Here is a 57,671-nt window from a genome sequence, read left to right on the forward strand (position 1 = left end):
CATGCAGAATCATACCAGTCAAAAAAAGTATGTGTCGCAGTTTTCAATGATGGGCACGATCATCTCTTTAACGTTATTTGAAAAAAATCAGGGCGCTGTCGAAAGCGTCTATGATTATTTAGCCCAAATGGATCGCGTTTTCTCGGCGAACCGGGGTGATTCAGAGTTATCGCGGATTAATCAGGAAGCGGGCGATGCACCGGTAACAGTCAGTGACACCGCCTATGAACTGATTCAGGACGCCATTCACTATATACGCGCAAGCATGCGGATAGTTTCAACGTTCTGATGGGGCCGCTGGTCAAGTTATGGAAAATCGGGTTTGGCGGCGATTCAGTGCCGGATAAGACCGAAATTGCCAAACGATTGGCGCTCATTAATTCAGCGGACGTGGTGCTCAATGCTAATGAGCATTCCGTCTACTTGGCACAAGCGGGTATGGAACTCGACTTGGGCGCGATAGCTAAGGGCTACTTTGCTGATCACATTAGTCAGCAACTTAGAAATCAGGGCGTTACCAGTGCCATTATCGACCTCGGCGGTAACGTTCAGATTCTAGGGGTCAATCCCATTACTACTGATGGTCGTTGGCAGATTGGCATTCAGGATCCACAACAGCAACGGGGACGGCCACGTATTCAGGTCCAAACCACTGCGAAAACGTTTGTCACTTCAGGTATCCGAGAACGCCATTTTGAAATTAATGGCCGGACTTACCACCACATATTGGATCCGCAGACCGGCTTTCCCGTTGCAAACGACGTGCAGCAGGTCACCATCATTACCGAGAATTCAGAACTTGCCGAAGTATTATCGACGGTCTGCTTCTTTAAGGGATGTGAACGTGGACTTGCATTGGCGGAAGGTCGGACGGGCGTCGAAGCAATTTTTATCGATCAAACCAATGCCATTCATCATACGAGCGGCTTAACAGTCATAGATAAAGGAGTGTTTTCATATGAGTAACGAAAAACAAATCAAAGGTTCCGCAATGGGCCACAACGGTATCATCAACTACGAACTCGACGTTAACGACAACAAGCTTGAAGATTTGAAGATCCTAAAGCATTCTGAAACATCGGGAATCTTCAACCAAGTCATCGATAAGCTAAAGACCAACATCATTGAACAACAGTCCTTTGACGTTGACGCAATCAGCGGTGCCACAGTCATGACCCAAGCCATCTTGGATTCAGCTAAGGAAGTTATCGCTGACGACAAGGACGTTAAGTTAACACCAAAACCAAAGAAAGAAACAACCCATGTGACGACCCGTCTGAAAGCAGACGTTGTCATCATTGGCGGCGGGGAAGCCGGCTTAGTTGCTGGTGCCCGTGCTCTGACTGAAGGACAAAGTGTCATCTTAGTTGAAAAGAATGGCTACATGGGTGGTGCCACCATCTTAAACGGGTCAAACGTTGTTGGTACAGGGTCACAAGTTTCCGAAAAAGCCCTCGGCCACACTGAGGACACGCCAGTTCGGTTAGCACAGGATGTTGCCCGTGAATCACGTGAAACGAACTTGACAGACTTAACTAAGCTGATGGCTAATAACATCGGTCCAGCCATCGATTTTATCAGTGACTTTGCTGACTTACACTACCAAAAAGCTCAGACGCAAACGCCAGAACACTCCGTTGAACGGCAAATTGAATTACCATCAGCATCAAGTTTTGAATTTATCAGCAAGGTTTCAAAGGCCTTTGAAGCTAAGGGTGGCAAGATCATTCTGGGTGCCCGGGTCGAAAACATGACCGAAAACAGCAAAGGTGCTGTGACCGGTTTAGTGGCCGAAGCCAAGAACGAAACCTTCAAGATCAAGGCTCACTCGATCGTGTTGGCTTCCGGCGGTTACGGTGCCAACCAAAAGATGCGTGGTGCTGAAAGTGAAGGCATTGACTATTACGGTCCAATGACGTCTACTGGTGATGCCTACAGCTTCAACAAAGACTTAAACTTGAAATCTCACAACATGGGTTGGTATAAAATCTACCCACACGGTGTGGAAACTGAACCAGGTATCGCTAAGCTGACTACGTATGCTTCTAAGGAAGCCACCGATTTAGGTGCCCTGTACGTGAACTCAAAGGGAAAGCGGATCGTTAACGAATCAGCCGTTTACACAGATTTTCGGGATGCTATCCTGCAACAACCAGACCGTATCGCTTACATGTTAATGGACGAACGGACCTGGAAAGAAGTCTACAAACTTTTGGTCTTGCATGATTTCACTGAAAAAGAAATCAAGCAATTCTTCGACAACAAGGACAAGAAGCCGTTGTTTGTTAAGGGCTCACTTAAAGATGTCGCCCAGGCTGCTAACGTTGATGTTGCTAGTCTTGAAGAAACGGTTAAAAACTACCAAGGCTATGCTAAGGACGGTAAGGACCCAGAATTCAACCGGCAGCCAGAATACCTGCACGCGTTTGAAGGGGATACCTTCTACATGGTTGAACAACGTGGCCGGTTTGCAACGACCTTGGGCGGCTACTCAGTTAATGCCGACAAGATGCAACTGGTGAACACGGATGATCAACCGATTGCCAACTACTTTGCTGCTGGTGAAGTTGTCGGCGGTGCCAATGGCCACGATTCAATGCCAAGTATGATGAACTCATGGGGGATTTCTTCTGGATACGTTGCCGGTGATGCAGCCAGTCAAAACGCGAATCGTCTTAAAGAAGAAGGCCCAGATGCGGTCAATCTAGTTGCCATTGTTGGCACTAACGCTTCAAAGTCATATAACCGGAAGTTACTGACCGCAATGCAAGACTTGTTTGATAACCAAGCCGACATCGATCTTTGCGAAATCAAGGACTTGCCACTGTTCAATGAAGATCTAGTCAGTGACGAACCCGCTAACGTTAAGGAATTGGGACAAAAAATCGACGATGCGGACGGCGTTATCATCGGTGTACCTGAATATGACCACGCGGTACCAGCAGCGTTAAAGAGTGCCATCGAATGGTTATCATGTGCAGAACACCCATTCACGGGCAAGCCGATCATGATTGTTGGGACATCACTCGGCATTCAAGGCACTGTCCGGGCCCAGATGAACCTGCGTCAGATTCTCGATGCACCGGGTGTTGACGCACAAGTACTGCCAGGTAATGAATTCATGCTGCCACAAGCTGGCACTAAGTTTGAAGACAATGGCACGATCAACGATCCAGGCAGTGTCAGTTTCTTGAAGCAGTGCTTCGGTAACTTCCTGCAGTTTATTGCAATGAAGAGCGCCGATGAAGATAAAAAAGCGCAGGAAGTTTAAGCAGCTGCCGTTAACAGATAATCGCTAAATAATAATTAAACACGTTTCGATGATTTACAAAATTTGAGGAGGTGGTGATAACGTTGCGTCAATGTTATTGCCAGCTCCTCTTCCATTAATAGAAAATATAAAGAAAATTGAGGAAATCTATAGAATGATAATTGTATTGAAACCGGATCAAGAATCTGTTGCTACTGAATTACAGCATCATTTTGGTGATCACCATGATGTGTTCGTCCATGATAATCGGATCGCCATTGCGGGTATCTCTGAAGACGAACTGCTCGGGTCGGAAAAGGCGGCGGTTGCTGAATTGATCAACGATGAACCCAAGGCCGTTCAGGGCAGTCGTCAATTTCATCCTGAAGATACCATTATTCATACGAAGCACAGCACAATTGGCGGTGACAACTTCACGCTGATGGCGGGGCCTTGCTCCGTTGAATCGCAAGCGCACGTCTTGAAAATGGCCCGTGTTGCTAAGGAAAACGGCGCAACAGTCCTGCGCGGTGGGGCTTTTAAACCACGCACCTCGCCCTATTCTTTCCAGGGCTTAGGTGAAGATGGTTTGAAGTATCTGCGGCATGCTGCCGATGAATATGGTTTGGACGTCCTGACTGAAGTGATGGACGATGAACACGTTGGGATGGTCGCAAAGTATACTGACATTTTCCAAATTGGTGCCCGAAACATGCAGAACTTCTCGTTGTTGAAAACAGTGGGTGAGACTGACATCCCAGTGATGTTAAAGCGCGGGATGTCCGCCACCGTTGACGATGTCTTGAACGCTGCGGAATACATCGCAGCGGGTGGTAATCACAACATCATGATTACTGAGCGCGGTATTCGGACGTTTGATAATAAGTACACCCGAAATACCATGGATGCTGGGACTGTGCCTGTTCTTCAAAAATTGACCCATTATCCGGTCATCATTGATCCAAGTCACGCTGCCGGGCATACTGAGTTTGTGACACCGCTAGCGTTAGCTGGGACCACTGCCGGCGCTTCTGGTTTAGTAGTGGAGATCCACGATGATCCAGCACACGCTTTTTCAGACGGGGCGCAGGCGTTGAAGCCTGACGAATTTAAAGACCTGGCGGAGAAGGCTATTGCCGTCCATGATTTATTGTTTGGGATGGATGAAGAAGAGACTGAGACAGAACCGCAGACGAGGCATTAACATGAAAACTGTGGATGTCAAACTTACCAACAAGAATTACTTGGTTAAAATTGAAGCGGGTTTACTGCAACAAGCAGGGCAACTGGTGGCGGATGTTTGGTCACCAAGGAAGATTGCACTGGTCAGCGACAGTAACGTTGCTCCGCTGTATCAAAAACAGGTAGCAGATAGTCTGACGCAGGCTGGCTTTCAAGTGTTTTGTTATGATTTTCCAGCTGGGGAAGCGTCTAAGTCACTGACGGTTCTGGGTGACCTTGCCAGACAATTGGCCGCAGACGCGTTCAATCGCGATGATGGTGTGATTGCTTTAGGCGGTGGTGTGACAGGTGATTTGACCGGTTTGCTGGCGGCAACGTACATGCGCGGGATCCGTTTCATTCAAATGCCGACCTCGCTGTTAGCTCAAGTGGATAGTTCAGTCGGTGGTAAGACTGCCGTTGATTTGGACAGCATCAAAAACATTATTGGTGCGTTTTATGAGCCGGATCTGGTCATCATTGACCCAGAAACGTTACAAACATTGAAACAGCGTGACCTTGTTGAAGGGTACGGTGAAATTGCCAAAACAGCCGCTATGGTCGGTGGTGATTTCTGGTCACTGATCGAAACCATTAATTCACCGGCAGATATCATGACGCACGCAACTGAACTCAGTGCGCGTTCCATTCAGTTCAAGGCGGACATCGTCATGGGTGATGAGAAGGAAAGCGGCCAACGGCAGTTGCTGAATTTCGGCCACACGCTGGGCCACGCGGTTGAAGCGTTGGCTGAGGGCGGGTTACGTCATGGCGAAGCAGTCAGTATCGGCATGGTTGCTATCATGCAGATTTTCGAGAACAACGGCGATGCACAGGCAGGTATCACGGATACGCTCCGCGACCGGTTACAAGCGGTTGGGTTACCGATTACTTCGCCACTGCTGAAATCACCCGCTGCGTTGGATAAGGTTAAAAACGATAAGAAGAATCGGCACGGCCACCTTAACTTGGTGTACATCACAAAAATTGGGGACCCGCAAATTGTTTCAATTCCAAGCACGCAAATTGCGTCATTTTTGAAACTATCAGAAGATTAGATTGGAGATCTTGAACATGGCAGATAACAATTGGTTAGGTTTAACGGGAAAAGTATGCGTGGTCACCGGTGCCGTTGGCGGGATGGGTACCAAAATCTGCGAGGAATTTGCAAAACAAGGTGCCAATGTCGTGCTGGTTGACTTGCTGGCAGATAAAGTCACGGCTTACGCGAATGAACTCGCGACTAAGTACGGCGTTAAAACACTGGCCCTGACTTGCGATACCACCAATGAAGCCCAGGTGGATGATGCGGTTAAGCAAGTGGTTACCGTCTTCGGCAGTGTCGATGTTCTGGTGAACACCGCCGCTATCTTGCGTTCCTCGCCCCTGGAAGACCTGCGCTTGGATGAATGGCAAACGGCGCTGAACATTAACATTACCGGTTATTTTTTGATGTCACAGCGGTTTGGTAAGCAAATGATTGCCCAAAAGAAGGGCACCATGGTCCATATTTCAACCGTGGCATCGTACTTCCCTGAGACTTATAGTGGTCCTTATAGCACCACTAAAGCTGCGGTGAATATGCTGTCAAAACAGATTGCGGCAGAGTGGGGCCGGTTCGGGGTTCGCAGCAACTGTCTGTTGCCCTGCTTGGTGAAAACACCAATGTCGGAAAGTTTCTATGCTGATCCGGAAGTGGAGAATGGCCGCACCCGGTTAGTTGCCAACCGTCGAATTGGCAATTTGGATGATATTGCAAACAGTGTCCTGTTCCTCGCAAGCGACCGGTCGGATTACACGAACGGTGCTGAATTAACCGTTGACGGTGGTATCGGTGTGATGTTGCAGGATATGATTCCAAAGCCTGGTGGCAGAAGAGAATATGCGACTGCGCACCATCCGGCCAAATAATTCTCGAGAGATCGGTTTTTAAATTTTGAAACACATGCGGTCACGATAGTCTTTATTGGTGATCGCTTTTTTAATTGGTTGGTGATCATAGTTTAACTAAAGTTTGTAAAGGCGATGTGTGGAACATGTAAAGGTTGTGTAAAGGTGACTTTACGATTCCGGTGAGCGTGCTTGAATGCAGTTTTGTCGGTCGTTAAACGGTATCCAGAAGCATTGGGACAACGGCTGGAATCAAACAACTGCCCAATAATCTATATTAACTATCAACATGCCTAATACTTTAGTGCTGCTGGTTTATATCTAGCCCAAACGTACATTAAACGGCTGTTTTCGGACATATAAGTGACCCCCACCAAAACTCAAAATTCGGGGTTTTAGTGGGGGTCGCTTATATTCTGGAAGAAAAAACGGTTTGCACCGCGCGTTCTATTTTAACCAAGTGTCGGGCGTATTCAGCGCTCGCTGCAACTTCTCGAAAAAATGGCTCACATGCCAAGCGTCGGCCACGGCATGGTGAATTGTGAACGAGACAGGCATTACGCGGCGGTCATTTTCAATCACGTACTTGCCAGCTTCAATTACTGGCAGATAGTTTGGCAGACCGTTAAATGACAGCGGCGTGTAGTTATTGAAATGCAGCCATGGGTTCATATTGATCATGTAGGCATTCTCCGGCTGGTCGGGCTTTGCTACGGCGCCATGCTGGCTACTGTAACGTTCTTTGTCGGCCATATAATGCGCATTGAACGTTGCTAAATCGGTATCATAGGCCGTCCAGATACCAGAGATGGTGTGGTCGTCTTCGTGAAATAGAGAATAGGCCGGTGTCAGGTGATCATAATGACCCAGTTGTTCTCCACGTTGTGCAATCATAAATTCTGGTTGTTCGCTGATCAGGCGGGTGATCAAATGCAAGTAGACTGGGAAAAATCGGTAGCCAGCAGCTTTAGCGGCATCGTAACTCGCTGTGATATCGACGTCCACATTGACGTTAAAGCCGGTGGGCATCATTTTGGTGAAGTAGTAAAAGTAATCTCTTCGTTGCCAGGTTTGCATGTCGATGGGGGTAAAGTTGGTCGTCATTTGTTTTAACTCCTTTTGTTGGCGGTGCTTGTGTCGTGTTTGCTTTGTCACGTTTGGCTCACAACTATTATTTCAGTTCCTTGAGCGGTGTATTATAGCCTTTGTCACCAAAGGGCTGCAGTTTCTCAAACCACTTTTTCTTCAGTTCCCGCAATTCATAACGCAGGTTGACCACGTCGTCTGTTTTCTCTTCCCAGAGCACGTCGAAGGTAAAGGCGTCTTCACCCATGGTGTCCCAGTCGGCCTGCAACGGTGAGTGGCCGTAAATGTGGTTTTTGAGATTGAACTTGTAGTAGTTCCAGCGATTTTTAGTGTTCGGAACGGTATCAATGTAGATTTTGTGGTTGACGGTATTTGTGATTTGAATCACGCCGTAGTAAGTTGGTTGCAGTTTATAGGCGTCTTTTAACGCTTTATGGTCGGTCATGATGGTTAACTCCTTTAAAAAATGCGCCAGTAGGTACGATTGTCGGTAGTGCGGGCAAGAAAGCCGTAGTCGATGAGGTAGCGCTTGATGATGCCGTAGTCGAAGTAGATGGCTTTGAGTTTTGCATCAACATCGGGTTGCGCATACTTGGTATTGAAAGTGAATTCATCACTGATACGATAGAGCAGGGTGATGATTTTTTTTTGACCCTTGGGTAAACGTGTTAGCACAAGGCCCCCATCGGTGAATTCGAAGTATTTTTGGGTGGTTTTTGCGTATTCGGTCTCTGTAATGCGGAAACGGTCATCGTTATCGGTTGCCATCGGTGGAATCGGCAAGTAGTCTTCAGTGGACTGAACCCCAAAAACAGCCTGATATTGTGCAAGATAAAAGCGCGCTTGTTTGGCTTTCTCGCGGAAGGTGAATTTTTGGTGCCGGATGGTTGAGGCACTAACTTCAAGCTGATCAGCAATTGTCTGGTCCTTTTGTTTGCGGCTGAACGCCTGTAACAGCTTGCTTTGATTGTCAGTCAGTGTGTTGTATTTCGTGTCAGCGGTGAGCAGTGCGGTCAGTGCCCCATCGTGGATCGTTTCAAGATGAGCCGCCATTTCCGCGGCGTCGGTAAAGGTGGCAGAACAGTAGTTGCACTGCATCTGAGGACCTGATTGATGATAACCTTGAACGAGTTCGTCTATGTTTAAGTTTGGAAAATCCATGTTAACACCTCAATTCAAAATGTAATTATATATTGTTTACAGATATTGTCAACACATTTTATTTTGTTGACTGAATTTGTCATTATTTATATGCCATCCTCGTGACATATTTTCGTTACAAAGAATGTGTGCTACCATGCAGTAAAGATATCAGAGAAGGAAGCGATGGATCAATGCGTGTGAATGTGCTGCAACATACCCCGAATGAAGGCCCCGGTGCAATCCAGACTTGGACCCAAGCACGGGGACACAAAATGTACGTCTATCACCCATACCAGTACGGGATTCTGCCGACCGCGGATGAGACCGACATGCTGATCGTGCTTGGTGGGCCGATGAGCCCCAATGATGATCTGGATTGGATCAAACAGGAAAGGGTCTTGATCAAACAACTTTTAGATGCGCATAAACCAATTTTTGGTGCCTGTTACGGCGCTCAGCAAATCGCTAAAACACTTGGGTACGCCGTCCACGCCTCGCCGGTGAAGGAAGTTGGCTGGGCGCCTGTAACCCTGCAAAGTCAGGTTATCCCCGGGTTACCAGCAACTTCTACGGTATTGCACTGGCATCAGGAAATGTTCGAGATACCGGATGAGGCTGAGTTGCTGTATTCCAGTAAAGGTCTGCGTAATCAGGGTTTCGTTATCGAACATGAAGCAATCGGCTTGCAGTTTCACTTCGAACCTTTGGCAGACAATGTGCGGGAAATGGTGGTCAACGATGGCGCCTATACAACGGGATCCATTCTAAATGAAACGCCGCAGGATATTCTTGATACCCCAGTTCCTGCGGATAATGAAGAAACGGTATTTAAGCTCCTTGATTATTTGAACGCATAAAAAATTCACCAGTCAGATAGTCTTCTGACTGGTGGATTTTTGGTTGTTTAGACTAATGGTTGAGCTGAACTTGCTTAACAATGGCCTGAGTTGCTAAATCAGTTACTGCTTCGCGTGATGCGTTAATGAAACTGTGATCCGCATCCTTTAACACATGAAGCGTCGCGTTTTCGTAAACGGCCTCATAACGTTTCGAGGCCTTGATATTCACAACGACATCGTGGTCGCCATGAATGATGGTGACCGGGCCGTGATACCGTTGTGCGACTTCGTAAATGGGCAGCACTTGAGCCGAACGGAGGTATGCGCCGCCGACACTTAACCCCTCATCTGGCCGCACTAATAGCTTGTCTGGCACATGGTTTGGATCATAGGTAGTGCCCTGCAAAACACCCTCAATGGCATCATCTTTCAGGGTAGCTGCCGGTGCCATCAACACAATTTTAGTGACGAACTCTGGATACAAACCGCCAAGCATGCTGGCGACCACACCGCCTTGCGAGTGACCCATTAAATAAATGTGGCGCGCTTCTGGTAATTTCCGCACATAGCTTAAAATAGCTTCAGCATCCGAAATTTCGTTTGGCACGGTCATATCCTCAAACTTACCATCACTTTTACCGTGGCCGTTAAAATCGAACCGCAGTGAAGCAATTCCATGTTTAAGCAGTTTTCGACTTAAATTATACAGAATGTGGTCAGGTGTGAATCCTCGGTTTGAGGTAAATCCATGCATTAAAATGGCAACGTCATAAATTGTCGCATCGTCAGGCGTGAGTAGCGTGCCACGGATGGTTAAGTTGTCCCGTAATACTTCGATGTTCTTTTCTGTCATACTTCAGCGCTCCTTATTTTACAAGATAAACGCGGTCATGAATCAAATCAAAATCCCGGAAATGAGCGTTCAATTCCGTAATGGCCGGCGACTCGAGCAACTCTGCGTTATCCCAGAATTCTTGCGAGTCGGTTGCACCATTCTTTTCGCCCACCACCACGAAATCGAAGGATTTATCAGACTGCCGTATTTTTTGCAGCAATTCCCAATCAATTGGCAACCCATCTGGTGACCAGACCATCACGATGACATCCACCTGGTCGTGGTACTTGTCAAAGGCGTCATTAGCCGACAGCTGCTCAATTTCAGTGACGGGGTGGCGGCCGGTCTCGTTCTCGGCCGTCCAATCCTTGCTGTCGGTGGCGATGACTGTCTGCTTATTGTCATGCAGTCCCTTGGACACGTAACCGTTACCGGCCATCACTTCCAGCGTTGGTCGGCCGTTGATGAATTCGGCAAGTGCCTTGGCAAACGGGGCTGAGATGTAAGCCCACATACCGTATTCGTCCTCTAAGTAGTCGCGAAAGCCGCGTAACTGCTGGTCTAAATCAGGTAACGCTCCCGATAATTCGTTCCAGACCTTATCGCCGCGAGGGTCGCCAGCGGGATAGGTCTCATTGACGGTTTTAAAAATCGTGTCCTGAATATTGTCTGGCAGTAATAATTCTGGTAAGGTCTGGGGCAACAATCCCTGTTTCAATAACCGATCAGCCGCAATGACGTTGTTGATCAGCACTTTTACTGTTGGATAATCGTTAAACAGTTCCAAATAAGCTGAAATTTTGGCAATGTAGCTAGTCGGTGTCTTGGCGTTTGTTGTGGCCTTATTTTTCTTGGCCTGTTTTAACAGTTTTTTTCGTTGTTTCGGATTCATCAGTTATCCTCCGTAACCTAAAAACGACCGTTAATCGCGGCCGTCTAGGTGTAAGTCTAAAGATTCTTGTTGGTTCTGCGGCTGATTCAATGTCCGCCGTTCCTTACCATGCAGGTAGCCATCGATCAATTGATAGATCTCATAACGATCCTCTGAGGTTAACAGGGATTTGTTAAACGACAGTTCCTTACCTGATAAAAATAGCCGGCCTAAATCATATTCGTCTCGCTCTGACTTGCCCGCTAAATAGTCCATGGTCACATCAAAGAATTCCGCAATCTTGCGCACTTCCATGAAGGAAGGCACCCGGATGCCGCGTTCCCAATTGCCGATTTGGGCTGACGTGTTGGGGTGGCCGCTATCTGGGTCAAGTTTATTCAGTCCGGTTGCGAGGGCTTTTAGGGTCAATCCCTGACCGCGTCGCAGTACCCGAAGTCGTTCTGGAAACATGTGCATCACCTCTCTGATTCTATTATACCGCGAGATGAACGAGATAGGGGCGGGTTAGTTCAATAAAGTCTCGCTAAGTTGCATAAAGTCATCAATATCCTTTTCGATAAGCGCCACACCCTGCTCCCAGAAGTCGGGTTGGGTCAAGTCGACACCAAGGTGTTTTTGTGCGAGATCTTCCGTGCTCATATTGGCCGTGTCGCGTAACAGAGCGATGTACTGGTCCTCGAAATCACCGGATTGTTGTGCGCGAGCATAAATGCCGAGGCTGAATAGGTAACCGAAGACGTAGGGGAAGTTGTAAAACGGTACGTCATCGATATAAAAGTGCAGTTTCGTGGCCCAAAAATGAGGGGAGTAACTGCTCAAGGAATTGTTGAACGCATCCTTTTGCGCCTGAAGCATCATGTTGTCGAGTTCTTCAGCCGTCAGCAGGTGGTCCTGACGTGCGTCATAGAAGCGGGTCTCAAACAGGAAGCGGGCGTGAATGTTGAGAAACATAGCTAGCGGGTTGACCATCTTAGCGTCTATCAAGGTTAATTTTTCCGCATCAGTCTTGGCTTCGCGAACATTGGCATCCGCCACGATCATTTCGGCAAACGTTGAGGCAGTCTCCGCAACGTTCATTGCGTAGTCCTGACGGAAGAACGGCAGGTCAGTCATGACGCTGCTGTGAAAGGCGTGACCCAGTTCGTGGGCGATGGTCGAGGCATCGTTGGCGGAGCCGGTGAAGGTCAGAAAGATTCGGGATTCACCAGTTTCCGGCAGGGATTCCATGTAGCCACCAGGCTGTTTATTGGGACGGTCTTCGGCTTCGATCCACTGGTGGTCAAACGCGTATTGTGCGAGCTGCGCCATCTTTGGCGAAAACGCGCCGAATTGTTTAACGATAAAATCGGCTGCTTCGTCATAGGTAAACGTGTGCGGTTTAAAATCACCAACGTGAATCGGCGCTTCCACATCCTCCCAGCCGGCCCGCGATTTGCCCATTAATTCAGCTTTGCGTTGCAGGTAGGCGAGCAGCGGCTGCTTATGCGCATCAACGACCTGCCAGATAGTTTTCAGCGTTGCCGGTTTGAGCCGGTTCATTTCAAGCGGCCGTTTCAAGAAATCCGTGGTGCCATGAGCTCTATAGTCAGTCAAACGCGCACCAGCCAGGTGATTCAGTGTGTCGGCAAACAGATCTTCTTTTTCAGCCCAAGCTGCTTCCCATTGTGGTAACAGTTCGGCACGATACTGCGGATCGGGATTGCCGAGCAACTGGTTATCCGCTTGGCCGGCAGACAGGGTGACGGAATTTCCGTCTGCATCATGAAATGGGACTTGAATCGTTGCTACTAATGAATCATAGTGGCTGGACCAGGCTTTTAACCCGTCGATATTTAACTGGGTGATCAAGGCTTCTTGTGCCGGTGGCAGCAGTTCTTGACCCTGTTGGCGAAACTCCGTGAGGTTGAAGGTGAGTGCCTGCATCTGGGGTTGAGCCAGCAACTGTTGAAATTGCGTGTCAGTAAAATTGACGAGCAGCTGTTTATATGCAGTTTCTGCGATGTCAGCCTGAGCTTCAAGTTGTTGAACCCGGGCGGCCACGGGTTTCACGTCCGCGTTGGTGATGTCATCGGAGGCCTGACCGGTCACGAACACATCGGCTTGCAACAAACCTGCCTCGATTTTTTGTAACGTATCGGTAAGTTGGCTAAATGCCGGATAACGGGGTGCATCTTTGCCTGCATCATAGGCAGTTAATTGGCTTTGGAAGGTGGTAAGTTGTTCAGCGAGCGTCGTCAAACGCTGATTCAAGGCACTAGAGTGGATGCCACCAGCAAAAATCGATTCGAGATCCCAATTCATTTTATAGGTCATGTTAAGCAGTCCTTTCACAAAAAAATCTTGCTTATAGTATAGCAGACCTTGACCGCAAACCCGTTTTGCATCACCATAATCAAGTGCGGTATACTTACTAATTGTGACCTAGAAACACAACGAATAATCAAGGACATTAACCATCGAGAGAAAGAGGAAAACACTGTGACAAAACGCAAAAAATATTGGCTCATCGGCCTTCTGACCGCTGTAGTTATCATCTGTATCGGCATCGGGGGTGCCGGCTATTACTTCTATAATATGGCGGTTGCGCGGGGCAAGAAGGGGTTCGTAAACACTTCACTGACCATTAAGAAAAACGATCCGAACCGGACGCAAAAACTGTGGTACAAGCATGCAAAAAAATATACTTGGCACGAAATGTCAGCCACCGGTCATTTGAAATTGGTTGCCAGCTATGTTCCGGCAGCCAAGAAAACGACGAAAACAATTGTGATCGCTCACGGTTTCGGCGGCAGCAGTGCCAACATGGGCGCATATGCTGGGCTGTTTCATGAACTCGGTTATAACGTTCTACTACCGGATGACCGCGGAAATGGCCGCAGTCAGGGGAATTATATCGGCTACGGCTGGCCCGATCGGCTAGACTACTTGAAGTGGATCAAACAGGTCATTCATAAAAACGGCCAACAGTCTGAAATCACTGTTTTTGGGACCAGTATGGGCGGTGCCACGACGATGATGGTCAGTGGCGAAAAAACGCCCAAACAAGTTAAAGCGTTTATCGAGGATTGCGGTTATACCAGCGTTTACGATGAGATCGTTTACCAGGCAAAGTCCATGTACAACATTCCCCAGTACCCACTGGTGCCCGTCGTCAGCGCAATCAACTACCTGAAGAACGGTTACACCTTCAAGCAGGCCAGTGCGCTGAATCAGGTCAAGAAAAATCATAAACCGATGCTGTTTATCCACGGCACCAAGGACACCTTCGTGCCGACCAGCATGGTGTACAAATTGTACAAGGCTGATAAGGGTCCAAAACAGCTCCTGCTGGTTAAGGGCGCTGAGCATGCGAAATCCTACGCTCACTCGCCGAAATTGTACACAAAAACGGTCAAAAAATTTCTGGATAAGTATATGAAGTAATTTGCAAGTCGTCGCTTTTGTAATGCACCGTTTTGGCGTATAATATAAGGATGACTGTGATTCTCTTATCATTAAAAAGAAAGGAGTGCCGTTTTGATTATTACAGGCCTTATCATTATCATGCTGGTGATCGGTTTTGTCATTGGCGGGGCGAGTCGTCGCCGTCAGTACAATACCGAGATTGCTAACGCGAAGCAACAGGCTCAGGCACTCCGGGAAAAGGCTCAAGCGGACGGCAAACGACAAGCAGCCCGCTACCTTGCCAAAGCCAAAACGACTATTCAAGATGAGCGCGACAACAGTGAAGCCGAGATTGCGGATCAGCAAACGGATGTGACTAACCGGGTCAACCGGGTAGAACAACGCAAGACGTCCCTTGATCAAATGGCGGAACGTTTGGATCAGCGGCAATCGGCAATTGATGACACCAACAATGAAGTTAAAGCGGAACGTAACCTGTTGGCACAAAAGCGGCACGAAGCTTCAGAACTGTCTCACAAGCGGCAGGACGCCATTGCTGAACGGGCTGAACTTCAACCCGAAGCTGCCCAACAGATGATTCGCGATGAAACGACCCAGCAACTGGCTAACGAAAAGGATGCCACGGTACGTGAACTCACGGACAACGCAGAAGCTTCCGCGGACAAGACCGCCCGCAATCTAATCATTGAAGCCATTCAACGCGGGCCGATTGATTTGCCGCGAGAACACGCGGAACATACCGTTCTGGTGCCGACCAACGATACGAAAACAAAGCTCGTTGGACGTGACGGTCAACACATTCGATTGCTGGAATCACTGACTGGGACTGATTTGGTCTTTGACACCGAACAGCCCAATGTTTTGATTATCAGTACCCACAATCCGGTCCGGCGAGAAACCGCACGGATTGCCATTGAAAGTCTCTTAGCGTCGCGCAAGATCACGGCTTCTAACATCGAAAAACAAGTTTTGACCGCCGAAAACGACGTGCTTAAAGACCTGCGACAGACTGGTGAAAAGACTGTCAGTTCGCTGAAAATCGGCTTTATGCATCCTGATTTCATGAAATTGATTGGCCGGCTTAAGTTTCGGACGTCATATGGTCAAAACATGTTGAGTCACTCCATTGAAGTGGCTCAAATGTGCGGTGTGATGGCTTCAGAGCTGAGTGAAAACGTTCGGTTAGCTAAGCGGGCTGGCCTGTTGCACGATATCGGGAAGTCAATTGACCACGAGATCGAAGGTACCCACGTTGAAATCGGTACCGCCTTAGCAACTGCTTACGGCGAAGATCCGCTCGTTATCAACGCAATCGCTGCGCATCACGGGGATGTGGAAGCCATTTCGCCAATTGCCACCTTGGTAGCCGCTGCTGACTCTGTTTCAGGGTCACGGCCTGGTGCCCGGAGTGAATCAGTCGAAGACTATATCAATCGTCTTCATAGTTTGGAAAAAATCGCCAACGACCATAACGGTGTTCAGGATAGTTACGCTATTCAAGCCGGTCGTGAGATTCGAATCGTTGTACAACCGAAAGTCTTGGACGATGACGCCAGTGCTAAGCTGACCAACGACGTTAAGGACCAAATCGAACGTGACCTGACTTACCCTGGTAAGATCAAGGTCACCACGATTCGCGAACTGCGGGCTGTCGAATACGTTGGTGATAAACCAACGAAGAAAAAGAATAAAAAGAAAAAACGCGCCTAATAAAACCGCCTTTTCATTTTGAAAGGGCGGTTTTTTTTGTGTTTTGACTGAGATTCACGCTGGTGGCCTATTGCATACCGCCGATATACAGCACTTCATGCAATAATGGATACCAAAAAAGACACCCAACGAACGGGTGTCCTAGCGAATAACTTCAAAATTATGATTGACTGTTGCGTTGACTTTGGGATGATGGCGCAGATAGTCGGCAATGATTTGGCTCATTGGGGTTTTGTTTTCGGCAATGATCTTGTCCGCAGAAAACATTCCGAAGTGGCCGCCGCCACCAGCTCGGTAGCGGTTGAGTGCGATTCTAAATTCTTGATCATCGGTGACTGGCAGCCCCCGATAGGTAAGCCGGTCGATGCGCTGACCAATTGGGTTGGCGACGTTGATGCGGTAATTGATGCCTTCGTACATATCGTAGTTATAATGGCGTAATTTCGGAGAATAGAAGGCGGGATTGACCGCGATGTTGCCATCGTCATCCAGCATAAAGTATTCGGCACTCTGTTCCAGTGCTGCTTTGAGGTCTCTGCCGGTGATCAGTTCCAGGGCGAGACCATCCGGATAAACGTAGTTGGTCATGATATTGCGCATGGTGATCGGGTCTTCGAAACCATGACCCTCGTTGTTAAATAATGATGTTGCTGAAATATCGGCATCCATGGTTTCGATTTGGACGCGTTGAATAAATTCGGTGTATGCCGTTTCGACCATGCGGGCTTTGGCGGCATCGGTAAAGGTGAGGTGACCCTTGATTTTTGCCAGGGGTTCCGCTAGCCAGCCATCGACAGTTTGGTCGATCGATTTGCTCGCGCGACGCATGGTGTCATCAAAGGGCGCGTTTTTGGTATCTAACAACTCAGCGGTGTGATCCACGACCATGTAGCCGGTCTTTGTTTTTTCAATAGTCAGTGTGATTTTTCCAACGGCTTCACCGCGATATCCGGGCTGGGTGACGGGCACGCCAAACAGGGTATCAGCTATTTTACGGTGTTGGTGGCCAGTGACCAAAGCGTCAATGCCATCCACCTCTTCTAGTAGCTGGTAAGCCTCGTTTTCGCCGTTACTAACGGATTCAATGAGCTGTCCGGTTTTGACGTTGCGCTCAAAGCCGCCGTGGTAACAGACGACCACGACATCCGCAATCTTGTGCAGCGCCGGGACAAGTTCACGCGCTACGGAAACGGCTGACCGGAATTCAACGTCGTAAACGTTGCTGTGGTTCCGCCACTGCATGACGGCTCTTGTGGTGAGACCGATAATGGCCACTTTGACGCCGTTAAATTCCATGATCCGGTAACGTTGACCAAACAGCGGGTGATCATCGCCGTTTAATAAGTTGGCGTTGATGATCTTACGGTCCGTTGCGTTAATGGCCTGCTCCAAGTAGGCGGTGCCATAATCAAATTCATGGTTGCCCAAGATGCCGATATCGTAATGAATTTGGTTATAAATATGCGTCAGCGGCTGCGGGTCGCGCGTTTGCTGGACCTGGGCAACATAGTAGGCCAGGGGCGACCCGGCCAGAAAATCGCCGTTATCCACGGTGATCACGGGTCCGGTGGCAGCTTGCTGTTCGCGGTGAATCACACTGGCTGCCCGAATCAGACCAAACGGCATATTTGCATTAGGTTTAACGTAGTTCGTAGGAAAAACGAAACCATGCGTGTCGCTGGTCGAAAGAATGGTCAGTTTCATGTGTTACCTCCATTGGCGAAATATCGTCGTAAATTGAGTCCGTTAACAGCTTACAAGGAGATAAAGGAGTTTACCAGCGATGTCTCAAACAACGCGTGACAACCTTCGTTAATCAAGTGAACAATAAGCAGATAATGACCCATCTTTAGTATAAAATTATAAGCCAGTTGTCTAACAATGACAAATGGAGAGTGAGGGTAATCGTTTTTGACGGTGTCCAAGGTCTTTTTGAAGTGTGATGCGGAAAAAAGCGACAAAATGAAGCCTGTTTGAAACATTTCTGTCGGTACATAGAACCCCAATCGTGTTTACGAAGTATATCCAGTACTGATACTGGTCCAATCAGCGCGCCTTCAATAAAATATGTGCGATTTGGGAACAAATGATAATGACGATAATACCGATTATTTTTAACCAAAGTGCTGACGGTCCAAATAGGACCCATAATACTATTAACAGCAGCTCACAAAAGAAAATAATGTAACGCATATAAAGCCCTCCTCTGATTGAAGCATCAAAACTGGTGATGAATGGTGACAGCAGTTGTCGCAGCAACTACTGGTTATTCAAAATTGGCTTAGATGCAGCCAGCGTAACAACCCTTGATATCAGGCATTGTGCCAGTTAAACCGGTTTTAATCCCATGAAAAAACGGCGCCGACATTAAGATCCTAATTTGAATCTAGCAAGCAGCGTCGTTTTTAATATTTTAAATCAGCTCAATAAAAAGGGAGATTCGGCGCACGTCTTTAATGTGTGAACCCGTATCGCTTAGGCTTTTCTGATTCATGGAACACAATGTGCGCGTTGTTCAGCTCATCAATTGCCGATTTAAGGTCCTGCACAAAATCAACGGCCATATTCATGCCGAAATCCGCTCGGACAACGATCCGTTGCACAACGGTCTGAGAAAGGTCAGCGGGTAAGGGGTAGGAAGGCACTTGCCAGCCCTTCATTAAGAGCCGGTCAGAGAGGTCGTAGAGAGTCCATTCGTGCGTCTTGTCCGGTATCTGGCTGTAGCAGATGACCGGTAACTGGGCACCGTCGTTAACGATGCTAAACAACCCAGTCTCACGTAATTCTTGCGTCAGGTACGCTGCGACTTCGTGAGTTCGGGTGTGAATGGCTTTGTAACCCTGATAGCCATAACGAATGAAGTTGTAGTACTGCCCGATCAACTGCGAGGCACTGTGTGAAAAATTGATTGCCATGGTGGGCAGTTCGCCCCCCAAGTAGCTGACCTTAAAAACAAGCTCCTCTGGCAAAAATTGTTTATCACGCCAGAGGACCCAGCCGACACCGGGGTAGACAAGGCCGTATTTGTGTCCCGAAGCATTGATTGAAATGACGTTTTTTAACCGAAAATCCCATTTGAGATCGGCTTCCATAAACGGGGTATAGAAACCGCCGGAAGCCGCGTCTACGTGGATATAAACAGGAAAATCAGTATTTTGATTGTGGACTTCAACTAACTTATTCAAGCCGGCAATATCATCGTAACGGCCACTATACGTGATTCCGAGAATGCCAACGATACCGATTGTATAGTCGTCGACGTAGTCCATGACTTTATCGAGATCAAGCGACAGGTGATTAGCATCCATCGGTACCGTTCGCAGTTCAACATCCCAGTAGACGCAGAATTTTTCCCAGCAGACTTGGTAGCCGGAACTGATGACTAAATTTGGTTTTTTAGCATTGGTGTCCAGACCATGTTTTTGCGCGTTTTTTCGCCAGTTGAACTTCATGGCCATGCCGCCTAGCATGCAGGCTTCGGAGGAACCGATAGTCGATGTTCCCATGAATTTTTCCTCGCTCGGCGCGTGCCACAGGTTCGCAATGATGTTGACACAACGGTTTTCAATGTCCGCCGTCCGCGGATATTCAGATTTATCGATGGCGTTTTTTTCAAACGATTGTGCCATGAGTTTTTCCGCTTCTGGTTCCATATAGGTTTGACAAAAAGTTGCAAGGTTCAGGCGCGAATTGCCTTCGTCCAACAGTTCGTCGGAAACAAGTTCATATGCTTCACGTGGTTCGATCGGGGTGTCGTTGAGTTTGAATTTCGGAATGTCGCGGCCTTCTGCACTTGATCCGAAAATCGGGCTTAAGTACTTATTCTCCTCGTCTGAGGGCTTTCCATAGAGCATTGCCATTATTACATCCTCCTCCTGTGTGCATCAGCTATCCGTCACAATAAATCGGTTACATTTGTGCCGAACAGCCTATGCGTTAAATGTAACTAATAAACACGTGTTTGTAAACGGAAGTGCCCATGCCTGCCATCGAAGTATTGCTCGCAAAAAAACGTTCTAACAGGCTTTAAGGAATATTAGGTGGTAATTATGACAAGAAACCCAATATGTATGGTGTCTTTTGCCGATCAAGCGGATGTTATAACGTTTTCACGAGCTAAATAAGCGATATTAGATGGTTCATGACGTTAAATATTGCTGAGAAAAACGTGATTTAAACACGTTCTTTAATCCTGAATAATCAGAAAAACAAGAAAAATAGTTCGGTAAATGGCTGAAAGACAACATGGTGAGCATGAATTGTTGCGGTTTTATTGGCACGTGATTTGATTGTTTAGAACACTTCTAAACGTTGTGATATCAGGGGTTAGATGAATGAAGACACAAAAAAACCTGTCCGGGGGAGGACAGGTTTTACACATAGGAGTAGGCATTTTCGTGATGGGGTTCACGGAAATATAAATTTTACTTTGGAGGAGTAAAATGAAAAAGCTTACTTAATATTTGTAATTTAAATATTAAACTATGCTCTTAATATAAAGGATAAATGTGAAGAAAGTGTGAATTTCTGATAACAAAATCGTAACTGAACTTGATAAAGCAATGGTTTACCCCGTAAACTACCCATTAGATTGCATATAAACGAGCTGATCCATCGAGATTTTTTGTTGCAAAGTTGAAACTAATTCAGGCGACAAATCCTGTTGTGACGCGGTTCCTTGCACATACGTATATTCAAACTGGAAGGCCCTGATAAAAAGCTCACTTTCCGTTTCGTTTTTTGTGTCGGATTGACTAAAACGATTGTGTCGAACCATATAATAGTGGCGAATCACGTTTATTTCGCTTCGATTCTCTTCATTTTCGACACTTGAGAGGTACAACATGACCGCGTTATAACCAGCTGACTCCAATTCTTTCATGGTGTTGAGCAGCTGTTTTTTCTTTTCTGAGGTCTGATTTTGTTTTATATTATGGATCTGTTTGCGCGAAAAACGATCTTGATGCTGGTGGACGTCGTGAATGGGTGCTGGTAAACGGTCGGACTGGTTCTGCCGAGCTGGTAGTTGTCGACCAGGTTCGATCGCGCGTTGATCCTCTGGGTGGGCCTTTTGCCAATCTGCCTTTTTGGCCTGCCAATGTGCAACTTGTTTTGCGCGTTGGTGTTTAGCGAGACCCGGAAAGAATCGGTACCCGACTAATTTAGCCCAAAGTAAGACGCGTTGAAACGGATTCTGAAACGCAAATTGTGTTTGGATCATTTGGACCCGGTTATATTTCCAACCAAATGTGCGATCCACTGTGCCGTTTTCGATGAGCTCTGTAATGGCTTCTGTTTGGGCCTCCTCAGACTCTGCCAGCAGCTGGTGGACCACCTTGGTATCCGTCGGCGCTGGTGACCCCTTTTGGCTGTTGAGCGTTTCAATCACAGGCGCTAGCAAAGTGCTGTTGGCCTCAGTCGTTTTTAAGCGATCGATGGCAAAATCGACCATTCCGTTAACGAGTTTTTCAACCTCGTCATCGGTATACGGGTCAGATTTATGCGGCAAAATCAGCGGCATGACGATTGTTGGAATAATCAAACTCGTGAGAATAATAATTCCGGCAACAAAAATAATCGCGTTTCGTTCCGGAAAGGCCTGGCCGTTGATCGTTAGCGGCAGTGAAAAGGCCATAGCCAGCGTGATCGTACCGTGCACGCCGCCTAGTGCCAAGACGAGGCTTTCCTTGAGCGTATTACGTTTGTGGCGAGTATCATGCATGCGCACCAAGTTTAGTTGACTCCAAGCAAACCGCAGGATGAACATCAATAAATAGAGACTTATCGCAACTGTGATGAGTTTTGGTAACGCAGCGGTATCTGAGCGGGAAAGGTTCCGCCACACGTTTGGCAGGGAAGCGCCCAGCAATACGAAAACGAACCCGTTCAGCAGGTCGGTGACAACGTTCCAAGTTGTCCGGGTCACGATTTGATTTTCAGTGGATGTCAGTCGCAGTCGGCTGCGTTGCACGCCGTGAACGACACCACAGGCAACAACGGCCAGAATTCCAGATAGGCCAAGGTGTTCCGCCAGCAGGTAAACAATAAACGGCGTTAGTAAATTAAAGGGTAATAATATTGCGATGATGTCCAATGATTTTTGTTGAAAAAATAGCCGCAGCCAGACGAGTAGGATTCCCAGAATAATGCCCAGTAAGATTCCGCCTAAAAAAACAACCAGAAAATGTTGAATGCTGCTGCCGACTGAAAAATGACCAGTGTTGAACGCGTTAATGGCAAGTGAAAAGGCGACAATCCCCGACGCGTCATTAAATAACGATTCGTTTTTTAAGGCAGCCATGACGTGCTCAGGCACCTCGATACTGTTGGTAATAGATTCCACGGCAACGGAATCGGTCGGTGCAACAATGGCTGCGAGCGCAAACATGAGGGCCATCGAGATATTGGCCCAAAACAGGTGCGCGATAAAACCACCAACGATGATGGTGACCATCGCCAAGCCGACAGCAAGTGATAACACTGCGCGGATGCGACGCATGAGCAGCGAGTAGTTTGTCGATTGGCCATCGTTGAACATCAGCGGTGAAATAATCAGCAGCATGAAGAGTTCCGGTTCTAAGTCAAAGTGTTCAAATGTTGGGACAACGGCTAACAGTAGGCCGGCCCCAATCTGATAAAATGCTAACGGTATCCGTGGAAAAATTGTATAGACAATGTTAGCGCCAACGGCCGCGGTCACCAGCAGGGCGACGGTGAGAAAGATCTCCACTTGTTCCACATCCCCTCAGTAATAGGTTTAACTAGTCAAATTGTAAGCCTTCGCACAAGAAACGGCGATGACGAAATTTTTTAAAATTCATAGTTAATCATATCAATATTAGCCTAAGAAAATTCCAATGGCAATTTAGTTCATCCGAGTACGACACTATCAGGTATTTTGTTTACTAAATGTACTTATTTTCCGTCAATAACCCTGTCATACGGCGGTTTGAGAATTATAACATATTCACTATATTATTTTATAAACGTGCACAACTGAAATTATCGATAAATACCGCTAGTACGGGTTTCGTTAAATTAATGACAAGTCAAGATGTTGCCTTGTTCACAATCTAAAAAGTATAAAAATCATCTTGTAATATTCTCATAATATGTTATGATAAAGATGTTCATTATTAGGTGTTGGGGACCAGATAGTGAGCAAATTGATGTTTTTTGGTTAATGGTTTTGTCGCTTGGGGAAAGCGAAATGAAGGAAGTGCTTAGTATGATTAACCTATATGTTGCACCAAGTAGCGCATCTAGTCGTAAAGCTCGTGCTTGGCTGGAAGCCCACCAAATTCCGTTTAAAGAACGAAACATTAAATCAAATCCGCTAAATGCTGATGAAGTTAAGGAAATTCTTCGTCTGACCGAAAATGGCAGTGAAGACATCATCTCGACGCGTTCTAACATCTTTAAGAAGTTGAACATTGATCTTGATGAGTTACCAGTCAGCAAATTAGTCGATCTCGTTGTGAAGTACCCAGATTTAATCAAACGCCCCATCATTTTTGATGACAAACGTCTGGAAGTCGGCTACAACGAGGAAGAAATTCGGCGCTTCTTGCCACGCAATGTGCGTGTAGCCGAATTACGAGATTTAGAGGCACAACTGAGCTAGCCAATCTGTTTGAACTTTAGAGTTAAAACTGAATAACGAAACATAAGAGGTATCGACACTGTTGGGGTGTGGGTACCTTTTTTTAGAGCGCAGAACCAAGGGCGGTTAAGGATTTGCACTGTGACGCACGTTTAGGCTAGGTAAGCGAGGTACACAAATGTCTGAATAAAGAGGCGCAAAACGGGTTGAAGCATAGTTATGTTCTAGCAAGATTGAACAAGCACTAAGGTTCCGTTTTTTGGTGAAAAAATAAGGACAATAAATCACACCTAAAACATCGCCTAGATTAACCACAAAATACCTGAATCTAACACAGTGTCACTTGACCCATAAATGCCATTTCGGCAAATCAAATAAAAAAATCCGGCCATCGCGGTCGGATTTTTAAATAGTTACAAATTAAAAAAGGATAATTGTTTAAAAGATGTGTTTTTTGGGTTAGAGGGATGGTACTCACTATACCGCTTGGCCAGTTCTGGATGATCCAGTTGCGTCAGCGTCGATGTGACAAGTTGGCGGATGGTCTGGGTATCAATCTGAGAGTAACCAGCGATTTGGGCTAAAATAAGGGCATTTGTGCGCCGAATGAGCCGATCATCGTGTGTTAAATGATTGAGACTGCTTAGTATCTTTCGGGCGTCAAACACGTCTTTTTTGCCGTTACGCTTCTCAACGAAACGAACCGTAATTTGAATATGTGACTGTTGCGGTTTTTGCTTATTCACGGCGAGGACTCCTTTTTATCGATACGTTAAGTTTAGAACATTTGTTTGAAAAAATCAACAAGATATAGAACGGAGCGTATGCTATCCACTACATGTTGTAGGTTGATTTTTAACTAAAGTAACAGAGCGTTACTTTAGTAATTTTTGATTGGTTTCATGATACCGCGATGTGCGACATGAAAACAAGTAATATGATGCGAAGTGAGCAATCGTTAAAGAGATTTAAGGAAGAGTGCAAAACCAGGGGCGGTTAAGGAATGGAGCCTAAGGGACTTTGTCCGGAAAAGCCCGGTCCTGGCTTTTGCGGGCGAAGTCCCTTAGGTGCAACTCCTTGCCCCATGACGCACGTTTAGGCAAGGCAAGCGAGGTGCACAATGCAGCTGGGGTCTGGAGAAATGAAGAAGACGAAGCAGAGTGCAAAACCAGGGGCGGTTAAGGAGTGGAGCCTAAGGGACTTTGTCCGGAAAAGCCCGATCCTGGCTTTTGCGGGCGAAGACCCTTAGGTGCAACTCCTTGCCCCCGTGACGCACGTTTAGGCTAGGTAAGCGTGGTGCACAGTGTAAGGAATAAAGAACAGAGGCCAAAGTCCACTAGAGTGCAACTCCTTGCTCCGTGACGCACGTTTAGGCTAGGTAAGCGAGGTGCACAGTGTAAAGAATAAAGAACAGAGGCCAAAGTCCACTAGGGTGCAAATCTTTGCCCCGTGACGTACATTTAGACTAAGCAAGCGAGGCGCACACAATTCAGCAAGGGAGAAGAACAGCGAACAGCGTGTAATACCAGGGAGTGGATCCCAGTGGTCTTCACCCGTAACGATCCAACTAAAAACGCAACTGGAAATTTTTTTATTATTAAACCAAAAAGACACCCCACAAAAGTGAAGTGTCTATCAACAATCAATTTAATTAATCTAATGAAGTAACGCGCGCAGAACCAACGTAGTGCCACCATGGCGCCTTAACGGATTCTCTGATAACGCCGCGGTTTTGAGCATCAATCATTTTGCCGCTGCCGACGTACAGACCAACGTGGCTGATGCCAAAGACGCTGCTACCGAAGAAGACGAGGTCGCCTTTTTTGATGTTCTTGTAGCTGACGTGGCTGTACTTGTTGTATTGAGCTTGGGCAGTCCGTGGTGTGGTGATTTTGGCACCCTTTTTGTAAACGTATGAGGTCAGGCCGGAGCAGTCAAATGATGAAGGACCGGTTGAGCCGTAACTGTAACGCTTGCCAAGTTGTGCTTTGGCGACTTTGTAAACCTTTGAGTATGAGGTCGTGCTTGCACTAGCGGTTTGAGGCTGTGCAATTGTGTCGGCAGCGACGGTGATGCCTAAGATAGTAATTACGGTGAGTGCAAGTTTGACAAACAACTTTTTCATAGTTAACAAAATCCCCTTATCTAAATTCTAATCTACAATTTCTTTTTTTATTATTTTGCGTTTTCGTTTATTTATTGAACGGTTATTAGTGTATCAATCACACGTTACAAGAGTGTTGCAACGCATTATCGATTAGATTAATAGAAAAACAAGATTTGTCATTTCAAAGGGGTTTTGCAAAATGAAAGGTTGGTTCAGGACTGCTGTATCAGTGCTGAACCGAATATTTCAAAAATGTGACAAAGCCGTGATTTACCGCTGTTTTGCCAATAAAAAAACCACTTTTTTTCAAAAAAAGTGGTTGAAAATCGTTTTTTTAGGTTAAATCCACTACGGAAAATGACTGGCTTCTCATGGTTTCGATAGGCACGTGCGTATAGGTGAGCGCTGAAACATTCATGAAACTGATGTAGTGGGTAAAGTTATGATTAGGTTTTTGTTGACCGTTTTCCTGCCTTGGCGTGACGACTTGCTTGAGATAGTCAAACGCGGCGTTCTCTGCATCGGTTCCGGTTACTGGCTGCGGATGCCCAAGCCGATTGATGGCCGTTCGCACGAACCGGTTTGTTGGAATCGGCCCCTCGGGAAGCGGCATACTGGCATTCAACCAGTCTTCAGCGGCCTTGGAGAGGGTGCTTTGTTTCGTATCTGGGACCTGCAGAACCTTTGCCAGATTGTCATAGTGGGCGGCAAGCGTCGGCGTATTTGTCATGACCTGGATCGGGTTAGCAGTTGCCGTCAACTGTCGCGTGGTCGGCTCGATGTAAGCAGTGGCACCGGTGGCGTCGGCCAGAACCCAGTGAAACGGGTAAACTTTATGCTCAACGTACCAGACGTGAGCAACCAGCGCAACCCGTGGCAAGTCAGCCAGCACTTCCGCCACCGTTGTATGTCCGCTCAGCACTCATAAAATGAAGTCCTGTGGCGTTAAATTCGTTTTTGCCGCCTGCGGGTCATCGTAATACTGAACGCGTCCTGGTAAGTATAATTCGGCACAAGACAGCCCAGCCGCGTTAAGACCATCGCCGAACAGGTAATGTCCATCCAAGTGACGACTGGCACCCACGATGTTGAACTGCGTCGTTTGAGAATCTCCCAGAATCGGTTGCCACGGTGTACCGGCGGGTAATTTCGTCGGCGACCACGGATCAACGTTTGGAAAATCCATCGTTCGTGCCAGAATGGTTGTGTGATCTGCTGCTGTGAGGGTCAAACTCGTACACAAGACGTTCGCCTGCTTTCTTCTATATAATAGAAAAACAATTATTTAGTCAATCAATACTGTAACACAACCCGTTCATCTTTTTCGTACGGAAAGCTTATCGAAAAATTGGCGCGATTACGGTCGATTGAGGGCACTATCGTCGTTTATGGGACATTTTACCTAGCCCCTTTGCTGAGATGCTGGTTTCCACGTAAATGGCGTTCTAATTGCACGATTGACCCCAGTTAATAAATGCCTGTCGAAGCTTGCTAGTACAACGAATTACCCCAAAAGAATTGCGACTAAACACTTGTTTTTAGCAATCGCTTCCTTTAATCTAATATTAAAGTGTTGTGTGTGTGTCATCACATTGAGTAGAAGGGAATTGTGGCTTATGAAATCAGCTTGGAATCTAATTGGAATGGGGCTATGGCTGCTCCTGCTGATTTATCTTGTGTGGATGGTGCATGATATGCGGGTCAGATGACTTAAATTGATTGTCACTGAAAAGAAGTCGTTTTCTGCACAGAACTTAACGAAATCAACAATTGAATTTGTCATTTTTTTGCTTGCACTATGGGGGATGAGCTACGCGACATTCTTCCAAGACGTCAGCAAGCTTAACACCAGTCGGGTAACGGTGGCGTATCAATTTAAACCGTTGGTACTGGACACAACTAGTGCTGCCCGATCGACATACGTTACTGTCAGAACGGGGAAGGGCCGCAAACCGGTCCAAGTCTACAAGTACACAACGGAAGGCGAAACAGACGAGGTATCAAGCCTGGATGCAACCATTTCCGGCGGCAAGGACCCAATCAACGTGACGGCCAGTGCGTACAAGTGGAATAAGAAAAAACTCAGCAATTACGACACCAAGTATCAAAAAGCATGGGTCGGCGTGGTCGAAACCACCTACAAAAAAGACTTCCTAAACGGCATCGGCCTACACGCAGGCCGTCTAGCCAACCGCTTTACTTTAATCAGAATCCCAGACCACTCATTCATTAAGCAAACAGATCTGAGTGCGGAGGAACAGTAGCAGAGCGTGGAAGAAGGCGTTTAGGGGCGGAGCGTAAGCAACTCTGGCAGAAATTCCCGAACTTGGAATTTTTGCCAGAGTTGCTTACGCAGTAGCCCCCTGCCTTCTGGAACGCGTTTAGGCTATAGAGGGGAGAAAGCAAAATCCCGATTTTGGAATTTTTGCCAGAGTTGCTTACGCAGTAGCCCCTTGCCTTCTGGAACGCGTTTAGGCTATAGAGGGGAGAAAGCAAATTCCCGAACTTGGAGTTTTTGCCAGAGTTGCTTACGCAGTAGCCCCTTGCCTTCTGGAACGCGTTTCGGCTATAGAGGGAAAGAAAACCCTGCCAAAAAGAAAAATCAGCACCAAAAATCAAAGACCGAAGCACCCAACAAAAGGGCTGCTTCGGTCTTTTTCAATTCACTCAAGTTATTGTAACGCACTGCTAAATGACGCCATGAAATATCACTAGCACCCGAAAAATCCGCACTATCCCGCAAAAAAAACAGCAGTCACATTCAAAATGGCGTTCACCGACAACAAAAAACGACCAAGCCAGGCTCAGTCGCCACAAAATGTTTATGGTTCCCGGTTTTAGTGAATACAACTGGGGGATTTGGACGGTTGTTGAATAACGGTATAGGGTCGCCGTGTGCTTAGTATGTTGGGGTTGGGGTAACAACCATCTTGAGACCATTATAACTGATGTAACCGAGGAACTAAACGAAAACGGCTTGTGATTTTAAGCCTTTCAAACAGCAATAAACCGCGTTATAACAGTCACTTGACGACGACAAGTAAAAGACCTGCCACCGCTCATGACAGGTCTTAAAAACTCTTCTTTTTGCGCCGAAAACACTTTTCTAAAGGAAAGCCTATGCTTGATGATCGGCCATGTTATCCGACTCTTTGCCATCGGAATTCTTATCGCAATCATCCTTTTCGGGGAAGAGGCGGAACATCACTTTATTGAAGTAGTCCGAGAAGTATCCGATCACAAAGATTCCGAGTACCATGCAGGCATAGAGCTGAAATACAAACAGTCCCCAGCTGTGAATGGTGATGTTGGACAGAATCAGCATGGTGGTCCCCCAAGCAATCAGCCAGGCGGGGACCATGGTGAATTTCATAATGGTTCCTTGTAGGAATAAGACAATGAAGGTCATGATGCCAAACATCACGGAAGATGCAATCAGGCCTGAAATACTTGGCACATGGAGCAGGCGAAAGGCAATCAGTCCCCAAACAATGCCTAACGCAAAACTGCAGAGAATGTTCCAAATTTTATCTTTGGGGAATCCCGCTCCAAAGAAGTAGGACACGGCGATAAAGGCTGCGGATCCCATCCAAAGGGAGAATCCGCTCATGATCAGACTGTAAACGATGGTAAACAGGCCAACGCCGATCGAATCAAACCAAACTTTTTTACTAATTTTCATGATACTTGCTCCTTTACTGAAAGTGGCGAATTCCGCAAAGACGTGCGTAATCCACCGCTAAAGACCAGTGAAAAACGATGATATCATGGTGATTTGTGACATAGCAATTTTTACGAAGATCATGCTTGGCAGCCCTGCTGACTTTAACGCCTAGTTGGTTCTGTTGGTCGGTTATTCAAACTGCTGTTTGCTTGAATCTCAGACCACCGTTTGTTAGCCGCTATTGTATGATTTTTTACCAAACGCTAAGGGGGTCACTGTTGTGTTGAATGAGTCAATGAAGTGCCGATTCGCCTCGAATCGAGTATTAGCGCTCCTCGGCTCATTCTTTGGCGGTAACAGACGCCCCAAAACTGGTGGGATGACGACAAACTGCGTTAAGCCAGACGTCACATGAGGCCGGTCCCAAACAGCAACCTGCCAGGACCAGCCTCATGGTGAGTTCTAACCATCTTCGAAACAGTAGCGGATTAGAAGTGGGTCAACCGTGATGAGTCCACTTGCTTATCCTCTGCCTTACCTTGCCGGCCTGGTTTCATGACCTTCTCGCCAGTGGTAATGGCGCCCACTGGGCAGACCAGGTTACAGAGTTGACAACCGACACAACGGTTGATGTTGACTGAAGGCCGGCGCTTTTCTTCGTCCCAGGTGATGGCTTGGTGCGCACCATCGAAACAGGAGATGTAGCAACGGCCACAGCCTATACACTTGTCCCAGTCGATCTTTGGGTAAACTTTGTAGTCCCGGTCGAGGTCTTCGGCGGGCACAATGTTCTTGGTGGCTAACCCAATCAGGTCGGATAGGTGGTCAACGTGTTGTTCTTCCATGTAATGCATTAAGCCGTTCTTCATGTCTTCAACGATCCGGTAACCGTACTGCATCACAGAGGTTGTGACCTGAAGCGTCGTGGCACCTAACAGAATGAATTCTGCCGCGTCTTGCCAAGTTTCGATACCACCAATTCCAGAGATTGGCAGGAGTTCCATCCCGGCTGCGGTCCGTAATTGTTGGATGAAACGCAGGGCAATTGGTTTAACAGCTTTTCCTGAGAAACCGGAGATGGATGATTTTCCGTTAACGATTGGTAAAGCAACCTTCTTGTCCAGGTCGATGTTGGAAATCGATTTCACCGTGTTGATGGTGGCGATCCCATCAGCACCGCCATCCATACTTGCTTTGGCGGCCGGTACCATGTCGGTGATGTTTGGTGTCATTTTGGCCATCATCGGCAGGTCAGAACCGCGTTTAACGGCGGCACAGTACTTCTTAACAAGTTCTGGGTTGGTTCCGACGTCAGAACCCATTTCGTGGGACGTCATTTGTGGGCACGAAAGGTTCATTTCAATCATGTCCGCTTTGGCTTCGGTTACGAGTTGGGCTAATTCTTCCCAGTCTTCTTCGTTGGTCCCCATGATGGAAGCCACAACGATTTTATCAGGATAGTTTTCCTTCAGTTTCTTGAGATCGTGCAGGTTTTCCTCAAGCGGATGTTCGGCAATCTGCTCCATGTTTTTGAAACCAACGAAGGGGGTGCCCTCCTTTGTCAGTTCGTCAAACCGCGGTGATACTTCGTCGATCTTGAAGTGCTTTGGTCCGATGGTCTTGAAAACGACCCCGCCCCAACCTTCGTCAAACGCTTTGGCACACATGTCATAACAGTTACCAACGGGTGATGAGGACAGCAGGAAGGGGTTTTCGAAGTGGACCCCCATGAAGTCTACGGATAAGTCTTTATCAATCATTATTTGGTACCCCCTAACAACGTTTGGTCAACTAAGTCGGCAACTTTCTTACCTTTACGAACTGCCCAAACAACGGTCTGGTCGCCCTTCGCAATGTCGCCAGTAATGTAAACTTTTGGATCTTCAGTCTTGTAACCAACGTATGGGACAACCCCGCGTTCGATGTTGATTCCCAGGTTGTCGGCGTTGATTTGTTGACCGATGGCCAAGATGATCTTGTCAGCCTTGATCTTAAGTTCGCTGTCGATCTTCCGGTGCTTGAAGGTTACAACGTTATCATCAACGGCGCTTGGTACGTAACCGTCAACGATAGTAACGCCCGCTTTACGGGTACCTTCGAGTTCCTTCTTAGAAGCACGGAATTCGTCGAACTCTTCGTAAGCGACGTCGGTAACGTTTTTGGCATCGAGACGCTTGAGCGTGGTGGCCACATCCATGGCCACGTCGCCACCGCCGATAACAACGGCGTTTTGAGGCACGTCGGTGATGTCACCCTTAGCGTCTTTAACACGCGCTAGGAAGTCAACAGCGGATTCAACGTAATCGTTGCCGGCGAAGATCGACAATGATTTGGCTTCGCTGGCACCAACGGCGACAACAACGGCATCGTGGTTAGCCTTCAGGTCATCCATCGTGATGTCCTTACCAACGGTGACGTTGTAGTGAATGTCAGCCCCGAGGTTGACGATCCGCTTAATTTCAAAGTCAACGATGTCTTGTGGCAAACGGTATTCAGGAATCCCGTAAGTCAGATAACCGCCGGCCTTTTCGCTCTTTTCGTAGATATCGACTGCGTAGCCGCGTTCCAGCATCGTGGTGGCGGTTTGCAACCCGGCTGGACCGCTACCAACGATGGCGATGGTCTTGCCGTTGCTGTCACCCTTTTTCAGGATGTCCATCTTGGCTTGTTGTTCAAAATCGGTCACATAGCGTTGAATCCCGCCAATGTCGATGGGACTGTCAATGCCGGTCCGTGAGCAGGCCAGTTCACAGTATTTTTCAGTTGGGCAAACGCGGGCACAGATGGCACCCAGGGCGTTGTTTTCACGGATGGTTTCAGCGGCCCCTTTAACGTTGCGGAACCGGACACTGCGGATGAACTTGCCGGGATCGGTGTGGGCTGGGCACGCCTGAGAACAAGGGGCATCGTGACAGAGCAGGCAACGCGCAGCTTCTTCCATCACAGTCGTCATGGTGTAGCTGGGCGTCTCTGTTTCGTACTTTTTACTCATAGGAATCATTCCTCGCTTATCTTGAGAGTTTTGTGACACTTGAGTGACTAAACAGCGTGCTTGGAACACCTTCATTTGGGATGATTACAGGCATAAGACTGTGATGTTCTTCACACGTTTTTTACAAGTTTTAGATTATCAGGAAACGGCTATTCTGCCAAAAAAGGCCAGCCTTGAATCGCTGATTTAACGCGTTTTTCGGTGATTTATATAAAATATTATATAACCGTGTTACACGATTTCTTGGCAAACGTAAGGGGATGCCCTAATGGTTTTGAAGTGGTCGCGAAACACAATGCCGTTGTGGCGGTCACCGGTATTGTTTTCCTGAGCGTGGCTGCAATTTTTTCAAAAAAGGTCCAAAAAGGTTATATTGTTTTGGCATAAAATGGCGGGTATAAAAAACATTCCTTAAGCCTGCTCAGACAACCATCGTGAATAAAAAAACAACTCAGAGCGATTGCGCCCGAGTTGTTTTTTAGTCACTTATTAATGCTGCTTTCGTGTTGCCTGTCGTTTGAGTGCACACCCGCAATCACACGCTGGACAATTGCCCTGACGTGCTTTTTGCAGGTGATGAAAGATTTCCCAGCCGGCCAGACCAATAATGGCAGCGGTTATCAGCAGGTTGATCAGTAGTTGCATGAGACTCACTCCTTAAATGAACAGGGCACCTAGTTGATAGATGCCGACCGCAATTACATAGGCTATCAGGGTGTTGGATACCAGCGAATACGCGGCCCATTTCAGTGATCCCGTTTCTGATTTGATGGCAGCCAGCGTTGCGAAACATGGCGCATAAATTAGAATGAAGACCAAAATACAGTAGGCCGAAAGCGGTGTGAACAACCCGCCAAACGTGGCAATCAGACTCGTCTGTCCAGCGAGATGGAACATGACAATCATGCTGGAACTGATTACTTCCTTTGCCAGTACGCCCGTCAGCAAGGCGCTGATCGGTTGCCAGGCGGTGATGCCCATGGGTTTGAACACCGGCAGCATCACTTGACCGACCATGGCCGCGAAACTCTGGTTGATATTTGTGACGATACCAGTTGGACCCAGGTTTGATAGCAACCAGATCAGCACGGTGCCGGCAAAAATGATGGTACCGGCCTTTTTGACAAACCCTTTGCCTTTATCCCAGGTCCCCATGGCTATGATGTCCAGTCGCGGCAGGTGATATTTGGGCAGTTCAACAATGAAAACTGAACTTTCCTTGATGCGAAACAGCCACTGGTAGAGTTTGGCCATCACCAGCGCGATGATAATACCCAGAAAATACAGTGATAGCACAATCACCGCCTGATTATGCGGAAAAAATGCGGTGACAAACAGGCTGTAGATCGGCAGCCGCGCCGAACAACTCATAAATGGCGAGATCAGCGTGGTTACCAGCCGTTCCTTTGGCTGCTCAATTGTTCGGGCCGAGAAAATGCCGGTCACGTTACAGCCAAACCCGATAATTAGCGGAATGAACGCCTTGCCGTTGAGGCCGATGACCTGCATGATTCGGTCGGTCACTAACGCGGCTCGCGCCATGTAGCCGGAATCTTCTAATACTGAGATACAGGCAAACAGGACGAAAATCTGCGGCATAAACGTGAGCACGCCGCCAACGCCAGCAATGATGCCGTTGACGATCAGTGATTTCAGAAACGGCAGGGTGCCGATACTGGTCAGCAGGTTGGCCGCAGTCGTTGATACCGGGCCGCTCAACAGGGCGTCCAGCGCGTTTGATAGCGGTGTCCCGACCCAGTCGAATGACAGTTTAAACATCAGGTAGAAGATGCCGACAAAAACCGGCAATCCCAGTATTGGGTGGGTGATCCAGCGGTCCAATTTGGCCGTCAGATTTGCGTCATGGCTGGTGTTGAGATACTGTGTTGCCTCTGTTATAGTCCGTTCAATGAAGGTCAAACGGGTATTAAAAATCTGGTCGTCGAAGTGCTGCCGGTCGTAGCTGACCTGGTTTTCTGTCAGTGGTGTTAGGCCGCAATCGGCAACGTGGCGGCGAACGGTTTGATTTTTGTTCATATATTGAATCGCGAGCCAGCGTGCAAATTGCGGTGTCAGCTCGAAGTCAGCGACAAGGGCAGTCACGGCGGTTTGCACGGCATCGCTAACTGGTCGCGGGTAGGGCAGGACTAATGGCGCCGCGGGCTGACGTTGTTCAGCTAACAATTCTGTCTTCAACTGTGCCAGCCCGGTTTTCTTACGTGCGTTCGTCGCTCGGACCTGACAGCCCAACCGGTCAGCCAACACATCGAGATCGTAACGTATCCCGCTGCGGGTCAGATCGTCAATCATATTGAGGGCTAACACCACCGGCTGGCCAAATTCCAGCACCTCCAGCGACAACAGCAGATTGCGTTTCAATTGGCTGGCATTCGTGACGTTTAGTATCAGGTCGGGAACGTCATTCAGCAGGTAGTTCACGGCCACCGCCTCGTCCTTGGTCAGCGGGTTCAGTGAGTAGATGCCCGGCAGGTCGACCACCACGATTTCTGAGTGCTTGATGCGCCCCAGCTTCTTTTCCACGGTGACGCCATCCCAGTTTTCCACGTAGGCGTAAGTGTCGGTAAGCTCGTTAAACAATGTCGTTTTCCCGGTGTTCGGGTTACCAAGCAGGGCAACGGTTGGCATATCACTGACCTCCTAACAGGGCTTGGAAAATGGCGTAGCGGATGCCGATCTTTTGCTGGTCTACCGTGATGATCACTGGCCCGTGAAACGGATACTTGCGCACCACGGTTAGTTGACTGCCGGGTTGAATACCCAAACTGTGCAATCGTTGGGCGGTTTGGGTGTCCAGCGTCGTCATTTGATGAACCGTCACGACAGGGTAAGTCAGCGCAGCGTAGTTTAATTGCATCAGATCATCACACCTTTCCAATTTATGATTTCGAGTTATTATGGTTCTAGTTTATCATGTAATTTAATTCACATATATTAGGGAGTGGCCTAATGTTTTTGAACTTAATAGTAGGCTATAATGTCATTAGACACTTACATATCGCGATTATGAGTTTCTTTGTCGGGGTATTTTTAATATAAAAAGTTAGTGAAATTAATTTGATAAAAGCCGTTTATTTTACAAAAATGAACTGGAAATTTCACCTATACCAATTTATTGGTGGTCACTCACCAGAAGGGATGAAAATGATGGCAGAACAACTAAAAGAACCTACCAAACTCGAAAACGACGTCATGGACGCCTTGTCTGAGGTGCTTGACCCGGAACTTGGCATCGACATGGTGAACCTGGGACTGATTTACGGCGTGACAGTCACGGATGGTGCATGCCAAATCACGATGACGCTGACAACCATGGGCTGCCCGATCGGTGACATCCTCAACGATGCCATCACCAAGGCTGCCGAATCCGTTGTCGGCATTACCAGTTGTAAAATTGACCTCGTCTGGGAACCTGTTTGGGACCTCAGCCGAATGAGTCGCTACGCTAAAGTTGCGCTAGGCATTCATGAATAGGAGGTGCTGAAATGAAAATCGACCTCTTTGTGAGTCGCCGAAAAGCACTTAAGATCTCCCAGTGCAAACTGTGTCACGGTATCTGTACGCAGGCGACCTTGAGTAAGTTTGAAAACCAAAATCGGGTCCCGTCGCTGGCCATTCTCAGCAAACTCTGTGTTCGCTTAGGCATGACGGTGGATGATCTGTACCAGGAAGGCGCCGCTACCGTGTCTGAATTGCACACGGTCTTGGACACGATTGAGCGTGACCTGATGACCGAAAACTACCCGGACGCGATCAAACGACTGAATACGCTCCAGCTAAACGACATTGACGCGATTCCTGACAAGATGCAGTTCTGTTACCTGCGCGGGTTGGGCAACGCGTTGATCAACCAGCAGCCGGACAAGATCTTGTTTGATTTTTCGCAGATTTTAAACGACCTGGACGAACGGCACCAAACCATCTTTACCCAGTTGGCATTTCTGGGATCCGGCGTCATGAGCGCCCGACGCCAAGAAATAAAACAGGCCACTTTCTACTTTGAGAAAGTTAACCAGTATATCAAGACCCATCAAGATGCCCTGAAAACGAACGATGACAAAGGATTTTTGCGCATGCTGACACTGATATTCTTTACGGCTGAATTCTATGCTAGCCAGGGGAACTACCGGTTAAGCAATCACCTGATCGATGCCGGTGTGCATCTGTGTTCAGAAAAACGCGTCACATACTATCTGCCGCGGTTGAAATTTCAGGCCACCCAGAACGCGTTAGCTCAGCAAAAGGACCCGGCACTGATTCAGCGGTTGATTAGCGAAACACTGGCGTTTGCACGAATTAATCAGAATCAGGTGATTGAAGTCAAGGTGGCAGCACTTAACTGTGCGTTTAAAAAGCTGCGGGAGGATTATTCTTCGTTGGCTTAAGTGCAGTTCATTTTTAAAATAGGAATAACTATGTAAAAGCACCCATCGCAAACTTTGCGGTGGGTGCTTTTTGAGGTTTTGAGCTGCACGTGACGCGTGCCGAATTGCGTCATGTAACGGCAATCTTGTCTGTAGCCGGAAACCATCAAACACAATGTGTAACAATAGCTAGAACTCAATCATCTTATGATGAATCGCATAACGTACCAAATCAACATGCGAATTAAGGTCCAATTTGCGCATGATGCTGGCCTTATGAGCCTCCACGGTTTTAGTCGAAATGTTCAACTTTGCGGCGACTTCCTTATTACTGTAGCCGATCGCGACCAGCGGCATGACTTCTCTTTCCCGTTTTGACAGGGCGTTGTGACCCCACAAATTAGTGTTGGAACCGTCCGCTGTGATCTCTTTGATATCCGACTTCAGCAAAATGACGTTTTCATCAACGTAGTGCTTGCCGGTGACAATCGTTTTCAGCGCGTTGGTGATCTCGCTGTCTGGCGAGCTTTTCAGAACATAGCCAACCGCGCCGTATTCAATCGATTTGTCGACGTATTCTTCTTCACCGTGCATCGATAAGATCAGAATCAGAATTTCCGGGTACTGGGCCTGAATGCGTTTAGTCGTTAACAGGCCGTTTTCACCCGGCGGCATACTCAGGTCCATCACAACGATGTCAATGTCGCCGTGGCCCACGCGGATGAAGACGTCGTTTCCCGTGGCGGCTTCAGCAACCACCTGATAGCCCGGCATCTGATCAATTAGAAATTTCAGCCCCGACCGCACAACAGCGTGGTCGTCGGCAATCAAGACGTTATACATGCTGAAAACTTCCCTTGTTAGTTTGAACGGGAAACTTCACCGTGATCGTTGTCCCAACTTGCGGGTCCGACTGCAGGTCAAAAATCCCGTTCAGTGACTTAATGCGGTCGTTCATGTCGTGAAGGCCTAGTGAATGGCCGTTGAATGCTTGGTGCTCTGAAACGTTAAACCCGTCGCCATCGTCAATGACTTGCAGGGTAATGAAGTGGTCGTGCTCAATCAGCAATACATCGATTTCGGTTGCGTTAGCGTGTTTCAGCGTGTTGTTCATGGCCTCCTGCGCCACCCGGTAAAGTGCGCTTTGAACGGGTCTTGGCAGTTCCTCCGGGTGCGCGTTCCCAAGCACCGAGATAGCGACGCCTGAGTTAGTCTGCAACCGTTTTGCCAGCGTTTTTAACGCCGCAAATAAACCGAATTGATCCAGAACGGATGGCCGCACATCCAGTGCCATATCCTTCACTTCAACCAGTGTGTTTTTGAGCTCGTCGGCAATCGCCAGGGTTCGGGTCTTGAGCTCGGGTTCAGACAGCGGACAGCTGGAAAGATGTTTGACACCCATAATGGCAGAATAAACGCCCTGTGCGATGTTGTCATGGAGGTCGGCGGAAATCCGTTTGCGCTCGAGCTCGCTGGCGTGCATCGCCGTTTGTTTATTGCGTTCATGGTCGGCGAGCGTTCGAACGTGGTCGATGGCTGCCTGGTTTTTTAATGTAAGCGAGGAAAGTGCCTGCTCATCATCCAGCAGTTTATAGACCATGTAGTAGCCGCTTTCTTGTTCATCGCCGCAGAGGACGGGCATAGAAAATTCGTTTAGTACCTGACAAACGGCACAGTCGCTGCAGCCAATTCTTGATGCGTTTCGATCCTTTGCTGCGGCCTGAGCCATTTGAATCAAGTATCGCGGATCAAAGTGCAGGTGGTCGTGCAGACACTGCGCCTGCCGGTTGCTGAGAATCAGATCATCATCCTGAAACAACATGATGGCCACCGGTGCGTTTTCAAAGTAAGTTGTCATTAAATCAGTCATTGAATTTGTAAGTTTCGTTTCCAATCAAAAAACCTTCCTTCTTAACTGGGCTCGGACGTGAGGTGGTCGCCTGAATTAAGGGTGTGCATCAGACTGGGGAGGTATTAAGCGTACTCCGGTGCAACGTTTTACCTAGGAGCCATTTTCCAAATTAAAACGCGTTGTTACCCAAGTTTGTATGTTCACAAAGATGGGGAGGCAGTCCAAAAAATCAAAATAAAACACCTATTATATTAGTCATTATTATAACACATGTTGCAGATTGTGTAAGCGATTTCTATTCTTTCACATCGCCAAAATCATTGGAAATGAAATTAATAATGAGCGTTTTTTTGCCATCAAACAGCCGGATGATTTGCTCCCCAACAGATAATGAAAAAATGTACAAAAAAGTCAAACTTTCTTCATATCTTATTAAAATCTTAGGAATAAACTAATGATAGGTTATAAAAAGGAGATGAGTATCATGCAAACACCGAACACAAAACCTAATAAACGGCGGTTTAAGATGCCGTCAGCGTTTACTATTTTATTTCTCATCATCGGCCTTGTTGCAATTCTAACCTGGATCATTCCAGCGGGAGCTTATTCAACCGATAAGGCAGGCAATATCATTGCACACACCTACAAATTGGTTACAGCAAACCCGCAAGGTATTTGGGACATCTTCATGGCGCCCGTCTACGGTATGGTCGGGAACGACAAAACCGAGGGTGCCATCTCAATCTCGCTATTTATTCTGGTTATCGGGGGTTTTCTGGGTGTGGTTAACCGCACGAAAGCGTTGGATGACGGCATTGGCGCCGTTGTTCGTAAATATAAGGGTAAGGAAAAAGCCCTGATTCCAGTGCTGATGTTTCTGTTCGCACTGGGTGGTTCGACTTACGGTATGGCAGAAGAAACCATTGCGTTCTATCCACTGCTGATTCCGGTTATGATCGGCGTGGGTTTCGATTCACTAGTTGCGGTGGCCATCGTGCTGGTGGGTTCGCAGGTCGGCTGTTTGGCCTCGACTGTGAACCCGTTTGCGACCGGTGTGGCCTCCCAAACGTTAGACGTGTCTATGGGTCAGGGGCTGTTCCCACGGCTGATTCTGTTGGTGATCGTGGTACTCATCAGTATCTGGTACGTGTACCGGTACGCATCAAAAATTGAGAAGGATCCCAGCAAATCACTGGTATTTTCTCAACGTGACGAAGATCTGAAACGGTTCGCTATCGATAGTGACGCGGATAACGTGAAGATGAGCGGACGGCAGAAGGGCGTGCTTTGGCTGTTTGGGGCAACCTTTGTGATTATGATCGTCGGCTTGGTACCTTGGGCTTCCATTAACACCGGCTGGACCTTCTTTGAATCAGCAACCAAGTGGCTGAGCGGTATTCCAGTGCTGGGCAACCTGCTGGGAAGCGACATGGTACCGCTGGGCGACTGGTACTTCAGTGAAATCACGATGCTGTTCCTGTTAATGGCAGTGGTTATCATGTTTGTTTACAAGATGAAAGAGACTGATTTCATTAACGCGTTTATCGGTGGTATGGCCGATTTCCTGAGCGTGGCCATTATCGTGGCCGTTGCCCGGGGAATCCAAGTGGTCATGAACGACGGCATGATCACCGACACCGTACTGCACTGGGGTGAAATGGGTCTGAAGGGGCTGTCCGAGAGTGTCTTCATCATCATCACGTACATTTTCTACATTCCAATGTCCTTCCTGATTCCATCCACTTCCGGGCTTGCTTCAGCGACCATGGGCATCATCGGGCCGATGGGCAAGTTCGCAGGTGTCGGCGGCGACGTTGTTATCACTGCGTACCAAGCGGCTTCCGGCTGGGTGAACCTGATCACGCCGACATCCGGTGTTGTGATGGGGGCGTTAGCCATTGCCCACGTGAACATCAGTACCTGGTGGAAATGGATCGCAAAACTCATGGTGATACTGTTCATCGTGACCTGCGTATACCTTGGGGTGCTGGCAATTCTTTAGGCCTTTGAGGTGAAACGACAAAGTGCCCCGCGATAACTAGACTGAGAGCTGGTTATCGGGAGCACTTTTGTTATCAAGACTGTGTTGAGACCTCAAAATAAACTGGGTGGTTCCCACTCAGCGGGCAGGGGCGGTCGGTGAAACGGCCGCATTGATATGGTCGTTTCGCATGAGGAGCGACCCTAGCTGTTTTGTTTGGTACTTTGACGCCTTACCAGGGTCACGATCAGTACCAGCGCAATCACGATAATGCCCAATGCCCACAAATAGGCGAAGTGCATCCCCGACACGAACCACTCTGGGTGTGCCGTCGGGTAGGCGGTGATGTGGCGGCCGCCCTTTAAGCTGATACCGAAGTACAGCAAGGACGTTGCCAGAGAGAGGCCGATGGACATACCGAAGTTGCGGGCCAGCGCGGCAATGGATCCGGCGATGCCCTGGAATTCTTTACCAGCATTGCCCATGATCATTGGGTTGTTTTGGAAGGTTCCGTTTGCCAGCCCAAACATGCCCAGTCCAACAATCAGCCAGATGATGGACCACGCTGGTTTGACTGTGACGAAGATCAGTTCTGGAATCAAGAAGAGCACCAAAGCAATCAGGGAAACTTTTTCAGCGCCGATTCGGTCACTGATAATCCCGCCGACAGGGGCGCTGAAGATGTTGATGATTGGCACGGCCATGAGGATGATGCCGGCGATCGCAGATGAATAGTGCAGGGTCTCCTGCAGGTAAAAGGGCATGATCATGTTGTTAAAGTAGCTGCAGGCAAAGACCATCATGGCGGTGAGAACGCCGATGGTGAAGCCGGCGTTTTTGAAAATGTTGAGGTTCAAAAGCGGCTCATCCACGTGATTTTCGATGCGGATAAACAGCCAAACCAGCACCAGGGTGAGCACAAATAAACCAAGAATTTGCGGCTTTGTGAACCCGATTGCTTGACCCCAGTAGATGGCGATAAAGAAACTGATCGTGGCTGCCGCGTAGGTTAAATAGCCTGGCCAATCGATGACCACCTGATGCTTTTCATTTGGCTGTTTCGGAAAGATGTGGTGGCCAAACAGAAAGGCGATGATGCCAATGGGTACGTTAATGAAGAAGATATAGTGCCAGGAAAAAGCAGCGAGAATCAACCCGCCAAGTCCGGGCCCAGCGATACTTCCTAGTTGGACAAACGCACTGTTAACACCAAGCGCAGTGCCGTGGCGCGCCGGCGGAAAAATTTGTGTAATGATAGCGAAATTCGTTGCCATGGTCATGGATGCGCCGAGAGCCTGCAGGACTCGCGCAGCCATTAAAAGCGGCAAGGTTGTGCTTAAACCACAACCCAGTGACCCGAGAATAAAGATGATCGTACCCGTTTGAAACAGGCGGATGCGGCCGATTTGATCCGACAGTTTACCAAAGAAAATCAGTAACACACAAATGAGAACGAGGTAAACAGAAACGACCCATTCGGCCTCGTTCATGGGTACGCTGAGGTCACGTGAAATTTGCGGAACTGCGATGTTGACGATACCAGCGTCGATGGTCGACATAAACGACACCATTGACGTTGCGAGTAAAAGAATCCATTGTGAGCGTTGCTTCAACACGCTACCCCCCCTAAAATTAATAATGTGTTCATTATATGCTTTATAAGCAAATGTACAACAAAACGGGCAGATAAAAACACCTGTCCAAATATCAGACAAGTGTTTGATCTTTAATATTAATTGACGAGGTAATCCTGAAAATCGTGTTGACCAGTCATAATCTGCTGCGCAATGCGGTCGGCGGCACGCAGGTTACCATCGTTGACCCCGGGACGCGGACTAAGGCCGGTCATCCAGTGTCTCCCCTCAGTCGGAATCCCAAAGGCGTAAATGGTGTTCAACGGTTGCCCGGTGTCGTCCAACAGTCGGTCGGTCCGCGGGTCGATCGATAGCGCGTGGGTGGCAAATGACTCACCATTTCTGAGTTGGCGGCGGTCCGGGCGAGCAATTTGGGTGGTTAACAACTGTTCGATGAGCGGATCAGTGCTCACGTTAACGTCGATGGCCGGTGTTCTGGCCTCAACCAGGACGCGGCTTTTCAGCGGAGAATCCGTTGTCTGGGACGTCACCGAAAACACTACATCTGTTGTTGATACAGCCATCCCGGGGCCTAGTAAACGCACAATGCCGGCAGCCAGCAGTGCCCGCAGTTGTTCAACCCGGATCACGGGTGGGCCGACAGCTAAGAAATCCTGCAGCGGTGTGTAATCGCGCAGCAGATAATTCAGGTAATCGTCCGGCGTGAGCAGGTCGGTTTCGGTGATGCGGCGGATGACTTCCCGCAGGTCCCGGAGCGATTCCAAGGCACTTGTGAGCGGGCCAGTCTTGGTGCCGCGTTTAGCATCGGTGATCAGTGTGTCCAGGTAGCGGATCTGACTCGCAGTGTCTGGCAGCTGTTCAGCGGGGTGCGTCAATTGCGACCAGTTTAAACGATCGTCAGCGGTAAATGCGTATTGGTCAAGCACTTTTGCGGAACCGCCGGCGGCCACGAACTGGTGTTGAAACTGTGCCAAGTCGCTTTCAGGGTAACGGTCAGCAATCAGTCGCGAGTAGTAGACATAGTTGACCTCAGCCTGCAGCCAGTCGCGAAGTTGCGCTGTCGGCAGCGGCCGTTCTGGTGAATACTGAGCCAATCGTTCCGCCGTCAGAAACTGCGGCTGAACCTGTTCACCGTAGCGTTTCTGATTCACGCCTTTCGGGTAATACGGAAAGCCGCGGCGAGAGCCGGCGATAATCTGCGGTTCCCTTCCCGAAGCCTGATAGCTTAACAGCCCGTTCGCACCCCGATGAAAGGTGCCGCCACGGCCACTAGTCAGCAGCGTGACGTAGTCGTAAAAACTGAGACCGAGACCACGTATGATCACGGGCTCCCCAGGGTGAACAGCACTGAAATCAGCGTCACCGGGGAATTGCTGGGGGACGTAAACCGCATGGTGCGTTGTCGCAAAATCGGCAAACTGTTGCTGTTCTGGCGACGGGGCGCTTAAATAGTGGCCGGTGGTCAAAATGAGGCGGTCGGCAGGCCATTGCTCGGAATCGGTTCGCAGCAGCCAGTGACCCTCTGAAGTGCGTTTGGCGCTGGCCACCGTTGCTTGCTTTTGAATCAATTGAAAGCCGGCGGGCAGATTCGCCGTCATATTCGCCAGCGCCCACTGCAAGTAGACCCCAAACAGCGAACGGGGCGCATAATCGTCAGAACCAAGGTGCGCAACATCGTTTAAAAAGGCTTCCTGATGACGATAATCGTGCTGCTGGATAAACGTCCTGGCAGCATCAGTCGCTGCCCAAGTCGCTAAGTCCGGTCCTGTTAGGCGCTCCGGTCCCGCCATCTGAACGGAGGCGTCCGCAAACACGGTGATCTGTTGCGCCGGCGTATTCATTATTAACAGGTGTGACTGGTCAGTCCGCCAAACATGTCCGCCAACGGGAAAAGCGTCAACAAGCGTCACGGTAAGCGGCTGCACGGGATCGCGATGCTGCCAGGCAAGCAGCCGGCCAAGAGCAGTGATGCCACGAGGACCGGCACCAACGATAGTAATATTCATGGTTGGGCCTCCTTTCAGGAATAATGACGGTAATGAGGATGCGTGCCTTGAACCGGCGGAACGAAGCGGAAAGTTTAGGCTACTTTAATCGTGGGCGTAAAGGTTTGAATCAACCTGTTTAGGGCCGTAGCTGTCCATGTCGGAATCACGGTAGTCCCACCATTCACCGTCGTAGCCGACAAAGCCGGCCTGGGTCATGGCTTGGAGAAGAATTTGGTAGTACTTTTCCTGCTCATCAGTGCGCGGATAGTCGCGGACAGCTTTGCCGGTGAAGTCGTCGAAACCGGATTGCATGGGGATCTCGTTGCCGGCCAGGTCGGTGAGGGTAAGATCAAACGTAACACCCTTTTGGTGGGAGAAGTTCGGGTTCGGTTTAGCAACCCAGCGCGTGTCGGAGACCACGTTAAACAATTTTTGCTGGGCGGTCACCGGACGAAACGCATCCCAAATTTTGAGTCGGTAGCCCTGTTCCTTTAAGAGTTGGCTGGCAACGCCGAGTTTCTTGACGGTGCCGGTTCGAGAAACGGCGGTGGTGAAGTCGTAGATGACCTTACCGGTGAAATTGTCGGTGGTGGCGTACTTCAAATCAACGATGATGTCAGGGTCGACATCTTGAACATTCATGAAATCAGGATCTTTTTCTGGCATGGCAGAACCCTCCTAAGGTTATAGTTAAACTAAGTATAGGCGATTATGAGAGAAAAATGGCAACGATTTTCATAATAAAAGTAATCGTTGGGTCAGCAAACGATAATACGTAAACTGCTTTAAACAAATTAAGAATAAACATGCAAATACAATTCACAATTATGCAAATTTTATGGGATATGTTCATAACTATACCAATTAGCTGCTGATTTTCTCATAACAGAGTGTCATCAGGATCAAGGGACCCGCACCGTAAACAGCGCCTGCTAGTCTCTGATGTGTAAAACACTGATGCAACAGGAACCGCTGACTTTGCATGTTTATCGGTAATCTAGTTAAAAAGGCACCACGGTCTTCAAGACAACCATGATGATATTGTAACCGGTTTCGTAGACAAGTCCAAGCAATATGACGGGAATCTCATCAAACGTTCAAAATGGGCAATATGCACTAGACCGGTTCAAATACTCACTCGTTCAATACAGCACAAGAATATCAAAAAATTCATAATGACTTAATCTCGGTACGCTAAACTGAAGGTAACTTTAGTCGTAAGGAGATGAGTGTCATGGAAGCACCAAACACACAGCCTAAACCGAGACGGCGGTTCAAAATGCCGTCCGCGTTTACGATTCTATTTTTCATTATCATTGTGGTTGCTATTTTAACCTGGCTGATTCCGGCTGGTCAGTATTCAACGGATAAGGCGGGTAACATCATTGCCCACACCTATAGAACGGTCAAGGCCAATCCTCAGGGAATCTGGGATGTCATGATGGCTCCCGTTAATGGGATGGTCGGTGAAGGGAAGACTGAGGGCGCCATTCCCGTTTCCCTGTTTATCCTGGTCATTGGGGGATTCCTGGGCGTTGTCAACAAAACAAAAGCGTTGGATGACGGTATTGGCACCGTTGTCCGCAAGTACAAGGGCAAAGAAAAGCTCCTGATTCCGATTCTCATGTGCCTGTTCGCGTTGGGCGGTTCGACCTATGGGATGGCGGAAGAGACCATCGCGTTTTACCCGCTTCTGATTCCCGTCATGATCGGGGTTGGTTTCGATTCGTTAGTCGCGATATCAATTGCCCTGGTTGGGACCCAGGTGGGGTGTCTCGCTTCGACAGTGAACCCGTTCGCAACCGGCGTGGCTTCCCAAACGCTGCACATTTCAATGGGTGATGGGTTGATGCCGCGGTTCATTCTGCTGATCCTCGTTGTCGGTGTCAGCATTTGGTACACCTACCACTACGCCTCGAAAATTGAGAAGGACCCTACCAAGTCGCTGCTGTATGACCAGCGTGATGAGGATCGTAAACGATTTACGATTCCGAGCGGTGAGGAAAACATTCAGATGACGGGTCGTCAAAAGGCTGTTTTATGGCTGTTTGGGCTGACGTTTGTGCTAATGATCGCGGGCTTGGTACCCTGGGACACCATTAACTCAAAATGGACGATTTTTAACAATTTTACCAAGTGGCTGACGGGTATTCCATTCTTGGGCAACCTAGTAGGACACGATATCGTGCCGCTAGGGTCGTGGTACTTTAGCGAAATCACGATGCTGTTCCTGTTTATGTCCATTGTGATCATGTTCGTTTATCACATGAAGGAAACCGATTTTATCGACGCCTTTATGGGTGGCATGGCAGACTTTCTGAGCGTAGCCATTATTGTGGCAGTCGCCCGTGGAATTCAAGTTGTCATGAACGATGGTTTGATCACCGACACCGTGCTGCACTGGGGTGAAATGGGGTTGAAGGGGCTGTCACAAAGCGTCTTCATCATTTTGACCTACATTTTCTACATTCCGATGTCCTTCCTGATTCCGTCAACGTCCGGACTGGCTGCGGCCACCATGGGCATTATCGGTCCGATGGGCAAGTTTGCCGGCGTTGCGGGCAGCACCGTTGTGACCGCCTATCAGGCAGCGTCCGGGTGGGTGAACCTGATTACGCCAACGTCTGGTGTCGTCATGGGCGCGCTTGCCATTGCTCACGTGAACATCAGCACCTGGTGGAAGTGGATCGCCAAGCTCATGGTGTTACTGTTCATCGTGACCTGCGTCTTCTTAGGCATTTTAGCAATCTTGTAAGTTGTATGAAACGATATTAAGGAGGATGTCACATGACTAAATATGTAACGAAACAACATCAAGAGGCCGCCGTGGCGGCTTTAAAACGAATGATCAGCAAGAATTCTGTTTTGGCAGAGGCTGCCCCTGGTGCGCCGTTTGGCAAGGGCATCCGTTTGGCACTGGATGAGATCATGGCCATCTGCGGAGAACTTGGGTTTAAGACCTATGAAGACCCAGATGGCTACTACGGTTATGCCGAAGTGGGTGAAGGTAAGGATATTTTTGGTCTGATCGGCCACGTGGACGTGGTGCCGGCTGGCGACCCATCTGACTGGGACACGGATCCGTTTACAGCCACGGTTACCGATGGAAAAATCATCGGTCGGGGTGCGCAGGATGATAAAGGACCCTCGATGGCGGCGTTGTTTGCCGTTAAGGCCCTGATGGATGCTGGTGTCCACTTTACCGAGCGGGTTCGGTTTATCTTCGGGACGGATGAAGAAACGCTTTGGCGCGGCATCGCCGTTTATAACCAGAAGGAAGAACCCATTACCCATGGGATCGCACCTGATTCTGAATTCCCAGTGACATACGCTGAAAAGGGGTTGCAGCAATCCTACCTGGTTGGACCCGGCTCAACTGAACTGACTGTGTCTGCCAAGTCCGCTTTCAATGCGGTGCCTGCCAAGGCATTCTACGATGGCCCCAAAGTGGCCGAAGTTAAAACGGCATTGGACGAACTCGGCTTCAAATACGAATCGACCGGCGACGGTATCACTGTTTTGGGCAAATCGGTGCATGCCATGTTAGCACCGCAGGGGACGAATGCAGTATTGCGTTTAGGCATGGCCCTTGCCAAAGTATTCCCTGACAACCCGCAGTTGGCTTTTATCGGCAAACTGTTTAAGGAGGACGCCACCGGAACAAATGTGCTGGGTGATGTGAAAGATGAAGCCTCTGGTCACCTGACGTTTAACATTTCCAGCCTCGAGATCAACGCCAAGGAGACACGGATGCAGATCGATATCCGGATTCCGGTCACCATTGACCATGACGCGCTGATCGACCAATTGAGTAAAAAGGTCAGCGAATACGGACTGACTTACGAGCACTTCGATTATCTGGCACCGCTGTATGTGCCTAAGGATAGCGAACTTGTTAAAACCCTGATGCACGTTTACAAAAAGCTCACCGGTGACGATACGCAACCACAAGTATCTGGTGGTGCAACATACGCGCGGACCATGAACCAGTGCGTTGCCTTCGGTGCCATGTTGCCAGACGTGCCGGACTATATGCACCAAGTCAACGAACAGTGGGAACTGGCCAGCATGTTCAAAGCCATGGACATTTATGCGGAAGCTGTTAACGAAATTGTTGGCGAGTAGCAGTATATTCGTAACAAAACGCATTTCAAACTTGTGCCGCTGTAACATATGAGGACTATCGGAAAAATGAAGCGGCATTAAGCCGAATAAAAAAGCAACGCGATCGTCTCTCGCGTTGCTTTTTTGATACAGAAAAAACAAAGTATTTCATAGTGGTTATGAATTGGTAACAATCAAGTTAACGTTTTGTAAACCCTATCGCATCACGGCCCATCATCGGTTACACTTAACGTAACGAATTTGAAGTGGGGGGCTTCAACATGAAACGTCATCTTGGGTTAATTGCGGTGTTAGTTGTTATTTTTGTCGCCGGTGTCGGTTTCTTTAATGACGTGCCAGAAAAATTGGCAGTGATCGAACAAACTGATCAGTTAGTATCGCAGCATAAACTGACGAAATTTAAGAACGTTGCTGTCAACGCCAAAACGGTACGCTATCTTGAAGCGCTCCCAGAAAAGGCTCGTGTTTCAGATTTATCTGACGCGCAGGGCGGCAACAGTGACATGTCATACTACGTTGCCCAGTTAGGGGATCGAACTGCTGGGGTCGTCGTAGAAAAACAGATGCCGTTTGTTTGGAAAGTCAAGACTGTCAGTGTGTGGTGAGTGATGCGCCGTTATTAAAATGCATGCGGATCGATGCTAACTGTAAACAACGGTAGAAGTAACAAGGTGTTAGCGCCGGCTTTATCGAAATTTCGATGAGCTGGCGCTAACACCTTTTTCTTTATACATCATCCCTCATACTTATCATGCAAATATACGCCAATATCTTCAACAAACAGTGTCCCGGTATACTGCTTGCCGACTGCCGTATCAAAGCCTTTCTTACTGTAGGCAAAGCTGCTGGTGGCATCGGCTTTCACCGTCGCCCCCTGCGGTTCACCGGTGTCGGCGTTTAAACCGGATGGCACGTCGACGCTGAAAACTTTGGCAGTGCTGCCGTTGATGGCGTTGATCCAGGTCGCAAACTTCCCTTCAACTGGGCGGTCAAGGCCGATGCCGAAGATGGCGTCTACGATGGTGGTGTAGTCGCCAAGGTTGATGTCAGCGGGAATGACCGGAATCTTATAGTAGTCGATAATTTTAAGCTGCTGAGTCGTTTCGGTGGAAGCTTTGGCCCGGTCGCCTGTCAGCATCACGGTGACCTTTGCACCGCGTACGTGCAGTAAGCGCGCAATTGCAATGCCGTCGCCGCCGTTATTACCAGTGCCGGCAAATACCAACACGTTGGTCAGATCATAATCGCCGGTCAACAACCGGTTAGCAGCACCTAAAGCGGCACGCTCCATCAGTACCAATGAAGGAATTCCAATTTCTTGAATGGTGTGCGAATCCCCACGCCGAGCGTCCGCAACGGAAATACTATTTGTCATGGAATCACGTCCTTTGTGAATTTTTCTACAACTATACCGTAAGCCAATTTCGAGAAAATGCAATGATTAAGTTGGCAAAGGGGGCAAAATTGAACGGGGTACTGATTACCTTCCGAAATAATGCCAAGAATTAAGAAAAGTGTCAGTGGCATTCCGAAAGGCACCCACAAACCAAAGACTTGCACAGAAGCGGACTATTCTTTCTAGGCGACCGAGTGGAAACGAGTTCCACAAACCAAAGACTTGCACAGAAGCGGACTATTTTACAAAATCCAAGCCCGGGATTTTATAAAATAGTCCGCTTCTGCTCCAGTCTTTAACCGGTTTGTTCCACGCTATTTTCTACAATCAGTGGAGGAGAAAAATTTCATAGCTACTCTTTCTAGGCAACCGAGTGGAAACGAGTTCCAGGAAGCAGAGACCGGCCACGTAAGCGCAATTAGTGAGAAATCCAAGGTCGGGATTTCTCACTAATTGTGCTTACGTTCTGGTCTCAAACCGCTTCCTTCCACTCTTCCCTGTGATTAGTCAAGTATGCTAAATTTCAAAACTGCGCTTTCTAGGCAACCGAGTGGAAACGAGTTCCACAAACCAAAGACTTGCACAGAAGCGGCCTATTTTACAAAATCCAAGCCCAGGATTTTATAAAATAGGCCGCTTCTGCTCCAGTCTTTAACCGGTTTGTTCCACTCTCTCTTATTTCAAACGCTCCGCCTGATCATTCTCCAGTGGTGTTTGATGGCGGTCGGACAGGACGACTTTTGAGATGTCGAAGAGTTCGTTTCCGAGGCGGTTGATGTCGATGTGCTCAAGGTCACCGGCAAAGGATTCCCACCAGTCGTTGAACTGCTTGAGTGCATGGTCCAACAGTTTCTTTCCTTCAGCGGTCAGCGTCAGTTCCTTGACCCGTTTATCGCGGTCGGCACTGGCTTTATTGATGAGGCTGAGTGATGTCAGATGTTTGACCATCCGCGTCATCAACCCTTCGTCAACCGCCAAAGTGGTGGCTGCGCGCCGCTGACTGATCGGCTGACTTTCCAAAACAAGCACCATCAGATACATTTCAGTAATGTTGACTGGTAGTTTATCCCGCACAAGTAATTGATTCATATCCCGTTGCAGTTGACGGTGCAAAATTGCGTTGTATGTGGATAGTGTTAAATAATCATTTCCGGACTTGTCCATTACGCGTTCACCTCAATCCCCTATATTTCATTGACAATTAAAGTATAAGCGTTTTCATGCCCGTTTCATAGCCTTTTTACCCAATTTTGAGAATTTTTGAAATCGCTTCCTTCATCTCGTTGGCATTCACGGCAAGATTGTGACGAACCGGTGCGTCAAACAATTTTTGAATGGTGGGCGGCAACGGGACGTTAATGGTGTCCTTGAGTTGGGCGATGGCATCCAAACCATCAGCAGATTCATCATGCCCCTCAATGGCGCTGAGAACGGCATTGGGGAACTTGTATGGGCTGGCAGTGGAAACGATGACCATTGGCGTGTCGTCACCCGTAGCATCCCGGTATTGGTCGGCAACAGCCTTGGCCACTGCGGTGTGCGGATCGATAGCGAACCCATCCTCCTTGAAGACGGAAGCGATGGCTTGAGCATCGGCGTCACCGGTGGCTGATCCGGCACTGAAGGTTTCCTTGAGGAAGGCTAACGTTTCGGGTTTGACTTGGTAGTGGCCAGCGGATTCCAGTTCGTGCATGTAGGCACTGGTCTGGGTGGCGTCACTGCCAACGGCGCGGAAAATCAGACGTTCGAGGTTGCTTGAAACCAAGATATCCATCGATGGTGAGGTCGTGGTGAAGAAGGGCCGTACACGGTCATAATAGCCGGTCTCAAAGAAATCGGTCAGAACGTTATTTTGGTTAGAGGCACAGATCAGGCGGTTGATTGGCAAACCTAATTCTTTAGCGTAGTAACCAGCCAGAATGTCGCCAAAGTTGCCGGTTGGTACGGTGAAGTTGATCTTGTCGCCCGCCTTGATGGCGTTTTGCTTGATCAGCTGGCCGTATGCGTAGAAGTAGTAGGCAACCTGCGGCACGAGTCGGCCGATGTTGATTGAATTGGCGGATGAGAACTGGTACCCCTTAGCAGCAATTTCCTGCTTGAAGGCATCATCGTTGAAAATTTCCTTGACGTTGGTCTGGGCCTGGTCAAAATTGCCATCGATGGCGACCACGTGGGTGTTTGCACCAGGTTGGGTGATCATTTGCTGCTTCTGAATGGCACTGACACCCTGTTTCGGATAGAAAACGATGATCTGGGTGTCAGCCACGTCGGCGAAACCGGCCATTGCGGCCTTTCCTGTGTCACCGGAAGTGGCAGTGAGGATGACAATCTGTTTGTCGAAGTGCTGTTTCTTTGCAGCGGTGGTCATCAAGTGCGGCAGAATGGAGAGCGCCAGGTCCTTAAACGCAATGGTTGGGCCGTGGAACAGTTCCAAATAGAAGTCTTTGCCATGGTGGCTGACGGGGGCGATTGCTGCATCGTCAAATTTGTCGTCGTAAGCTGCGTTGACACAGGCCTTGAGTTCTTCGGCGTTGAAATCGGTGAGAAAGGCGCTCAAGACGTTAAAGGCAACCTGTTGGTAGGTGAGACCTGGTAAGTCGTTTAAATTCAAATCAAGTTGTGGTTTTTCAGTTGGCACGTACAGCCCGCCATCTGGACTGAGGCCTTGTAAAATGGCGGCTGATGCGGTCAGGGCGTTGTCAGCCTTGCCACGGGTGCTCCGGTATAAGAGAGTCATTGTAGGGGTTCCTCCTTAGTAATCGACAATCGTTAGTCCTAGTTTACCTTATTTTATGAGAAAATTCAGTTGGTTTCTCATTTTTCGTGTATTAACAACTCTTCAATTCTGGGGATATGTTAATATGGAGCGAACAGAACAATAGAAAAGAGGATTCTCATGGAAATCGAAGTACCAGAATCAATGGCAGAAGTCGAAAAAGAAGTTGCTGATCGTCAAGCGAAGGGTGAAACCGTTACCGCAGACGATGTAATCAAGCAGGCTGTTAAGGATTCCTTGCAGGCGTACCTAGACTTTTCAGAAGCAGGTCACTACGATTCAGTGCACTGGGACGGCGACGGTTTAGCTGTGACCGACGTGATGAAAAAGCCCCTCAAGACAGTTCAGTCTCAAGGGGATAGCTTTGTCGCTGATTTTCAAGCAAACCCGGGTGCCCTGTTCTTTTATTTGCAGGACGAGGCGATGAAGATTGCTGGGGAACGGTAAGGCGTTTGTTGAAGCAGGTCTGTTGCCTATGTTTTTCGTGTGTTGATTAACAGCAGTATTTTTCTTGGTGTCATCAGTTAATTCAGCGAATTGAATTGCTACTTATCTAGCCACTTCCCGTCGTGTTTCTCCTTGTCGGGGGTGGCTTTTTGTGTGAGTTAGTGCTGATAGGTGCGGTGTTTGTTTTAGGATGCAGGTGATAGAGTAAAGGTTTATTCGGATGAGTGTGTGTCGATACCTTTATCAATTTTTTTGAACAGATAGTCATGGTCAGATTACCAGTTATTTTGTATGCACGATTGGTGCCAATATGCAGTAAAACTTGTTTCTTGCATTGAATACGATTATCATTGATGTTGAAGGGCGCCCTTAGTGTAATGGATAGCACATGAGATTTCGGTCCTCATGATCCGAGTTCGACTCTCGGGGGGCGCATGAGTATCAAGCGCGTGAAGCAGGCTTTTACGGAGGCCTGTTTTTTATCGTCCTTTGTGAACTAAGGGGTGATGAAAAGGTGAAGACGGCTAAGCACGATATGAACAACTCACATTTAAAAGATAATTAGGCACATCCAGTAGTGCATAGTAACAATCGGTATTAAGCAATCATCTTGATTTTGTACAATATCGAGCAAATATCACCTCATTCCAAATTGAAAGGCGTATATTAGTGGGTAAAATACACACTTGTTCAAGAAGGAGTTATCGATCATGGCTGGAAAAATTATATTCATCACTGGGGCCTCAAGCGGTATGGGCTATGCGGCCACAAAGCTGTTTGCGTTGCGTGATTGGCAGGTCTATGCTGGCGCGCGCCGGACGGAAAAGATTCCAACAGGTGCGAACATTCACCCGCTTCATCTAGATGTCACGGACAAGGCATCCCGTAATGATTTTGCGACCCAGGCGCTGGATGATGCTGGCGGCGTTGACGTGCTGATAAATAACGCTGGTTACGGCGAGTTTGGCCCCTTGGAAGAAGTGAGTGAAGAAAACGCCCGCAAACAATTGGAGACTAATCTGCTGGGGGCTTCCGAGCTGACAAAACTCGTTTTACCTACGATGCGGTTTCAACGCAGCGGCCGGATCATCAACATCTCCTCAATTGGCGGTGAAATGTATTCCCCACTGGGCGGCTGGTACTACGTCACAAAGCACGCGCTAAACGTCTGGTCTGACACATTAGATACAGAAGTGCGACAGTTTGGTATTCGGTCAATCATCGTTGAACCCGGCGGCACCGCCTCATCATGGACGGAAATTGCCATGGCTAACGCCGAGAAGAATTTGAAACCTAATTCACCTTATTTGAAACTAACCAACGGGACGAAGGCGTTGTTAAAGCGGATGGGCAGTCAATCCAGTGCGACATCTGAAGATTTGGCCGAGGTCTTTTATCGGGCCGCAACGGATGCCAAGCCGAAGTATCGCTACTACCACGCCCTTGGAGATAACTTTATCGGCCATCTCGCACGGGTGCATCAGCATCTGTTTAAACACGTGATGGCTTTTGCGGTCGACCGGCTGACAAAATAAGTTGTCACAAGACGCCCGATATCGTTGGGATGGCGCAATAACACATGAAATTTTTTGAAACCGTTTCCGAAAAATGGCCTATACTAGAGCTATGGTGCTCATAGGGAGGCCATTTTGATTATGTATAGAAAAGAGTTGTTTTAAAAATGACAGACCCAGTATTAGCAAGACATGCAGTTCGAAGTTTTAAGGCGGACAAACCAACCGCTGACGAAGTTAATCAGTTGATTGCAGCGTTTCAAGCTGCCCCCTGCGGCAGAGGGGAAGCAGACGTTACCCAGGCCGTAGTGGTTGAGGATGATGCCACGTTGCAACGCATCGAAACATCAGTCAATGATGCCGCATACGGGGCACCGCTGCTGTTTATCATTGCCACCCAAGACGAGAGTAACTTTGGCGAACGGAACGCATCAGTTGCCGCGGAAAACGTCATGGTTGAAGCTGCCAGCCTAGGATTAGGCTCAGTTTACGTAATGAGTGCTGCCATGGCACTGCGAAAGGATCCAGCGCTGTTGGCGGATCTAGGCATCGACAAGGGGTATTCACCTCAAGTCGTTGTCCCAATCGGGCATGCAACGGAAGAAATAGCCGCTAATGACCGAAGCAGCCGCTATAAGGTCATTCGTAAATAATTGTGATTTAGCGTTGACGGTTTACGACCCGTTGACGCTATTTTTTTCGGTTTGGTTAAGGATGAAATGATTGTTTTTAAAAAGGGATTGGCTGAAAATAGGGTCACCAATTAAATATTAGGAGGTCTCTTATGGCAAAATATTTGCAGACAAAACAGGATATTACCTTAGCGTTAGCACAACAGTTAGTGGCTGCGGGTGTGACTGCTGCCACCCAGAAAAACGTTCAGGTGTCGGTAGCCATTCTCGACCTCAGCGGTAATCTGAAAGCCTTCGCACAAATGGATAACGCCGCACCAGTTTCCGTTCGAGTGGCTATTGGCAAGGCTGCTTCAACGATTCAACTGCAGGACGAGTCGGGCGTGTTTGAACAGTTCGTGAATAATGGACAACCGTCAATGATGTCAACGCCAGGCGTTTTACCCCTGCAGGGCGGGGTGCCAATTAAAGTTAGTCAGGCAGTTGTTGGCGCGGTTGGTGTGAGCGGGTCAACCGGTGACGGTGACTTGGCGCTAGCCCGAAAAATCGTTGCAGTAGCCGAAAAACAGCTTAGTTAATCTGATAATGACTGTTGCTTCGTGCCATCAATATGGCAAAATCAGGTTGTTTTTAAACAATCAGCACGGCCGTGTTTCTAGTTTTTCAGTCTGTTCCTTAACCCGATACGAAGTCCTGGTATACACAGGTCAGGCATCGTGCTGATACCCGTTTGTTGGTAGCGACAGACCTCGATCATTAACCATAAAGTTTAAGGCGGGGATAGCAGACCCTGCCTTTTTTCATGGTGCCTAGCAGTTCTTGTTAAGGCGGTAATAAGTAAAGTGATCGTCAATAGAAAATGGTATCGTTTTTGCCAGTTATACTTAAAGCCGGAATGTCTTGGAATCCCGAAAATACGCGGTTTCTTCGCTATCAAAATGGAGTAGAAAGGTGGTACACTAGCTACAGATTAGAAAAGGGAATGGGGAACTTTTTATGCGTAAATTAAAGCATTCGAAATTATTGTTACTGGGGGCAGTGATTGCTGGAACGTTGGGGACGACGTCGGTTGTGACCGCTCATGCATCCTTGACACCATCAACTTCACAGCCGAACACGGACATGGTGGATCTGTCGAGTTGGCAATCGAACCTGACAAGCAGCGATTATCAGACCTTGGCGCAAGCGGGCGTTAAGGCGGTGGCCATCAAGGCAACTGAGGGGACCAGCTACACGAGCCCGGTTTTATCATCACAAACATCTGACGCCCAGGGCGCCGGCTTATCAGTCAACTACTACCACTTTGCTCACTTTACTACGGTGGCAGAGGCCCAGGCGGAAGCCCAGAACTTCATCAACGCTGTTCAGGCCGTCACCAGCTCCAAGGACATGGTCATGGTCGTGGACTTTGAGGACAGTGCGTTTTCAAAACTGTCTAAGAGTACTAACGATGCCAATCTAGCCGCCTTTGATGCCGTTTTGAATCAGGCGGGGTACAACAAGACCGATTTGTATACCATGGCCAGCTGGGTCGGCAAAGTTATCGATACCAACGACAGCAACAAGGGCTGGCTGGCGCAGTGGCCAGCTAACCCAAGCGGTTCCGCATATCCGTCGGCTAACGCATGGCAGTGGGCCAGCGATTACCGATTCAGCGGCGAATCACAGGATCTGGATGTTAGTCAATTAAATAACAGCTATTATTTGGGCGGTTCCTCAAGTACAACATCAAGCACGACAGACAGTTCTTCTACGACTAAGGCCAATCAACCAACGACGACACTGGTTAAGGTACCAGCCCCATCGGCCTCATCCTATTCCGCAACTCGTTCAAAGTCGGTGCGGTTAGTATGGCGCGCATCGATGAAGCGGCACGCCTACCATACAACGGCGGGCGCCCGCTACTCCAAACATTTGGGTATCCGGTACGGCTACAACAAATCATTACCAAACGTGACCTGGTACACGAACCAGCACGAAAAACTGTACCGCAAGTCAAAGGGCGATACAATCATCTACTACCACGTCAATTCAGCGGACGGCAAACACGGCGGCTGGATCTGGAGGGGATATCTAAAGTAGAGAGCGCGGAAGAAGGCGTTTAGGGGGGCGGAGCATAAGTCAACTCTGGCAGAAAATCCCGAACTTGGATTTTGTGCCAGAGTTGGCTTATGCAGTAGCCCCCTGCCTTCAGGAGCGCGTTTAGTCTTGAGGACAGGAAAGCGCAAAACAAAAACGGGCTTTTAGCAAACCTGCCTTCCGTGGCTCGTTTAACCTCGAAAACAGACAGCACGAAACAAAACTGGGCCTTTAGCAAGCCCGCCTTCTGAAACATGCATACTCTCG

The 57,671-nt window shown here is 48.3% G+C and carries 48 protein-coding genes, 1 tRNA gene and 1 pseudogene; 23 read left to right on the forward strand and 27 right to left on the reverse strand.

All coding sequences use genetic code 11. The features are described 5' to 3' along the window. Window position 1: 1 nt before the first annotated feature. From FC82_RS17290 to FC82_RS01440, 6 genes are all read left to right on the forward strand, one after another. Window positions 2–289 carry an FAD:protein FMN transferase gene (locus tag FC82_RS17290; RefSeq protein WP_243676640.1) on the forward strand — a complete coding sequence of 96 codons (288 nt, stop codon included), beginning with the start codon at window positions 2–4 and terminating at the stop codon, window positions 287–289. Then, on the forward strand, window positions 289–966 hold the full coding sequence (locus tag FC82_RS01420) for an FAD:protein FMN transferase (protein WP_243676638.1): 678 nt from the start codon (window positions 289–291) through the stop codon (window positions 964–966). The genes FC82_RS17290 and FC82_RS01420 overlap by 1 nt, the downstream gene beginning before the upstream one ends. Then, window positions 959–3,271: an FAD-dependent oxidoreductase gene (locus tag FC82_RS01425; RefSeq protein ID WP_056996004.1), complete on the forward strand. Its 2,313-nt coding sequence runs from the start codon at window positions 959–961 to the stop codon at window positions 3,269–3,271. The genes FC82_RS01420 and FC82_RS01425 overlap by 8 nt, the downstream gene beginning before the upstream one ends. Before the next feature lie 154 nt (window positions 3,272–3,425). Further along, window positions 3,426–4,454 (forward strand): 3-deoxy-7-phosphoheptulonate synthase, encoded by a 1,029-nt coding sequence (gene aroF, locus FC82_RS01430; protein WP_056996005.1) that lies wholly within the window; start codon window positions 3,426–3,428, stop codon window positions 4,452–4,454. Window position 4,455: 1 nt separating this feature from the next. Further along, complete coding sequence (gene aroB, locus FC82_RS01435; RefSeq protein ID WP_054759128.1) at window positions 4,456–5,529, forward strand: 3-dehydroquinate synthase; 1,074 nt, start codon at window positions 4,456–4,458, stop codon at window positions 5,527–5,529. Between the two features lie 16 nt (window positions 5,530–5,545). Continuing rightward, window positions 5,546–6,382 (forward strand): SDR family NAD(P)-dependent oxidoreductase, encoded by an 837-nt coding sequence (locus FC82_RS01440; protein ID WP_056996006.1) that lies wholly within the window; start codon window positions 5,546–5,548, stop codon window positions 6,380–6,382. 426 nt (window positions 6,383–6,808) lie between these two features. Here FC82_RS01440 and FC82_RS01445 read toward each other — a convergent pair whose 3' ends face one another. From FC82_RS01445 to FC82_RS01455, 3 genes are all read right to left on the reverse strand, one after another. Next, a complete protein-coding gene (locus tag FC82_RS01445; protein ID WP_056996007.1) occupies window positions 6,809–7,465 on the reverse strand; it encodes a chloramphenicol acetyltransferase in 657 nt (218 codons plus the stop codon). Window positions 7,466–7,532: 67 nt separating this feature from the next. Next, window positions 7,533–7,892, reverse strand: coding sequence for a GIY-YIG nuclease family protein (locus FC82_RS01450; RefSeq protein ID WP_056996008.1), 360 nt, complete (start codon window positions 7,890–7,892; stop codon window positions 7,533–7,535). Window positions 7,893–7,906: 14 nt separating this feature from the next. Next, window positions 7,907–8,608, reverse strand: a complete 702-nt coding sequence (locus FC82_RS01455) for a DUF2087 domain-containing protein (protein WP_056996009.1) — start codon at window positions 8,606–8,608, stop codon at window positions 7,907–7,909. Window positions 8,609–8,781: 173 nt separating this feature from the next. Here FC82_RS01455 and FC82_RS01460 point away from each other — a divergent pair, with 173 nt between their 5' ends. Further along, window positions 8,782–9,447 carry a type 1 glutamine amidotransferase gene (locus FC82_RS01460; RefSeq protein WP_056996010.1) on the forward strand — a complete coding sequence of 222 codons (666 nt, stop codon included), beginning with the start codon at window positions 8,782–8,784 and terminating at the stop codon, window positions 9,445–9,447. A 52-nt stretch (window positions 9,448–9,499) separates the two neighbouring features. On the opposite strand, the gene FC82_RS01465 is transcribed toward FC82_RS01460, so the two are convergent. Genes FC82_RS01465 through FC82_RS01480 form a run of 4 tightly spaced genes read right to left on the reverse strand, consistent with a single transcriptional unit; the run spans window position 9,500 to window position 13,469 of the window. Further along, complete coding sequence (locus tag FC82_RS01465; RefSeq protein WP_056996011.1) at window positions 9,500–10,282, reverse strand: alpha/beta hydrolase; 783 nt, start codon at window positions 10,280–10,282, stop codon at window positions 9,500–9,502. 13 nt (window positions 10,283–10,295) lie between these two features. After that, the gene (locus FC82_RS01470) at window positions 10,296–11,156 is read right to left on the reverse strand and encodes a hypothetical protein (RefSeq protein WP_056996012.1); all 861 of its coding nucleotides are present in this window, start codon (window positions 11,154–11,156) and stop codon (window positions 10,296–10,298) included. Between the two features lie 30 nt (window positions 11,157–11,186). Continuing rightward, window positions 11,187–11,606: a helix-turn-helix domain-containing protein gene (locus tag FC82_RS01475; RefSeq protein ID WP_054759124.1), complete on the reverse strand. Its 420-nt coding sequence runs from the start codon at window positions 11,604–11,606 to the stop codon at window positions 11,187–11,189. A 54-nt stretch (window positions 11,607–11,660) separates the two neighbouring features. After that, complete coding sequence (locus FC82_RS01480; protein ID WP_056996013.1) at window positions 11,661–13,469, reverse strand: M3 family oligoendopeptidase; 1,809 nt, start codon at window positions 13,467–13,469, stop codon at window positions 11,661–11,663. Between the two features lie 165 nt (window positions 13,470–13,634). Here FC82_RS01480 and FC82_RS01485 point away from each other — a divergent pair, with 165 nt between their 5' ends. Both FC82_RS01485 and rny read left to right on the forward strand, forming a co-directional pair. Then, window positions 13,635–14,579, forward strand: a complete 945-nt coding sequence (locus FC82_RS01485) for an alpha/beta hydrolase (RefSeq protein ID WP_056996014.1) — start codon at window positions 13,635–13,637, stop codon at window positions 14,577–14,579. A gap of 93 nt (window positions 14,580–14,672) precedes the next feature. Continuing rightward, entirely contained in the window at window positions 14,673–16,271 is a 1,599-nt protein-coding gene (gene rny, locus FC82_RS01490; RefSeq protein WP_056996015.1) for a ribonuclease Y, read from the forward strand. 141 nt (window positions 16,272–16,412) lie between these two features. Here rny and FC82_RS01495 read toward each other — a convergent pair whose 3' ends face one another. The 3 genes from FC82_RS01495 to FC82_RS01505 form a co-directional block, all read right to left on the reverse strand. Next, complete coding sequence (locus FC82_RS01495) at window positions 16,413–17,975, reverse strand: bifunctional metallophosphatase/5'-nucleotidase (RefSeq protein ID WP_054762685.1); 1,563 nt, start codon at window positions 17,973–17,975, stop codon at window positions 16,413–16,415. Window positions 17,976–18,724: 749 nt separating this feature from the next. After that, window positions 18,725–20,125, reverse strand: coding sequence for a glutamate decarboxylase (gene gad / locus FC82_RS01500; RefSeq protein ID WP_056996099.1), 1,401 nt, complete (start codon window positions 20,123–20,125; stop codon window positions 18,725–18,727). Window positions 20,126–20,850: 725 nt separating this feature from the next. Next, window positions 20,851–23,001 carry a cation:proton antiporter gene (locus tag FC82_RS01505; protein ID WP_056996016.1) on the reverse strand — a complete coding sequence of 717 codons (2,151 nt, stop codon included), beginning with the start codon at window positions 22,999–23,001 and terminating at the stop codon, window positions 20,851–20,853. Window positions 23,002–23,499: 498 nt separating this feature from the next. Between FC82_RS01505 and spx the strand changes: the two genes are divergently transcribed. Beyond that, entirely contained in the window at window positions 23,500–23,895 is a 396-nt protein-coding gene (spx, locus tag FC82_RS01510; protein ID WP_054762700.1) for a transcriptional regulator Spx, read from the forward strand. 392 nt (window positions 23,896–24,287) lie between these two features. Here spx and FC82_RS01515 read toward each other — a convergent pair whose 3' ends face one another. From FC82_RS01515 to FC82_RS01525, 3 genes and pseudogenes are all read right to left on the reverse strand, one after another. Continuing rightward, entirely contained in the window at window positions 24,288–24,620 is a 333-nt protein-coding gene (locus tag FC82_RS01515) for an ATP cone domain-containing protein (RefSeq protein WP_056996017.1), read from the reverse strand. 905 nt (window positions 24,621–25,525) lie between these two features. Continuing rightward, the gene (locus tag FC82_RS01520; RefSeq protein WP_056996018.1) at window positions 25,526–25,999 is read right to left on the reverse strand and encodes a C40 family peptidase; all 474 of its coding nucleotides are present in this window, start codon (window positions 25,997–25,999) and stop codon (window positions 25,526–25,528) included. A 316-nt stretch (window positions 26,000–26,315) separates the two neighbouring features. Further along, window positions 26,316–27,224 (reverse strand): annotated as a pseudogene (locus FC82_RS01525) (linear amide C-N hydrolase). Between the two features lie 472 nt (window positions 27,225–27,696). Here FC82_RS01525 and FC82_RS01535 point away from each other — a divergent pair. Beyond that, complete coding sequence (locus tag FC82_RS01535) at window positions 27,697–28,245, forward strand: LVIS_2131 family protein (RefSeq protein ID WP_338057136.1); 549 nt, start codon at window positions 27,697–27,699, stop codon at window positions 28,243–28,245. A gap of 854 nt (window positions 28,246–29,099) precedes the next feature. Here the strand turns inward: FC82_RS01535 and FC82_RS01540 are convergent. The 6 genes from FC82_RS01540 to FC82_RS01560 form a co-directional block, all read right to left on the reverse strand. Continuing rightward, the gene (locus FC82_RS01540; RefSeq protein WP_056996020.1) at window positions 29,100–29,663 is read right to left on the reverse strand and encodes a DUF1097 domain-containing protein; all 564 of its coding nucleotides are present in this window, start codon (window positions 29,661–29,663) and stop codon (window positions 29,100–29,102) included. Window positions 29,664–30,133: 470 nt separating this feature from the next. Continuing rightward, complete coding sequence (gene preA / locus FC82_RS01545; protein ID WP_054760807.1) at window positions 30,134–31,405, reverse strand: NAD-dependent dihydropyrimidine dehydrogenase subunit PreA; 1,272 nt, start codon at window positions 31,403–31,405, stop codon at window positions 30,134–30,136. Then, window positions 31,405–32,637, reverse strand: a complete 1,233-nt coding sequence (locus FC82_RS01550) for an FAD-dependent oxidoreductase (RefSeq protein ID WP_056996021.1) — start codon at window positions 32,635–32,637, stop codon at window positions 31,405–31,407. The genes preA and FC82_RS01550 overlap by 1 nt, the downstream gene beginning before the upstream one ends. Window positions 32,638–33,126: 489 nt before the next feature. Next, a complete protein-coding gene (locus FC82_RS16665; RefSeq protein WP_153020950.1) occupies window positions 33,127–33,282 on the reverse strand; it encodes a FeoB-associated Cys-rich membrane protein in 156 nt (51 codons plus the stop codon). 12 nt (window positions 33,283–33,294) lie between these two features. Next, a complete protein-coding gene (feoB, locus tag FC82_RS01555; protein WP_056996022.1) occupies window positions 33,295–35,283 on the reverse strand; it encodes a ferrous iron transport protein B in 1,989 nt (662 codons plus the stop codon). Between the two features lies 1 nt (window position 35,284). Continuing rightward, complete coding sequence (locus FC82_RS01560; protein WP_082620123.1) at window positions 35,285–35,512, reverse strand: FeoA family protein; 228 nt, start codon at window positions 35,510–35,512, stop codon at window positions 35,285–35,287. Between the two features lie 290 nt (window positions 35,513–35,802). Between FC82_RS01560 and FC82_RS01565 the strand changes: the two genes are divergently transcribed. Together FC82_RS01565 and FC82_RS01570 are read left to right on the forward strand one after the other, a co-directional pair. After that, window positions 35,803–36,129: a metal-sulfur cluster assembly factor gene (locus FC82_RS01565; RefSeq protein WP_054760891.1), complete on the forward strand. Its 327-nt coding sequence runs from the start codon at window positions 35,803–35,805 to the stop codon at window positions 36,127–36,129. A gap of 11 nt (window positions 36,130–36,140) precedes the next feature. After that, window positions 36,141–37,040, forward strand: a complete 900-nt coding sequence (locus FC82_RS01570; protein ID WP_054760811.1) for a helix-turn-helix domain-containing protein — start codon at window positions 36,141–36,143, stop codon at window positions 37,038–37,040. Window positions 37,041–37,208: 168 nt separating this feature from the next. Here FC82_RS01570 and FC82_RS01575 read toward each other — a convergent pair whose 3' ends face one another. Next, complete coding sequence (locus tag FC82_RS01575; protein WP_054760813.1) at window positions 37,209–37,862, reverse strand: response regulator; 654 nt, start codon at window positions 37,860–37,862, stop codon at window positions 37,209–37,211. After that, entirely contained in the window at window positions 37,855–38,913 is a 1,059-nt protein-coding gene (locus FC82_RS01580; RefSeq protein WP_235809149.1) for a sensor histidine kinase, read from the reverse strand. The genes FC82_RS01575 and FC82_RS01580 overlap by 8 nt, the downstream gene beginning before the upstream one ends. Before the next feature lie 442 nt (window positions 38,914–39,355). Here FC82_RS01580 and FC82_RS01585 point away from each other — a divergent pair, with 442 nt between their 5' ends. Further along, window positions 39,356–40,873, forward strand: a complete 1,518-nt coding sequence (locus FC82_RS01585; protein WP_054760815.1) for a YfcC family protein — start codon at window positions 39,356–39,358, stop codon at window positions 40,871–40,873. 182 nt (window positions 40,874–41,055) lie between these two features. Here FC82_RS01585 and FC82_RS01590 read toward each other — a convergent pair whose 3' ends face one another. From FC82_RS01590 to FC82_RS01600, 3 genes are all read right to left on the reverse strand, one after another. Further along, window positions 41,056–42,465 carry an MFS transporter gene (locus tag FC82_RS01590; protein ID WP_054760817.1) on the reverse strand — a complete coding sequence of 470 codons (1,410 nt, stop codon included), beginning with the start codon at window positions 42,463–42,465 and terminating at the stop codon, window positions 41,056–41,058. Between the two features lie 119 nt (window positions 42,466–42,584). Continuing rightward, window positions 42,585–44,453, reverse strand: coding sequence for an FAD/NAD(P)-binding protein (locus FC82_RS01595; RefSeq protein ID WP_054760819.1), 1,869 nt, complete (start codon window positions 44,451–44,453; stop codon window positions 42,585–42,587). An 84-nt stretch (window positions 44,454–44,537) separates the two neighbouring features. Further along, a complete protein-coding gene (locus tag FC82_RS01600) occupies window positions 44,538–45,101 on the reverse strand; it encodes a M15 family metallopeptidase (RefSeq protein WP_054760822.1) in 564 nt (187 codons plus the stop codon). A gap of 568 nt (window positions 45,102–45,669) precedes the next feature. Between FC82_RS01600 and FC82_RS01605 the strand changes: the two genes are divergently transcribed. From FC82_RS01605 to FC82_RS01615, 3 genes are all read left to right on the forward strand, one after another. After that, a complete protein-coding gene (locus FC82_RS01605) occupies window positions 45,670–47,190 on the forward strand; it encodes a YfcC family protein (protein ID WP_054760824.1) in 1,521 nt (506 codons plus the stop codon). Between the two features lie 32 nt (window positions 47,191–47,222). Then, the gene (locus FC82_RS01610; RefSeq protein ID WP_054760826.1) at window positions 47,223–48,560 is read left to right on the forward strand and encodes a M20 family metallopeptidase; all 1,338 of its coding nucleotides are present in this window, start codon (window positions 47,223–47,225) and stop codon (window positions 48,558–48,560) included. 260 nt (window positions 48,561–48,820) lie between these two features. Next, complete coding sequence (locus FC82_RS01615; RefSeq protein WP_054760828.1) at window positions 48,821–49,165, forward strand: hypothetical protein; 345 nt, start codon at window positions 48,821–48,823, stop codon at window positions 49,163–49,165. 128 nt (window positions 49,166–49,293) lie between these two features. Here the strand turns inward: FC82_RS01615 and FC82_RS01620 are convergent, their stop codons facing one another. From FC82_RS01620 to thrC, 3 genes are all read right to left on the reverse strand, one after another. Then, a complete protein-coding gene (locus FC82_RS01620) occupies window positions 49,294–49,935 on the reverse strand; it encodes an NAD(P)H-hydrate epimerase (RefSeq protein ID WP_054760830.1) in 642 nt (213 codons plus the stop codon). 696 nt (window positions 49,936–50,631) lie between these two features. Continuing rightward, entirely contained in the window at window positions 50,632–51,120 is a 489-nt protein-coding gene (locus FC82_RS01625; protein WP_054760832.1) for a MarR family winged helix-turn-helix transcriptional regulator, read from the reverse strand. A gap of 76 nt (window positions 51,121–51,196) precedes the next feature. Beyond that, a complete protein-coding gene (gene thrC, locus FC82_RS01630; protein ID WP_054760835.1) occupies window positions 51,197–52,693 on the reverse strand; it encodes a threonine synthase in 1,497 nt (498 codons plus the stop codon). A 159-nt stretch (window positions 52,694–52,852) separates the two neighbouring features. Between thrC and FC82_RS01635 the strand changes: the two genes are divergently transcribed. From FC82_RS01635 to FC82_RS01660, 6 genes are all read left to right on the forward strand, one after another. Next, a complete protein-coding gene (locus FC82_RS01635; RefSeq protein WP_054760837.1) occupies window positions 52,853–53,179 on the forward strand; it encodes a hypothetical protein in 327 nt (108 codons plus the stop codon). A gap of 363 nt (window positions 53,180–53,542) precedes the next feature. Further along, window positions 53,543–53,614: transfer RNA gene (locus FC82_RS01640), tRNA-Arg, on the forward strand. 275 nt (window positions 53,615–53,889) lie between these two features. After that, entirely contained in the window at window positions 53,890–54,714 is an 825-nt protein-coding gene (locus FC82_RS01645) for an SDR family NAD(P)-dependent oxidoreductase (RefSeq protein ID WP_054760839.1), read from the forward strand. 146 nt (window positions 54,715–54,860) lie between these two features. After that, window positions 54,861–55,346: a nitroreductase family protein gene (locus FC82_RS01650; protein WP_056996023.1), complete on the forward strand. Its 486-nt coding sequence runs from the start codon at window positions 54,861–54,863 to the stop codon at window positions 55,344–55,346. Window positions 55,347–55,477: 131 nt separating this feature from the next. Beyond that, window positions 55,478–55,903 carry a GlcG/HbpS family heme-binding protein gene (locus FC82_RS01655; RefSeq protein WP_054760842.1) on the forward strand — a complete coding sequence of 142 codons (426 nt, stop codon included), beginning with the start codon at window positions 55,478–55,480 and terminating at the stop codon, window positions 55,901–55,903. Window positions 55,904–56,321: 418 nt separating this feature from the next. Then, window positions 56,322–57,407, forward strand: coding sequence for a GH25 family lysozyme (locus FC82_RS01660; protein WP_054760844.1), 1,086 nt, complete (start codon window positions 56,322–56,324; stop codon window positions 57,405–57,407). The last annotated feature ends 264 nt before the right edge of the window (window positions 57,408–57,671 follow it).

Origin of the sequence: Secundilactobacillus collinoides DSM 20515 = JCM 1123 (assembly GCF_001435975.1) — a bacterium.
In the GTDB taxonomy this organism is placed as follows: Bacteria; Bacillota; Bacilli; order Lactobacillales; family Lactobacillaceae; genus Secundilactobacillus; species Secundilactobacillus collinoides.

What these genes read in the sequence shown, in the direction of transcription:
- FC82_RS17290 (WP_243676640.1), top strand. Translation starts at nt 2, where the DNA reads ATGCAGAATCATACCAGTCAAAAAAAGTATGTGTCGCAGTTTTCAATG.
- FC82_RS01470 (WP_056996012.1), bottom strand. Translation starts at nt 11,156, where the DNA reads ATGAATCCGAAACAACGAAAAAAACTGTTAAAACAGGCCAAGAAAAAT.
- FC82_RS01465 (WP_056996011.1), bottom strand. Translation starts at nt 10,282, where the DNA reads ATGACAGAAAAGAACATCGAAGTATTACGGGACAACTTAACCATCCGT.
- FC82_RS01645 (WP_054760839.1), top strand. Translation starts at nt 53,890, where the DNA reads ATGGCTGGAAAAATTATATTCATCACTGGGGCCTCAAGCGGTATGGGC.
- FC82_RS01540 (WP_056996020.1), bottom strand. Translation starts at nt 29,663, where the DNA reads ATGAAAATTAGTAAAAAAGTTTGGTTTGATTCGATCGGCGTTGGCCTG.
- FC82_RS01595 (WP_054760819.1), bottom strand. Translation starts at nt 44,453, where the DNA reads ATGAATATTACTATCGTTGGTGCCGGTCCTCGTGGCATCACTGCTCTT.
- FC82_RS01455 (WP_056996009.1), bottom strand. Translation starts at nt 8,608, where the DNA reads ATGGATTTTCCAAACTTAAACATAGACGAACTCGTTCAAGGTTATCAT.
- FC82_RS01615 (WP_054760828.1), top strand. Translation starts at nt 48,821, where the DNA reads ATGAAACGTCATCTTGGGTTAATTGCGGTGTTAGTTGTTATTTTTGTC.
- FC82_RS01560 (WP_082620123.1), bottom strand. Translation starts at nt 35,512, where the DNA reads ATGCAATTAAACTACGCTGCGCTGACTTACCCTGTCGTGACGGTTCAT.
- FC82_RS01440 (WP_056996006.1), top strand. Translation starts at nt 5,546, where the DNA reads ATGGCAGATAACAATTGGTTAGGTTTAACGGGAAAAGTATGCGTGGTC.
- FC82_RS01575 (WP_054760813.1), bottom strand. Translation starts at nt 37,862, where the DNA reads ATGTATAACGTCTTGATTGCCGACGACCACGCTGTTGTGCGGTCGGGG.
- FC82_RS01565 (WP_054760891.1), top strand. Translation starts at nt 35,803, where the DNA reads ATGGCAGAACAACTAAAAGAACCTACCAAACTCGAAAACGACGTCATG.
- gad (WP_056996099.1), bottom strand. Translation starts at nt 20,125, where the DNA reads ATGCTCTATGGAAAGCCCTCAGACGAGGAGAATAAGTACTTAAGCCCG.
- FC82_RS01425 (WP_056996004.1), top strand. Translation starts at nt 959, where the DNA reads ATGAGTAACGAAAAACAAATCAAAGGTTCCGCAATGGGCCACAACGGT.
- FC82_RS01495 (WP_054762685.1), bottom strand. Translation starts at nt 17,975, where the DNA reads ATGAAACTGACCATTCTTTCGACCAGCGACACGCATGGTTTCGTTTTT.
- thrC (WP_054760835.1), bottom strand. Translation starts at nt 52,693, where the DNA reads ATGACTCTCTTATACCGGAGCACCCGTGGCAAGGCTGACAACGCCCTG.
- preA (WP_054760807.1), bottom strand. Translation starts at nt 31,405, where the DNA reads ATGATTGATAAAGACTTATCCGTAGACTTCATGGGGGTCCACTTCGAA.
- FC82_RS01600 (WP_054760822.1), bottom strand. Translation starts at nt 45,101, where the DNA reads ATGCCAGAAAAAGATCCTGATTTCATGAATGTTCAAGATGTCGACCCT.
- FC82_RS01475 (WP_054759124.1), bottom strand. Translation starts at nt 11,606, where the DNA reads ATGTTTCCAGAACGACTTCGGGTACTGCGACGCGGTCAGGGATTGACC.
- FC82_RS01480 (WP_056996013.1), bottom strand. Translation starts at nt 13,469, where the DNA reads ATGACCTATAAAATGAATTGGGATCTCGAATCGATTTTTGCTGGTGGC.
- aroF (WP_056996005.1), top strand. Translation starts at nt 3,426, where the DNA reads ATGATAATTGTATTGAAACCGGATCAAGAATCTGTTGCTACTGAATTA.
- FC82_RS01585 (WP_054760815.1), top strand. Translation starts at nt 39,356, where the DNA reads ATGCAAACACCGAACACAAAACCTAATAAACGGCGGTTTAAGATGCCG.
- aroB (WP_054759128.1), top strand. Translation starts at nt 4,456, where the DNA reads ATGAAAACTGTGGATGTCAAACTTACCAACAAGAATTACTTGGTTAAA.
- FC82_RS01450 (WP_056996008.1), bottom strand. Translation starts at nt 7,892, where the DNA reads ATGACCGACCATAAAGCGTTAAAAGACGCCTATAAACTGCAACCAACT.
- FC82_RS01570 (WP_054760811.1), top strand. Translation starts at nt 36,141, where the DNA reads ATGAAAATCGACCTCTTTGTGAGTCGCCGAAAAGCACTTAAGATCTCC.
- FC82_RS01520 (WP_056996018.1), bottom strand. Translation starts at nt 25,999, where the DNA reads ATGAAAAAGTTGTTTGTCAAACTTGCACTCACCGTAATTACTATCTTA.
- FC82_RS01660 (WP_054760844.1), top strand. Translation starts at nt 56,322, where the DNA reads ATGCGTAAATTAAAGCATTCGAAATTATTGTTACTGGGGGCAGTGATT.
- FC82_RS01620 (WP_054760830.1), bottom strand. Translation starts at nt 49,935, where the DNA reads ATGACAAATAGTATTTCCGTTGCGGACGCTCGGCGTGGGGATTCGCAC.
- FC82_RS01445 (WP_056996007.1), bottom strand. Translation starts at nt 7,465, where the DNA reads ATGACGACCAACTTTACCCCCATCGACATGCAAACCTGGCAACGAAGA.
- FC82_RS01605 (WP_054760824.1), top strand. Translation starts at nt 45,670, where the DNA reads ATGGAAGCACCAAACACACAGCCTAAACCGAGACGGCGGTTCAAAATG.
- feoB (WP_056996022.1), bottom strand. Translation starts at nt 35,283, where the DNA reads ATGCCAACCGTTGCCCTGCTTGGTAACCCGAACACCGGGAAAACGACA.
- FC82_RS01655 (WP_054760842.1), top strand. Translation starts at nt 55,478, where the DNA reads ATGGCAAAATATTTGCAGACAAAACAGGATATTACCTTAGCGTTAGCA.
- FC82_RS01420 (WP_243676638.1), top strand. Translation starts at nt 289, where the DNA reads ATGGGGCCGCTGGTCAAGTTATGGAAAATCGGGTTTGGCGGCGATTCA.
- FC82_RS16665 (WP_153020950.1), bottom strand. Translation starts at nt 33,282, where the DNA reads ATGCAACTACTGATCAACCTGCTGATAACCGCTGCCATTATTGGTCTG.
- FC82_RS01625 (WP_054760832.1), bottom strand. Translation starts at nt 51,120, where the DNA reads ATGGACAAGTCCGGAAATGATTATTTAACACTATCCACATACAACGCA.
- FC82_RS01550 (WP_056996021.1), bottom strand. Translation starts at nt 32,637, where the DNA reads ATGAGTAAAAAGTACGAAACAGAGACGCCCAGCTACACCATGACGACT.
- FC82_RS01610 (WP_054760826.1), top strand. Translation starts at nt 47,223, where the DNA reads ATGACTAAATATGTAACGAAACAACATCAAGAGGCCGCCGTGGCGGCT.
- FC82_RS01635 (WP_054760837.1), top strand. Translation starts at nt 52,853, where the DNA reads ATGGAAATCGAAGTACCAGAATCAATGGCAGAAGTCGAAAAAGAAGTT.
- FC82_RS01460 (WP_056996010.1), top strand. Translation starts at nt 8,782, where the DNA reads ATGCGTGTGAATGTGCTGCAACATACCCCGAATGAAGGCCCCGGTGCA.
- FC82_RS01650 (WP_056996023.1), top strand. Translation starts at nt 54,861, where the DNA reads ATGACAGACCCAGTATTAGCAAGACATGCAGTTCGAAGTTTTAAGGCG.
- spx (WP_054762700.1), top strand. Translation starts at nt 23,500, where the DNA reads ATGATTAACCTATATGTTGCACCAAGTAGCGCATCTAGTCGTAAAGCT.